General features: G+C 48.8%; 42 protein-coding genes. 7 read left to right on the top strand and 35 right to left on the bottom strand.

The annotated features are described in order from the left end of the window. Positions 1–123 precede the first annotated feature (123 nt). The 3 genes from PKX57_RS04020 to PKX57_RS04010 all read left to right on the top strand — a co-directional run bounded on the left by PKX57_RS04020 (position 124) and on the right by PKX57_RS04010 (position 2,921). Complete coding sequence (locus PKX57_RS04020; protein ID WP_213920324.1) at positions 124–636, top strand: winged helix-turn-helix domain-containing protein; 513 nt, start codon at positions 124–126, stop codon at positions 634–636. A 309-nt stretch (positions 637–945) separates the two neighbouring features. After that, entirely contained in the window at positions 946–1,575 is a 630-nt protein-coding gene (locus tag PKX57_RS04015; RefSeq protein WP_213920323.1) for a YkgJ family cysteine cluster protein, read from the top strand. Between the two features lie 104 nt (positions 1,576–1,679). Further along, positions 1,680–2,921: a hypothetical protein gene (locus tag PKX57_RS04010; RefSeq protein WP_472416090.1), complete on the top strand. Its 1,242-nt coding sequence runs from the start codon at positions 1,680–1,682 to the stop codon at positions 2,919–2,921. A gap of 70 nt (positions 2,922–2,991) precedes the next feature. Here PKX57_RS04010 and xylA read toward each other — a convergent pair whose 3' ends face one another. The 6 genes from xylA to PKX57_RS03980 all read right to left on the bottom strand — a co-directional run bounded on the left by xylA (position 2,992) and on the right by PKX57_RS03980 (position 11,775). Beyond that, on the bottom strand, positions 2,992–4,311 hold the full coding sequence (xylA, locus tag PKX57_RS04005) for a xylose isomerase (RefSeq protein WP_213920321.1): 1,320 nt from the start codon (positions 4,309–4,311) through the stop codon (positions 2,992–2,994). Positions 4,312–4,324: 13 nt separating this feature from the next. Beyond that, entirely contained in the window at positions 4,325–5,797 is a 1,473-nt protein-coding gene (gene xylB / locus PKX57_RS04000; RefSeq protein ID WP_213920320.1) for a xylulokinase, read from the bottom strand. Between the two features lie 11 nt (positions 5,798–5,808). Further along, entirely contained in the window at positions 5,809–6,855 is a 1,047-nt protein-coding gene (locus PKX57_RS03995; RefSeq protein ID WP_470745591.1) for an ROK family protein, read from the bottom strand. A 299-nt stretch (positions 6,856–7,154) separates the two neighbouring features. Then, a complete protein-coding gene (locus PKX57_RS03990; protein ID WP_213920318.1) occupies positions 7,155–9,266 on the bottom strand; it encodes an RNA degradosome polyphosphate kinase in 2,112 nt (703 codons plus the stop codon). Beyond that, positions 9,256–10,806, bottom strand: a complete 1,551-nt coding sequence (locus PKX57_RS03985) for a Ppx/GppA phosphatase family protein (RefSeq protein WP_214075849.1) — start codon at positions 10,804–10,806, stop codon at positions 9,256–9,258. Before PKX57_RS03985 ends, PKX57_RS03990 begins: the two co-directional genes overlap by 11 nt. Positions 10,807–10,809: 3 nt before the next feature. Next, the gene (locus tag PKX57_RS03980; protein ID WP_213920316.1) at positions 10,810–11,775 is read right to left on the bottom strand and encodes an ROK family protein; all 966 of its coding nucleotides are present in this window, start codon (positions 11,773–11,775) and stop codon (positions 10,810–10,812) included. Between the two features lie 527 nt (positions 11,776–12,302). On the opposite strand from PKX57_RS03980, the gene PKX57_RS03975 reads away from it, so the two are divergent. Beyond that, complete coding sequence (locus PKX57_RS03975; RefSeq protein ID WP_213921088.1) at positions 12,303–13,403, top strand: helix-turn-helix domain-containing protein; 1,101 nt, start codon at positions 12,303–12,305, stop codon at positions 13,401–13,403. Positions 13,404–13,461: 58 nt separating this feature from the next. Further along, complete coding sequence (locus tag PKX57_RS03970; protein WP_472416092.1) at positions 13,462–14,169, top strand: nucleoside phosphorylase; 708 nt, start codon at positions 13,462–13,464, stop codon at positions 14,167–14,169. Between the two features lie 44 nt (positions 14,170–14,213). Here PKX57_RS03970 and PKX57_RS03965 read toward each other — a convergent pair whose 3' ends face one another. From PKX57_RS03965 to PKX57_RS03890, 16 genes are all read right to left on the bottom strand, one after another. Then, entirely contained in the window at positions 14,214–14,906 is a 693-nt protein-coding gene (locus tag PKX57_RS03965) for a hypothetical protein (protein WP_213921086.1), read from the bottom strand. Next, complete coding sequence (locus tag PKX57_RS03960; RefSeq protein ID WP_213921085.1) at positions 14,907–15,764, bottom strand: ABC transporter permease subunit; 858 nt, start codon at positions 15,762–15,764, stop codon at positions 14,907–14,909. Beyond that, entirely contained in the window at positions 15,761–16,723 is a 963-nt protein-coding gene (locus PKX57_RS03955) for an ABC transporter permease (RefSeq protein ID WP_472416089.1), read from the bottom strand. Before PKX57_RS03955 ends, PKX57_RS03960 begins: the two co-directional genes overlap by 4 nt. Positions 16,724–16,733: 10 nt before the next feature. After that, the gene (locus tag PKX57_RS03950; RefSeq protein WP_213921083.1) at positions 16,734–18,266 is read right to left on the bottom strand and encodes an ABC transporter substrate-binding protein; all 1,533 of its coding nucleotides are present in this window, start codon (positions 18,264–18,266) and stop codon (positions 16,734–16,736) included. A 114-nt stretch (positions 18,267–18,380) separates the two neighbouring features. Next, on the bottom strand, positions 18,381–19,166 hold the full coding sequence (locus PKX57_RS03945) for an alpha/beta fold hydrolase (protein WP_472416087.1): 786 nt from the start codon (positions 19,164–19,166) through the stop codon (positions 18,381–18,383). Between the two features lie 389 nt (positions 19,167–19,555). Then, complete coding sequence (locus PKX57_RS03940; RefSeq protein WP_169700127.1) at positions 19,556–20,260, bottom strand: ABC transporter ATP-binding protein; 705 nt, start codon at positions 20,258–20,260, stop codon at positions 19,556–19,558. Then, the gene (locus PKX57_RS03935) at positions 20,260–20,976 is read right to left on the bottom strand and encodes an ABC transporter ATP-binding protein (RefSeq protein ID WP_472416085.1); all 717 of its coding nucleotides are present in this window, start codon (positions 20,974–20,976) and stop codon (positions 20,260–20,262) included. Before PKX57_RS03935 ends, PKX57_RS03940 begins: the two co-directional genes overlap by 1 nt. Position 20,977: 1 nt before the next feature. Further along, on the bottom strand, positions 20,978–21,916 hold the full coding sequence (locus PKX57_RS03930; protein ID WP_472416083.1) for a branched-chain amino acid ABC transporter permease: 939 nt from the start codon (positions 21,914–21,916) through the stop codon (positions 20,978–20,980). Beyond that, positions 21,913–22,803 carry a branched-chain amino acid ABC transporter permease gene (locus PKX57_RS03925; RefSeq protein ID WP_470745588.1) on the bottom strand — a complete coding sequence of 297 codons (891 nt, stop codon included), beginning with the start codon at positions 22,801–22,803 and terminating at the stop codon, positions 21,913–21,915. Before PKX57_RS03925 ends, PKX57_RS03930 begins: the two co-directional genes overlap by 4 nt. 109 nt (positions 22,804–22,912) lie before the next feature. After that, positions 22,913–24,148 (bottom strand): ABC transporter substrate-binding protein, encoded by a 1,236-nt coding sequence (locus PKX57_RS03920; RefSeq protein WP_213921077.1) that lies wholly within the window; start codon positions 24,146–24,148, stop codon positions 22,913–22,915. A gap of 111 nt (positions 24,149–24,259) precedes the next feature. After that, positions 24,260–25,459, bottom strand: coding sequence for an acetyl-CoA C-acyltransferase (locus PKX57_RS03915; protein WP_213921076.1), 1,200 nt, complete (start codon positions 25,457–25,459; stop codon positions 24,260–24,262). Between the two features lie 10 nt (positions 25,460–25,469). Then, the gene (locus PKX57_RS03910; protein WP_472416081.1) at positions 25,470–26,768 is read right to left on the bottom strand and encodes an acetyl-CoA hydrolase/transferase family protein; all 1,299 of its coding nucleotides are present in this window, start codon (positions 26,766–26,768) and stop codon (positions 25,470–25,472) included. Then, the gene (locus PKX57_RS03905) at positions 26,765–27,943 is read right to left on the bottom strand and encodes a TetR/AcrR family transcriptional regulator (protein WP_472416079.1); all 1,179 of its coding nucleotides are present in this window, start codon (positions 27,941–27,943) and stop codon (positions 26,765–26,767) included. The genes PKX57_RS03910 and PKX57_RS03905 overlap by 4 nt, the downstream gene beginning before the upstream one ends. Next, positions 27,940–28,686 carry a 3-oxoacyl-[acyl-carrier-protein] reductase gene (fabG, locus tag PKX57_RS03900; RefSeq protein ID WP_213921073.1) on the bottom strand — a complete coding sequence of 249 codons (747 nt, stop codon included), beginning with the start codon at positions 28,684–28,686 and terminating at the stop codon, positions 27,940–27,942. Before fabG ends, PKX57_RS03905 begins: the two co-directional genes overlap by 4 nt. After that, on the bottom strand, positions 28,683–29,720 hold the full coding sequence (locus tag PKX57_RS03895) for a 3-oxoacyl-ACP synthase (protein ID WP_472416077.1): 1,038 nt from the start codon (positions 29,718–29,720) through the stop codon (positions 28,683–28,685). The genes fabG and PKX57_RS03895 overlap by 4 nt, the downstream gene beginning before the upstream one ends. A gap of 166 nt (positions 29,721–29,886) precedes the next feature. After that, positions 29,887–30,696 (bottom strand): alpha/beta fold hydrolase, encoded by an 810-nt coding sequence (locus PKX57_RS03890; protein ID WP_213921071.1) that lies wholly within the window; start codon positions 30,694–30,696, stop codon positions 29,887–29,889. Between the two features lie 164 nt (positions 30,697–30,860). On the opposite strand from PKX57_RS03890, the gene PKX57_RS03885 reads away from it, so the two are divergent. After that, positions 30,861–31,841: an SIS domain-containing protein gene (locus tag PKX57_RS03885; RefSeq protein ID WP_472416076.1), complete on the top strand. Its 981-nt coding sequence runs from the start codon at positions 30,861–30,863 to the stop codon at positions 31,839–31,841. A gap of 43 nt (positions 31,842–31,884) precedes the next feature. Here the strand turns inward: PKX57_RS03885 and PKX57_RS03880 are convergent, their stop codons facing one another. From PKX57_RS03880 to glpX, 13 genes are all read right to left on the bottom strand, one after another. Beyond that, a complete protein-coding gene (locus tag PKX57_RS03880) occupies positions 31,885–33,654 on the bottom strand; it encodes an aldehyde ferredoxin oxidoreductase C-terminal domain-containing protein (RefSeq protein ID WP_213921904.1) in 1,770 nt (589 codons plus the stop codon). Continuing rightward, positions 33,651–34,061: a 4Fe-4S dicluster domain-containing protein gene (locus PKX57_RS03875; RefSeq protein WP_213921903.1), complete on the bottom strand. Its 411-nt coding sequence runs from the start codon at positions 34,059–34,061 to the stop codon at positions 33,651–33,653. The genes PKX57_RS03880 and PKX57_RS03875 overlap by 4 nt, the downstream gene beginning before the upstream one ends. Positions 34,062–34,077: 16 nt before the next feature. Next, entirely contained in the window at positions 34,078–34,764 is a 687-nt protein-coding gene (locus PKX57_RS03870; protein WP_472413892.1) for a class I SAM-dependent methyltransferase, read from the bottom strand. Between the two features lie 44 nt (positions 34,765–34,808). After that, complete coding sequence (locus PKX57_RS03865) at positions 34,809–36,047, bottom strand: metallopeptidase TldD-related protein (RefSeq protein ID WP_213921902.1); 1,239 nt, start codon at positions 36,045–36,047, stop codon at positions 34,809–34,811. Between the two features lie 9 nt (positions 36,048–36,056). Next, positions 36,057–37,397 carry a metallopeptidase TldD-related protein gene (locus tag PKX57_RS03860; RefSeq protein ID WP_213921901.1) on the bottom strand — a complete coding sequence of 447 codons (1,341 nt, stop codon included), beginning with the start codon at positions 37,395–37,397 and terminating at the stop codon, positions 36,057–36,059. A 32-nt stretch (positions 37,398–37,429) separates the two neighbouring features. After that, on the bottom strand, positions 37,430–38,737 hold the full coding sequence (locus PKX57_RS03855; RefSeq protein ID WP_213921900.1) for a patatin-like phospholipase family protein: 1,308 nt from the start codon (positions 38,735–38,737) through the stop codon (positions 37,430–37,432). 86 nt (positions 38,738–38,823) lie between these two features. Further along, a complete protein-coding gene (gene pap / locus PKX57_RS03850) occupies positions 38,824–40,278 on the bottom strand; it encodes a polyphosphate:AMP phosphotransferase (RefSeq protein ID WP_213921899.1) in 1,455 nt (484 codons plus the stop codon). Between the two features lie 2 nt (positions 40,279–40,280). Continuing rightward, the gene (locus PKX57_RS03845) at positions 40,281–40,577 is read right to left on the bottom strand and encodes a hypothetical protein (RefSeq protein WP_213921898.1); all 297 of its coding nucleotides are present in this window, start codon (positions 40,575–40,577) and stop codon (positions 40,281–40,283) included. Positions 40,578–40,650: 73 nt separating this feature from the next. Next, complete coding sequence (proB, locus tag PKX57_RS03840) at positions 40,651–41,715, bottom strand: glutamate 5-kinase (RefSeq protein ID WP_213921897.1); 1,065 nt, start codon at positions 41,713–41,715, stop codon at positions 40,651–40,653. Then, entirely contained in the window at positions 41,715–42,959 is a 1,245-nt protein-coding gene (locus PKX57_RS03835; RefSeq protein ID WP_214048683.1) for a glutamate-5-semialdehyde dehydrogenase, read from the bottom strand. The genes proB and PKX57_RS03835 overlap by 1 nt, the downstream gene beginning before the upstream one ends. Continuing rightward, a complete protein-coding gene (proC, locus tag PKX57_RS03830) occupies positions 42,956–43,771 on the bottom strand; it encodes a pyrroline-5-carboxylate reductase (RefSeq protein ID WP_214047409.1) in 816 nt (271 codons plus the stop codon). The genes PKX57_RS03835 and proC overlap by 4 nt, the downstream gene beginning before the upstream one ends. After that, positions 43,768–44,382: a glutamine amidotransferase-related protein gene (locus tag PKX57_RS03825; protein ID WP_213922958.1), complete on the bottom strand. Its 615-nt coding sequence runs from the start codon at positions 44,380–44,382 to the stop codon at positions 43,768–43,770. The genes proC and PKX57_RS03825 overlap by 4 nt, the downstream gene beginning before the upstream one ends. Positions 44,383–44,569: 187 nt before the next feature. After that, positions 44,570–45,583 (bottom strand): class II fructose-bisphosphatase, encoded by a 1,014-nt coding sequence (gene glpX / locus PKX57_RS03820; protein ID WP_213922959.1) that lies wholly within the window; start codon positions 45,581–45,583, stop codon positions 44,570–44,572. A gap of 300 nt (positions 45,584–45,883) precedes the next feature. Between glpX and PKX57_RS03815 the strand changes: the two genes are divergently transcribed. Then, positions 45,884–46,579: a PdaC/SigV domain-containing protein gene (locus PKX57_RS03815; protein ID WP_213922960.1), complete on the top strand. Its 696-nt coding sequence runs from the start codon at positions 45,884–45,886 to the stop codon at positions 46,577–46,579. Positions 46,580–46,749: the final 170 nt, after the last annotated feature.

Genomic DNA, 46,749 nt, shown 5'->3' with positions numbered 1-46,749 from the left:
ATGATACCAGATGGTATGTCCGAAAACCTTTTGAAAGGTTAGAAACGGATATTGAGAAGGAATTTGCGGACACTCTGCTATACTTTATATGGCGTATGATAATCGAAGCATGGAGGGGTAACCATGAACTACAGGGAACTTTCTCAGGTGAGTGGTCTTAAGTATGACACCGTCAGGAACTACGCAAAGGTCCTTATCGATGAGGGTCTGGTGAAGGCGATCGACGAAAGCACGGTTTCGGTCGTCAAAAAGATTCCCCAATACACAGCCAGTGGCTTTACCATTAAAGAGGCTGCCCACAAAGCCTTTGAAGATGTGTATCGAAGCTCTGGATCCGAAGAGGTCGCTGTACTTCAGAAAAAGCTCTCCGATCTAGAATGGGAAAACGAATCTCTGAGAAGTGAACTTCAAGAAAGCAAAGAAGTGATAGAAAACCTTATAAGAAAGCTGGAATCATTATCGGAGGAGGAAACGCCTGCAACTTCGGAGCTCGTCGTGTACAGACAGGATGTGAATACGACGGTAGACGCCTTCAAAAAGGCTTTGAAATCTGCCGGACAGGGTTTTGCTCAGTTCATTCACTGGCTTTTCGACACCGAGTCGGAGAAACCAGTGGAAGAAAACCGGGAAGAGTGAAGTATAAGTTCAAGGGCCTCCTCTTATTTGATGATATAGAAGACAACAACTCTTCAAAGCAAAGAGTAACCATCTTCGTATTACATGACAGCCCCTTGTTTGTGTAACTGTTGCGAGATTCTTTAAGAATACGAACTACGGGAATTAATCTGCGAAGATTAGTATTTGAAAGTGAAGCATTACGGAGATTTACACCTATATCCGGGTGTGGTAGCCGCTGAATGTATCTAAACGGCTTTCTTGAATAATCAAGTGTATTTATTTCGAAACCCGGCACGTTGATCTTCCGGCTCTCCAGGAGTGTGATCTATGAACAGTGAACTGGACTTCGCAGACATATTTGCAAGAATCGCCCAGCTCGAAGAGATCTACGAAGAGCTGAACGCCAGCATAAACAGAACGATGCTTCAAACCGGTCTCAGGTGTCTTCCCGGCTGCAGAAGTTGTTGCGAGACGCCTTCTTCGAACATCGAGGTTTCTATCCTTGAGTTTCTTCCGCTCTCTATGAACTTATGGCAGAACGATAAAGCCGGACAATTGTTGGAAATTCTGGAATTAAAGACAGAAGATGATCCCTGTGTTTTGCTGCAAAACGATGCCTCATTGCTTCCAGAAGGGGGTTGCAGCCACTATGGATTCAGACCGTTGATGTGCCGGCTTTTTGGCTTTTCCGCAATGATTGGAAGAGACGCATTTCCGGTGCCCGTGATCTGCAAACTCGTGAAAGTCAACTACCCGGATATAATGCGGAAGGTCGTTGACAGTGTCAACGGCGGCCTCGATATACCTGTGTTTTCCAACTTCGCAAGGCGGGTAAGGGGTATTGATCCGTATCTGGCTGAAAGAGTATATCCCATCAATCAGGCTCTGAAGAAGGCTATTGAATTCATAGGATTGAGATGGCATTTTGGTTCGCTGGGGTACGATAAACCTGCCTGATCTACAGATGAGTCACTTTCCACTGTGCATATATCTATAAGCCGTGGTAGTACAATTTTCTTTAGACCAGAGTAATACCTGGAATCTCACTTGGAGGTGTTTATATGAGGAAATTCATTTTATTCCTTCTCTTTATGACTATTTCAATCGCGCTTTTTGGACAGCTGGGTCTAAGAACCTTGACCCCGGAGGCAACGCAGGCCACACCGGCAGTTTCTCCGCTTGAGACACTCACCCTGAGAACGGTCGATCCTCTGCTACAATCCTTCAGAGATGGCTGGAAAGAACCGGAAGACCCGACATGGACCTCTTTTATCGTCGGCAATCGAGAGTTGAAGCTGCCCCAGCATTTTTCGATATCGACTCAAAAATACGATGTGAATTACGATGTGAGAATATACGATTCAGAAGGGCGGCTTTTCGGATGGCTTTTCTACTATCAGCTCGAAAGCTATGACCTTCAGGAGTTGCTGAACACTGTTGTTTCATCTGTGTATGGAGATAAAGCTACCGGAGAGAAGTCTTTCGAAGAGAAGAGGTCTTTCGACAACGGGCTGGCAGCCTATCTGGCTTCGTTAAAAATAACGGGGCAAACCGTTGATTTTCCCTCGGTGATCGTTTACTCTCCGAAGGAGAGCCTTGATGTTACAAGCGCCGGCTCCGTAGCCATTTTCTTCTTCGAACCATCGAATTTCACCGGGCCGGCTCTGGACATGGCCAAATCCTGGATAGCTGGTGTGGTGGGAAGCTTCGTTTACCAGACTGAGGCGATAGTCGAACCGGTAGTTACACCCGAGATAATCGAACCCCCTATCGTGGAAGTTACCGTACCCGACGACCCGTTCATAAGAATCATCGCCAGCCTGCTCGCCGGGGAAGATGTAGAAATTGAGAACATAGATTCCTGGAAAGACGTTGAGGGCGAGTATTTTGGCTTCGCAATGCCACCGGAATTTTCCGTTGAATTCTTGATGGGCGATGGGTTCGAAGTTGCAGACCTGGGTATTGGTGGAATGATCCTGGCGAAATTCATGGTAGGGGAGTTTTATGAGTCTGCCGTGACGACCGAAATCCTCGGCGAAATAGTCGGTACCTATCTCGGTGCCTTCGGAGGGTACAGCATCGCTGCCAGTCACACAATAAAGATAGAAGGCGAGTCGTCGATCAATCTTTACACACTCGATTTCTCCGGTCAGCTCTGCTGGATAGCGCTGTTCTCGGAATCGCCAAATCCCGAAACGTTTGGCCCGGGTGAGTTTTTTGTCTTCTTGGGTCTGGTAGACCCGACGATGAAGGACCAGCTTGCCGGGTACTACGCCGGCATGCTTGCCACACTCAACTTCTGAATATCGAAGAACCAGCCGATGAAGGGCCATGCCTTTTCAGGCATGGCCCTACTTTCAAGTCGGTTGCGCTTTATCTGGCAGCGTTTGCTATTGCCCAGTTTACAAGTCTTTCAAGGTATTCCTGATTCGAAGGTTCCGGTGATATATCTTTCCTGTCTAGGATATAACTCTCAAGACTTTTAAAAGATGCCGTTCCATCCACAATCTCTTTTCCGACTCCTTTAGAAAAGCTCGAATATCTCTCCTGCAACAGCCTTTCGATAGAGCCTTCTTCAAGGAGCAGAGCGGTTGCCTTCAGACCAAGAGCGAAGGTGTCCATTCCTGCAATGTGGGCGGCGAAGAGGTTCTTCTCCTCCATTGAGCCTCTACGGACCTTAGCATCGAAATTCAATCCTCCGGGTTTTAAACCGCCGTTCAGAGCTATTTCGTACATGGCTAGCGTTGTGGTGTACAAATCGGTCGGGAACTGGTCGGTATCCCATCCGAGAAGCGTATCACCCTGGTTTGCGTCAACACTGCCAAGCATACTGTTGATCCTTGCGTACCTCAATTCGTGCTGGAAGGTATGACCTGCCAGAGTAGCGTGGTTGGCCTCTATGTTGAATTTGAAGTGGTTTTCCAGTCCGTACTTTCTGAGGAAAGCGAGTGAATTGGCCACATCGAAATCGTACTGATGCTTCGTTGGCTCCATAGGCTTTGGTTCGATTAAAAACTGGCCGGTGAAACCGATCTCCTTGGCGTAATCGACGGCCATTCTCATGAACCTGCCCAGGTTGTCTATCTCAAGTGACATATCTGTGTTGAGGAGAGTTTCGTACCCCTCTCTACCACCCCAGAAAACGTAGTTTTCTCCGCCCAGCTCTCTGGTAATTTCGAGGGCCTTCTTGACCTGTGCTGCTGCGTAAGCGAAAACTTCTGCACTACACGAAGTTGCAGCTCCATGAACGAATCGCGGGTTTGAAAAGAGATTGGCGGTCCCCCAAAGGACGCGAACTTTCCCATCTTTCAGATGGTCCTTTATATGCACGACTATCTCATCAAGTTTCCTGTTGGCCTCTCGCAGAGTTTCACCCTCCGGAGCGATGTCTCTATCGTGGAAACAGAAGTACTTTATATCCAGCTTTTCACAGAGTTCGAAGAGTCCGTCGATTTTGATCTTCGCAAGAGTCATTTCATCCTTTATCGTGCTCCATCCCCGTCTTACGTTGGGATCTCCGAACATATCCTTTCCATCGCCTTTGAAGGTATGCCAGAAAGCTACAGAGAAACGGAGATAGTCGCCCATTTTGACCCCGAAGACTTCTTCTTCCGCGTCGTAAAAGCTGAAAGCCAGAGGATCTCTGTTGTCCGGTCCCATATACCTAATTCTGTCGATATCCTTGAAGATCATGTTGTCCCCCTTTTCATTTCACCAATCTTTTTTGTAGCTCGCCCAAAACCAAAAAATTCTCTTTTAAGCTGCTGTATAGACCCCTGTATATCTCAAAGATCGCATCGTAAACGTCTTTTCCTTCACAGTTCGGCGTAAAGCACCTATCGAGCTTTATCCAGGAATCCGATTCCAACCCCATAGCCATGGCTGCGAGTCTGGCAGAGCCATAGGCGGCACCTTCATCGACCCGAGGAGACCAGACCTCTCTTCCCAGGTTGTCGGCAATTATCTGGCACCATGTATCACTTCTCGAACCGCCACCCACTATTCTGATCCTTTCTATAGACGTTCCCAATCTCTTTATGAGATCAGCTCCTTCCCTAAGCGCGAAGGCGACTCCTTCGTAAATGCTCCTGAACACGTCTCCCTTGCCGTGGAAGGAAGAAAAACCAAAAAGCGTACCTCTGGCGTTCGGGTCACGATGTGGAGTCCTCTCGCCGTTGAGATAAGGTAGAAAGATAATTCCGTTTGAACCTACGGGCGTACCGGAAACGATAGCCTCGATCTCGCCGAGCTCGATTTCACCGGCGAACCTTTCCTTGAACCAGTTCAGCGAGTTGGTTGCCGAAAGTATGACCGCCATGTGGTAGAAGGAATCACTGGAAACGTGCCTGAAGAGGTGAATGCCTCCGGTGGTATCGGGTACCGCACTGTTCGTAACCGCCACCACCGTGCCCGAAGTTCCGAGGCTGACCATGGTATCGCCAGGCCATTCCACTCCACAACCGAAGGCCGCGGAGGCGTTGTCGGCTCCTCCAGCCACCACCGGGATTCCCTCCAGTCCCGGGATTGTTCCTTCGAGTACAGATCCTATGACTTCGCCCGAACTGACGAGTTCGGGATTTGATGATCGATTTATGCTACACAGTTCAAGCGCCCGTGTCGAAAACTCTCCTTCCAGAGTCAAGGCCGAGGTGCCGGAAGCGTCCGAGTAGTCGATCGTAGATCTTCCCGTGAGGCGGTAGGCTACGTAATCTTTAGGAAGCATCCATTTGATGATCGTCGAAAAACGTTCAGGTTCGTTTTCTGAGAGCCATAAAAATTTTGGAAGGGTGAAGCCTGTAAGAATGGGATTCCCGAAGGATTCAATGACTGCCCTCTCACCACCGAGTTTACCGGTGAGTTCTTCGCACTGCTTCTCGGTTCGTTGATCGCACCAGAGAATGGATGGATACACCGGTTCATCTCTATCGTCTAGTGCGACCAGGCTGTGCATCTGACCACTCACGGAGATGGCGGCTATTCTACAACCGCTTTTAGAAAGCTCTGAGAGCACTTCAACGACAGCTTGCCACCAATCTTTCGGGTTTTGCTGGACCCATCCCGGTTTTGGCGTATGCAAAGGAAGGCTTCTAGAGAGAGATTTTTGTATCTTGCCCTTGCTATCAACGGCTATCGCCTTCACTGAGGTTGTACCGATGTCGATTCCAACAAAGACCTCCATAGATCGCCCCTTCAGATGAAATCATCTACTCTGCGCTCGATGATATGTAGTGCTGCGCCTATCATATTCGAACTGGTCTTGCCGTGAGTGTCGAGAATGCTTCTCCTCACTTCTATGTTCTGTCCGGTTGCATACAGAACTCTGGAGTTGACGATTCCGGTGAGGCGTTTGAGCGCTTCTTCCGGAAGCATGGAAGCCACTCCCCCAAGGACGATTACCTCCGGGTCCAGTGAATTCACTATGTTGACTATTCCAACGGCCAAACTCTTTTCTATTTCCTCAATCAAAAAGGAATATTCACTCTTTTCATAATTCTTCAAAATATCCAGGTATCTTTCGTTATTATTTGAACCTTTCAGCTCAAGTCCCTCCGATTGCGCCTTTCTCACAATTGCCTCACTGGATGCGAAGGTTTCCCAGCAACCACTGTTGCCGCAGTAGCATTTAGGTCCATCGAGCTGCACTGTCATATGGCCGATTTCTCCGGCTGAGTAATCGCGGCCCCGGTGGATCTGTCCGCCCAGCATGATCCCGCAACCGATACCTTCTGAAACATATACGAATACGATATCTCCGAGTCCGGCAAGACCGGGATTGTTCCACTTTTCCGCTATCAGTGAGAGATTGGCTTCGTTGTCCAGTACGACAGGATATCTTTTTGAGAGAGAGTCCTTCAGGAAAACATCTTTCCATCCGAGGTGCGGCACGTAAACTATCTTGGATCGTTCAACATCTACCATGCCGGGGACGGATATGGAGTACCCAAGAAATTTGTATTTAGGTATTTTTTTCACTACCTCTCCCGTCTTCTCAACGAGAACCTCTGTGAATTCCTCGAATGTTGAAGGAGTACTGAAACTACTTATTGTTGAGGTCGTTCCATCGAAATACCCCTTGCCTATGCTGGTTTCTTCGACCCCAATATCTACGACGATCGATACATAGGCCTTACGATTCAGACGGAGTTCTATGGCCTTTCTACCGATCCTGTCGGTCACCTCCGTGCTGATTTCCTCGCAAAGACCGGCAAGTAAAAACTCACGGATTATTTTAGTCACAGTACTGGGATTTAGCCCGGAGACGGAGGCAAGATCTCTCCTCGTCGTGATCAGGTTTTTCCTCAGTAGTTGAAGAACAAGCCTGCGATTTGATTTTCCAATGTTCTCAGAGTCGAGTTTTCGACTTATCACAGAGAACTCCCCCTTCAGTAATAGCTTACTACTTAATCTCTCAACGAATAAACCTGGAATCGGCCGTTTACAGCCATTCTTGAATGAATATCGACGTTGAGTGCATTTTTTCTATTTTATTTATTGCTGCAAAAAATGAAGAGACCCTTTCCGACGTTCGTTCATTTTCATGCTTTTTCTCTCGATCTCAACACCGGGTTGCTGGCCAGCTCAGAGATTCTTTCTTTTTCGAACTTCCTGAGCCTGGATATCGCGGCTTTATGCAGCATCTCTTGAGAATTCACCAGTGGTTTACCCCTTCTGTCAACTTTTTTGTATTTCCCGTCAGGAAACTGGAGTCTGGCCTTTACAGTATCTTTCAACACAATCTCCAGTATTGATTTCAGCCTCTTCCTGAGCCTCTCGTCCTCTACAGGAAACATCACCTCTATTCTTCTGTCGAGGTTTCTTGGCATGAGATCGGCACTGGAAAGAAAGAACTTGGGGTTGTCTCTGTTCTGAAAGTAGAAGATCCGGCTGTGTTCAAGGTATCTGCCTACAACGCTTATGACTCTTATATTGTCGCTGACGCCCTCGATGCCTGACTTGAGGCAGCAGATGCCCCGAACTATAAGATCGATCCTGACACCGGCGATCGAAGCTTCATAGAGTTTTTTTATGCATTCTTTATCCAGCAGGGAGTTGATCTTGATGATTATGCGGGCTTCGTAACCCCTGGAGGCGTTGTCTATCTCTGATTGAACGAGTCTCAGGAAAGTTTCGCGTAGGTTGTAAGGAGCCACGGCGAAGGCTTTCCATCTTGGAGGCAAAGAGTAACCCGTGAGTACGTTGAAAAGTGCTGAAGCATCGGTTGTTAGTTGATCTCTCACCGTCAGCAGTCCAATGTCCGTGTATAGCCTTGCTGTCGTATCGTTGTAATTTCCCGTGCTCAGATGAAGGTAACGCCTTATACCGTCGTCTTCTTCCCTCACTACCAGTAGCATTTTCACGTGTGTCTTCAACCCCACCAGTCCGTACACCACGTGGCAGCCCGCTCTTTCGAGCGTTTTGGCCCACTGTATGTTGCTCTCTTCGTCGAACCTGGCCTTGATCTCCACGAGTACCGTAACTTGTTTTCCATTATCGGCCGCATGCACCAGCGCATCGATGATCGGAGAATTTCCGCTAACCCTGTAGAGCGTCTGCTTTATGGCCAGTACACGGGGGTCTTCGGCCGCTTTGTAAACCAGATCAGATATATGTTGAAATGATTCGAAAGGGTGGTGAAGCATTGTATCTTCGTCCCTTATGATCTTGAAGAGATCGTCCTGACCGTAAAGGTCGGGCGAAGCCTGCGGAAGTGCCTTTGGATATCTGAGGTTATCGAAAGCTTTCAGTTGAAGGAATTTCATCCACAGCGTGAGATCGAGAGGCGGTCCCGAAACGTATATATCCTCATCTGCCAGCTCAAGCATCTCTTTCAGGTACTCTCTCAATTCAACGTTCATCCCCCTTTCGATCTCTAGCCTCACCGGAAAGCCCCATCTACGTCTTTGAAGGGATTTCTCTATCTCGATCAGCAAATCGTGGGCATCTTCCTCTTCGATACTCAAGTCGGCGTTTCGTGTGATCCTGAAGGCATGGATATCTCTGATATGGTATCCCGAGAAGAGCCGGTTCATATGGGATTTCAAGATATCTCCCATGAAAGTGAAACACTCTCCCCTCTTCGAAGGCAGCTTGATCAATCTAGGAAGAACGGGAGGTATCTGTACCACGGCAAAGAGCGGTTGCTCCTCCTGCTCCAGTACCACCCCAAGATTGATGCTTCTGTTCTGGAGAAAAGGGAAGGGTCTCGACTGATCGATCGCCATCGGTGTGACAACGGGATATACGGTATCTATGAAGTACCTCTCGATATATTCTTTCTGCTCACCGTCAAATTCGTCGAGTTTGAGAAAGAAGATATTTTCTTTTTTCAACGCCGGCAGTAGCGATCTGTGAAGGCAGTTGTTTTGACGTTCAACCAATTCGTGAACCTTGATTGAAATGGCCTTGAGCTGTTCAGTCGCGGTCATACCTGATGGGTCTCTACCTGCATACCCGGCCTCTTCCTGTTCTTTGAGACCGGCTACTCTTATCATAAAAAATTCGTCGAGGTTAGAGGATGTGATCGAAAGAAATTTCAGCCTTTCTAAAACCGGATTTTCCTTGTCGAAAGCCTCCTCCAGAACTCTTTCGTTGAAATCAAGCCAGCTGAGTTCCCTGTTCAGGTACAGATTGGGATCGTCAAGATTCAACGGGATTCACCTTCTTTTTGAGGTTAACTTTCAGGCCAAAAGCCTCTTCGAAAAGTCTGGCCTTGCTGTTGAAGGCCCACTCTTCTAGAAGAATGTCCTCTCTCGAGTGAATAGTTAAGGAAATCTCGTTATCCTTCATCCTTACCTTCATAACATCTATTTTTTCCGAGTGGGATCTGTCGAGCGCATCGGCGAGCCTCAATATACCTGCCAGTTTGGAAACCCGAACTCTCTGCTCCATGGAAAGAAGTCCTAATGCGGGGTCCGATTCCGATGGAACGAGATTACTGTGAAAAAGAGAGATCAGGGCTATTGTTTCCAGATCCGCTTGACTAACACCCGGCAGATTCGAACCCCTTATGAGTTCGTAGGATCTTCTGTAATGTTCTGTGAAATTAACGTATTTGCCTATATCGTGAACGAGTGAAGCAACTTTAAGAATCAGCGCATCGTTTTCGTCCAGTCCGTAAGGTGTTTTTAATTTCTGGAAGATCGCCATAGCGTTCCTGACCACTCTGTTTCCGTGTTCTTCGTCGAAGAAAAAACGTTTCCCGAGGGTCCTAGCACACTGTATTATATCTTCTCTGAAGCTTTCGAGACGTTTTTTAGCCTCTCTGGTCAGAAGAATCTCCTTCAGCAGGGCATCCTGAAGGGTGACACGGCTGGCGTATATGTACTTACTTCTGGTGAAACTGGCAAGAAGCCTGTAGATTCCCAGAGAAGGGAGGAGTATTTCGGCCACTTCTTCGTCAATTCCATACATCTGGGCAACCTCCGATGGTGTCTTACTCTTGAGGTTATCGTACAGTTCGTCCAGCTTCGCAATCGGAATTTGAGTGATCTCCGTACCGGCAGAGGTTGCACATAAGGAAGCGATGATCTCTATTTCCTGGCCGCATACAACGAAATGGTCGATCTTTCCGAAAGGCGAGGATTTGGGTATCATTTCCTTAAAGGAACTCAGATAATCCTCGACTATCTGGTGGAACCTGTTGGTTTTCGATTGAAGCTCCCCGAGCAGTTCCGTCAATTTCAAAGATCCCAGTTTTATATTCTGAGTGCTGTACAGCCTCCCTCTTTTGTACCAGGCCACTCCGAGACTGCCCGTGCCTATGTAGGCGATCAAAGCTTTGTTCTTTTGCAGTTCTTCGTTTCTGCTCATCTCAGACAACATCTCTCTGTAGATGATGCCTTTCTCCTCGGAGTCGTCGAGGACCCTGACTTTCGTCCTGGTTTTACCTACAATCTGATCGAGAAGGTAGTCGCGATTGATGGCTTCCCGGACAGCCGTTGTCGCTACCGTACGCAGGGAAGCTACCTTGTACTCGCGGGTGAGTTTCTTGAAGCCTTTGATGATCTTACAGGTCTTCTCTATTTTTTCCTGGCTCACTCTCCCGGTGTTGAAGGTATCCCTGCCTATGCTCAAAGGGTACTCGAGCGATTCGAGGATTTTGATTTTTCCGGCCTTACATTCTCCAATGATTAAAAACAAAGCGTTGGAAGATATGTTAATGACCGCTCCAACTTTTCCATCACTCATGACTTACCTCCCCTGGAGTGTTATTCCAAGGCCGTCTTCGATCAATGAAACAGCTCCGAAGAGACTGGCGTCATCACCCAGCTCGGAGAGCTCTATCCGGCAAGCGGAGAAAAGACTGGGAATGGCCAGTTCACGGGCTCTGGCTCTTATTCTCTCTATCAGGAGTTCGCCCATCGCTTCCATAACGCCGCCTCCGAAGACTACCAGTTGCGGGTTTAGAAGGTTTATAACAGACGCGGCGGCAATGCCCAGGTAATCGGCTGCCCTGTCCATGACTTCAACAGTGAGAGAATCACCTCCGGTATAAGCCTCTTTCAGGTGTGAGCTCTTCAACACATAACCTTCCTTCGATAGAAGCTCTTCGAAGCAGGTCTTTCTACCTCTATTTACCTGAGACTGAAAGATTTTTGTGATCGCGGTCTTGGAGGCAAGACTCTCAAGGCATCCTCTTGCGCCGCAACCGCATAACGGTCCATCGGGCAGCACGATCATGTGACCGATCTCACCGGCTCCCCCGGTCGAACCACCGAATATTGAACCGTTTACTACTATTCCTCCTCCGATTCCCGTACCTACGAAAAAACCTACCAGATTAGAACAACCTTTGCCGATACCGTGTTTCCAGACTCCCAAAAGACTTACATTGGCGTCGTTTCCAACGTAAGCCGGTACGGAATAACGCTGGACCAATTTCTCTTCAAGAGGATAATCTTTCCAGGACAGGTTCGGGCTGAAGAGAATCCTCCCATGGTCTATTACTCCAGGGACGCCGGCTCCTATGGCAACGAGTCTCCCCGAATCGTCCCGTAGTGAGTCTATGACCTTGCACACCTGAGCGAAGATAACTTCTTCACCTTTGTCTGCTTTGCTCTGTTTCTTGCTTCTCTTTATTATCTTCCCTTCTTCGTCGAAGAGGGCTCCGAGTATTTTCGTACCTCCGATGTCCAGACCGATGTATTGATCATTCATATAAACCGCGTCAGGAAACACCGTGCTTTAGCGCGGTGAGGAATGACGCTTCCCTCCTTTCGCATAATAGCGATGATGATCTTTCTACAAGTTTTAGTTTTCTTACAACAATGCAGACTAACATATAGTCTGCCTCCTTACGGATTAATTCTCCCATCGCCAATGTTATCCGACAGTTTCTCGTTAGCAGTACTGCTCCTACCCATCAGAACTGTTTAACCACTAACCGCAGAGCGTAAGACTTGGGAACGCATCCTACGGTGCCTATACATTTGCCGGTAACAGTGTCCGAAACACTCAGGCTAGTCAACCTGAGCTACTAGCTCACGGCTTTAGCCGGGGGTTGTTGACTCTTCTCCACCTCTCAAGATAATCCTATAATAGATGATATAACAATACCGGTAAAAAACTGAGTATACAAAGCTCTGCAAACGTTGAATTGACAGTTGCCGAAAGTAATATCTCTTCTATTGACCGGCTATATTTAGTATAATTGAAATACCTACTCCAGAATGGGGTGATAGAAGATGTTTGTGGAGAAAGTGAGTTTTGTGGATTCGCTTGCCTACGATTTTCTTTTAAGTTTGGTCCGTTTGAACTGCAACGAAATGATCATAAGTTCCTACGCCGATCAGGAATTCGTCGATTGGTTCAAACCCGACGCAGAAATAGTAGATTGGGTAAAAGAGACTGGTAAGAGATTGCCTCCCGACATCAAAGAGCTGCTCGATCGCTTTTTCAACTGTGAAACGTACTTCGGAGTGGCTATGTTCTCGGTGATACAGGAACTGAATCTGAAAAACCCCGAGGAACTGATTGTGGAGATAAAAAGGATTCCGGAGAAGTATCTTCTTAGTCATTTTCTACGTACCGGGTTCGGTCCGGATGTCAAAGACATGAATCTTCCCAATCTGGAGAAAATAGTGGAAAAGATAACCAGCGACGATAAAGAGATGCTGATGTTTATAACCGAAAGCACTGTTTTCTCTCCGTCTCAAAAGGCTAATTTGATGGAACTTTTCTCAGACCCCGCAAAGGCCAAAGAGGACTATCTATACCTACTTGAATGGTACCTAGAGAACGTTTTCAATTCGATGAAAATTCGTGTCAATAATTCGAACCAGAGACAACTGAAGTTGCTGGAAAAAAATATTACTGAAAATGGCGACGATTATTTCCAGAAGCTAGAAATAGTAACGGTGCCTGATATACTGACGAAGGTTAGCCGCATAGAAATAGGGGTTTCACAATTTCTCGGGATCGATCAGGCCCATTCGATGGGCAACAAAGAAAGATTTCTCTTCATTCTAGGTTACGACAGGATAGAGATTCCTTTCAGAGAAAAGGATATGCGCCTGGAGTGTATAGATGTCTTCGAAGCTCTCTCCAGCAAAGAGAGGCTAGCAATCCTCAGGGCTTTGCAGAATACGTCCTACACGCCGATTGCCATGTCCAAGAGGCTCAAAATTCCCTCCGGGGAACTCAACAACCATATAGAGAAACTCAAGAAGGCCAGACTGATAGAAAGCTTCTTGGACGGTGAACATCTGAAGTACACGGCTAATCCGCAAGAGATAAAGAAGATAGTTGATCAGTCTCTGAAGAGGCTGCTGGAGGAAGGCGACTGAATTGGAAAGCCCTACTTTTCACATTCGCATCAGTGATGCCGAAAAGATCGGTAAGTACGTGTTGCTTCCGGGTGATCGTGGCCGTGTGGAAAGGATCGCGAAGTATTTTGAAAACCCGGTCCATGTGGCGAAAAATCGCGAATATTTCACAATCACCGGCGAAATCTCGGGAGAGCGAGTCTCGGTAATGTCAACCGGGATGGGAGGTCCCTGTATGGCTATCGCGGTTGAAGAGCTCCGGGCGCTAGGTGTCCATACCCTTATAAGGGTGGGTAGTGCCGGAAGTCTCCAGAAAAAACTAAAAATGGGAGAAGGGGTTATCGTTACTGGTGCCGTTAGAGACGACGGAACGTCAGGTTCGTACGTTCCTGAGATCTATCCTGCAGTCGCCCATCACCATGTTTTGAGGGCTCTAGAGAAGGCGGCGGCAATAGTCGAACACAGATGTCACATGGGCATAGTGCTTTCAACCGATTCGTATTACGGTGCTCGCTTCAACTCAGAAACCGCGAAGATGATCGGACTTCTAAAGAAAGCCAACACTTTATGCGTTGAGATGGAGAGTTCAACGCTCCTAACTCTAGGAGGTGTGTTTGGTCTAAGAACTGGCTCGATCCTGACGATACGCGAAGAAATCGGTGAGGATGAGACTCTAAAGGCTCAGGCCGGTGAGGTCTTCGAGGATGGATTGGAGAAGTGCATACAGATTTCGATCAAGACCCTCGAACTGATAATAGAGAAGGACAGATTCTTCAAATTCGATTGAAAGGGGCCGACCGCTGGGGATCGGCCCATCCGATTTTTGATTGATCAATAGATTCTGGTGCTGGCCCTGGGGCCGGGAGTCTTTTCGAAGGCTTCTACCAGGTGGAACCTGTATGCGAAATCGTACCTGTCTGTCTTTATCGATGGGTCTTTGGGAAGATGAAACAGGTCGTGTATGGCACTAACGTAATTGTAATAAGCGCCTCCTCTGGGCACGAATTCGCACACCACGCTGAACATTACGCTGTAGCCGGTTTGGTTATCGTAGAAAAGCAGGTTGGCCCTTGGGTCTTCTAAAACGTTCTTGTAGGTTCTCTTTTTGTACATCTCCATCGATGAGAGAACGCTCCTATCGAACGTTTCGGGATTGGAATAGAGTTCAACCAGCATTCCCACCCTCTCTCTAAAGGTTTTGTCCGCTCCGATCTCGTAAGATTTTCTTATGAGTTCCATGGCCCTCTCTCCCAGTTCCTGAATTTTATCGGATCTGGGAACCAGTCCGAGTCCTTTTATGCATGAGTTGATGCAGAATTCATTTTCGTATTCGAGCGTGTTCATAACTACGGTATGGGGAGAGAAGTTCGGCATACCCTTTTCTTCCCCCAGAAAGATCTTCAAACCTTTGAGTCTGTTGCCGACCTGCCAGCGAAAGAACTCTTCTGGCATTTCGTGAAGTCTGTACTCGTAGCTCTTTCCCCTGAATTCGAACTTTGCCGTGTTTTCAATGTACTCTACCATTTACCTGTCCCTCTCTCTCAATCTTGGATTAAAGGTCTTTTCCAGTGCAACTCCCAGCATCATTATCGAAAAGGACGTAAGAAAAACAGCGATGCCGGGGAATATAATCCACCACCACGCGCCGAGAACCATCGCGTTGTAAGTGCGGGCGTAATTCAACATCTTTCCCCACGAAACCAGCCGGGGATCTCCGAACCCCAGAAAGGCAAGACCGGCCTCGGCCAGAATCGAACCACCCGCCGCGAAGGCTGCGGTGACGAAGAGTATAGAATAGGTTGCCGGGAGCAAATGTCTGAGGAGAATGTGGCTTTTTTTAGCTCCGGCGCACCGGGCCGCCTCGACGTAGCCTCGCTTTCTTTCTGAGAGAACTATCGCCCTCGTAACCCTGGCGACCGACGCCCAGCCGAAGAGAACGAAGATCATCACCATCACCCAGAAACTGCTTCCCAAAGTTGTCATCAATAGTATCATTATGGGCAGTCCGGGTAGCACCATTATGAAATCGACTGCTCTCATGGAAAAGAGATCCGCCAGGCCGCCGTAAGTGCCGGCCATCACTCCGATGAAGCCGCCCATGAAGGCTATGCCGATTCCTGTGACAAACCCTATTGTTAGCGAGACCCTACTGCCATGAATTATCTGACTGAGTATATCAACTCCGAAACCATCGGTCCCGAGCGGATACTCCTTCGAAGGCGCTTCCAGCGGAAAGCCTCTCTGAGTAATGTCATAAGGATCGTAAGGCGAGATCCAGTCGGCGGTAACGGCGAGAAAAACGAATAAGACCAGTATGAAAAGACTAACCTTTCCCTCTGGAGCTTTCCAAATGTCCCTCAAAACCTTTCTGTATTTTTTCATGTGTAAATCACCCTGGGATCAAAGACGGCCTGGAGAACGTCCGCCAGAAAATTGGCCAGAATAACCAGTACGATGGTCATCAGGACGGTGGCTTGAAGAAGCGGGTAGTCAGAATTTTTGGAAGCCTCCAGCACCAGCAGTCCCATTCCCTTCCAGGAAAAGATAGTCTCTATCAGTACTGCCCCTCCCACAAGCCCCGCTATTCTCAGGGTAAGAAGCGAGAAAAGTGGTCCGAGAGCGTTTCTGAGCACGTGTTTGCGCCGAATTTCTTGCTCTCTCAGACCTTTGGCCTTCGCCGTTATTATGAAATCCTCCCCCAGGATGTTCAGCGCTATGTTCCTGACCTGTATCGCAAAACTCGGCATCCCTACGATGAAGAGAGTTATCCAGGGAAGAGCGGCGTGGTGGAGTATGCTTATCACTCTCGCCATACCACTCTCCAGCGGATCGAACATACCCTGCAGAGGAAATATGTTTAGATAGAACCCCGTTCCCATGACCAGCAGAAGGGCAAGCCAGAAAGTTGGAACGGAGTTCAATCCGAAAGCGAAGAACCTCATGAAGCGATCTAGCTTCTTACCCCTGTTGAAAGCTATGAATGTTCCTATCCAGAGCGCCACGAACATACTCAAGACGGTCGGCACCACGGTTAGCATCAGCGTCCATGGGAGCCTTTCGAGAATTACACCGACCACGTTTCTGCGGTATGTGTACGAGACACCGAGATCACCCCTGAACGCGTTCCCTATGAATATGAAGTACTGTGTGATCAAGGGCTTGTCGAGTCCGAAAACGGCCTTGATTTCCTCTTTTATTTCTTCGGGCAACCTCGGATCGCCGTAATATCTCTCCGCAGGGTCTCCCGGCAGGGACCTGATGAGGATGAAACTCAGCGTCACCGCCAGGAAGACCGTCAATATCATTATGAGGATTCTTTTGACCAGATAGGAGAGAGTCATGGCAAACTCCCTATTTTGATTTCAGATTCTTCAACGTCTCCGTCGACAATACACCCTCGGTTTCTGATATACTCCAGCCGTCAAGGTTCTTGCGCGAGAAGGCTTCCAGCCTGTTGGGTATGCAGATGGGAACTACCGGAACGAACTCCCTGACCTGCTCCTGGAGAATATGGAAAGAGTCCCTCTGTACCTTCTCGTCGAAAGCAGTCCAGATAATGTTAAGAGTCTCATCCAGCTCCGGTATATTCACGCCTCCGTAGTTGAAACCTGAAACCTGGCCGTTTTGCATCGTCCCTCTCGAAGAGTGGAGATGATAGAAGGCCATTTCCGGGTGGAACCCCAGACTGTATGTGGTGAGCGACATGTCGAAGTCAGCTTTCTTGAGCGCCGCCGTCACCGCTTCATGGCCCTGAGGATCGACTACAACGTTTATTCCAATCTTAGAGAGGAAGAGTTTTATGTACTCGGCAAGCTCCATCTGTTCCTTGCTGGTGTAAATCAGAAGTCTGACTTTCTCTCCTCTGTAAGATGACTTAGCCAGATACTCCTTTGCCTTTTCTATATCAACGGATGCGGCACCGATGTTAGAGTTGAAAACGGCCTTCGCCATTGAAGGAATCAAGCCTGAAGAAGCGACATCAGCAAAACCAAGATAAACTCTGCCAACTATCTGGACGTAGTCAATGGCCATTTGTACAGCCTTCCTGAAATAAATATCCGATCCGGGTAGAGTTCTGTGGTTGAACAGCAAAGACACAACGCCGTCTCCGTTCGTGACTGCCAACCCAAGGTCTTTGTATCTGTCGGGATCCTTGAGCATCTGTGTCGCCAGAGAAGGGTCGAGGTCCCAGTAAATGTAATCGTAGTCGCCTCTGATAAGGCCGAGGAAGCCCATAGTTTCGTCCTGAACCAGATTGAAGACTATCCCTTCGAGATACTGCGGAGAATCTGGGTGGTTACCGTTTGAGGAGAACGTTACCGACTGCGGCGTTATTTCTTTGAATTTCAGGGAACCGGTACCCATTGGATTATCCAGATTGGAGAACTCCATCGGATTGGCGATGTTCTTCCATACACTTTCGGGGATGATGGGAATGGCCATCGGGATGGAACTCACTACAAAGGAGTTGAGAACCCTGAAGTTCAGTTTAACAGTCTTTTCATCTAGAACCTCCGCGCTACTGAACCAGGCAAGTAGCGGACCCATGGGTAACCTCTTTTGAACGGTTATGTTGAAGGAGTAAGCAACGTCTTCGGCCGTCACCGGGCTTCCATCGTGGAAAAGCCTGTCTTTGAGATGAAAAACGATGTACAGCTCTTCAAGGTTGACTTCCCAAGAGTCTGCAAGCATACCAATAGCCTTTCCTTCACTGGTAGTCATCAACGTTTCGTAAAGGTAGCCTATCAACTGTCTCTCGGCACTTGAATTGATGAAGTAAGGATTCAGAGATCTCACTTCACCTAGAACTGCTGCTTTCATGTAAACACCCAATGCAGTAAGGCCGATCAGAGCGGTGATAATCAACACGAGTAGCTTCTTCATTGAACATCCCTCCTCAATAACCGGAAAATAGCCGTTTTTCACGGCATCGATAGAAGGATTTTAGCACAGCTGAGTTTGCCGGCCCAAATGCAAAAAAAGGTCCCTTGCACGTATCTATTTAGAGGTAAATTCCAGTAGCATATCTACAAAAAGCCCGGGATTCTCTACGTTTATACTGTGGCCGTACTCCTCGAGCACTCTCACATGTACTGTGTGCATTATTCTCTCGAAACCTCTGGCCATCTCCTCGGTGATCAACATGTCTTTTCTTCCAACTATAACCAGAACGGGGATTTCACAGCCCTTCAACTGCTGGGTATAATCGTACTTCTCAAGCGCGCGGGCATTTTCAGTGAAGCATCTTGGATCCATTAGAAGCGCCTCATCGACCAGCAAATCGGTGAATTCATCTACCGGTCTAGTTGGCATGGTACCTATGAGAGCCTTCTTCAGAAGTTCTCTGTTGTTCCTGTACATATCTAGAAAGGGATAGACTTCGGGCGGTGTTTTGAGACCGTCCGGCGGGGCAGGGTCTATCAGCACAACTCTGCTGAGAAGATCGGGTCTGCGTACCATAACATTCTGGACAACGGCACCTCCGAGGGAATGCCCGACCAGTATCACTCCTTCGAGTTCGAGTTGTTTGATAAAATCGACTACGTGCTTTCCGTAATTGTCTATACTCACCTCTTCGGTTCTATCGGACCTTCCGAAGTTCGGCAGATCCAGTGCAAAAGTGTGATAACTCTCTGGAAGCAGTTCCATGGCCGGTTCGAACCACTTTCCCGAGGCGAAGTTTCCGTGCACGAAAACCATAGGAATACCGCCGGGCTTGCCGGCCTCGAGATAATGGAGCTTTTTGTCAAGTACCTTAACATATCTGCTTTGAGGCTGTTCCATAGAGTCTTGATACCTCCCATGAAGAGAATGTGTATCCTCACCGATGTTCGAAAGGTCGTCACTTTCAATAGAATAAATCTGCCCATAAAATAGATCAAACGAGACGTCCCATAACATACTGGGCGATTCCGGAATACGATTATTATAGCAGAGACCACGGCCAATACATAATGCCCTTCCATCCGTATCTAGATATTCCTTTGTGATGTTTTGGTCGGGACAAATTGAAAATCGGTTTGGCATATATGAATCGTAAGCACGGACGAGGCCGGGTAGGAGAAGAAATACAATCAGATAGACAACCTCCATCAACCTTAATCGTTCTCCCGGGATTTTGCCCAGCCGTTTTTTCATGACCGCAGCATCTCTTTAGAGGTGAGATCAGCACTTCACAGACCGAGATACGATCTCTTGACGTGTTCGTTGTTCTTGAGATCGTCGGCCGTACTTTCGATCACCACAGTTCCGTTCTCCACAACATATCCCCTGTCTATCACTTTGAGACCCTGCTTCACGTTCTGTTCGGAGAGAAGTATCGAGACGCCTTCGGTCTTTATCACGGCCAGTTTTTCGAACAGTTCGGTAACCAGAGAAGGCTGGAGGCCCACGGACGGTTCGTCGAGTATCAGAAGTCTTGGCATAGCCATCAAAGCCCTTCCAACGGCGAGCATCCTCTGCTGGCCACCGCTCATAGTACCGGCCAGTTGAAAGGCCCGTTCTTTGAGAATGGGAAAGATCTTGAACACAAACTCCAGTCTCTCGGACGTCTTTTCCCTGGCTTCTTTTATGTATGAAGATCCTATTCTTAGATTCTCTATAACAGTCATTATCGGGAAGAGTTCTCCATCTTGTGGAACAACCGAGATACCCATTCTCACTATCTGGTATGTCTCCCGATCGAGCAGCGACTGTCCTTCGAAGTTTATTTCTCCGCTAGTCGGCCTCACCAATCCTATGATTGAATTTATGAGTGTGGTCTTACCGGCGCCGTTCGGTCCAAAAAAGCCGACGGCTTCGTTACCGACGGAGAAGGTGAAGTCCTTGATCACCTGGATTCTTCCATACGAAACATTCAAGTTTTTTACTTCCAGCATCAGGCATCCTCCCCCAGATAGGCGCTAATAACGTTGTGCTGCATCGACACTACGCTGTAAGGCCCCTCGGCTATGATTTCTCCTCTGTCGAGCACGATGACTCTCTCTGTCAATTCTCTTATCACGCTCATTACATGTTCGATTATGCAGATTGTGACTCCCGTATCTCTGATCTTTCTGACGGTGTGTATCATATCTCTCGTTTCATCCATGTTCAGTCCGGACATAACTTCGTCCAGGAAGAGGATCTTTGGATTGGTTGCCATAGCTCTGGCTATCTCCATTTTTTTGATATCCAGAACGGTAATCCTATCAAGAGTTTCGTCGGGTTTTTTTAGCTCTATCCCTTTACAGAGCTCTAAAGCGCTTTTACGACCAGTTTTGAGATTCTCACCTTTACCGAAGAGGCCTCCGATCATTATGTTCTCCACAACGGTGAGGTTCTTCAAAGGTCTGGCGATCTGAAAGGTTCTGGCGATGCCCAGCTTGCATCTCTTGTGGGCGGGGATAAGAGTTATGTCTGTATCCTCGAAAACGATCTTTCCTTCACTCACCAGGTGTACGCCGGAAATCAAGTTGGTCAACGTAGTTTTACCGGCACCGTTCGGTCCTATGAGGCCAAGAATCTCGCCCTTTTGAATCTCCATTGTGACGTCGTTGACGGCCACAAGTCCTCCAAAACGTTTGGTTACTCTATCTACCTTCAGTATGCTCATCTTATCGTTCCTCCAGACGGCGCTTTCTATTCATGAAAAAAGCCTTGATAGCACCATAAACTCCGTCGGGCATGAAAAGAACAACTACGACTATTATCACACCGTATATCACCAGATGACCGTAAGGCATTATCAATTTTAGATACTCGGAGGATAGGCCGAGGATTATGGCTCCCAGTATCGGCCCGATAGTTGAGTATATACCCCCCACAAGAGCCATGGCGATCGGCAGAAGCAGGTAATGAGGCGAGAAGCTGCTTTCGGGATACACGAACCCGTATTGAAGGGCGTACGTGGCCCCTATTACACCCTGAATAATAGATGTTACAACGAAAACAAAGATGAGATATTTGTATATGTTCACTCCGTGCGACTTGGCGACGGTCTCGTCTGCCCTGATTGAGTCGATGGCGAAGTGAATTCTAGTCCTCTGAAATAGTTCCGAAATTACTACGGTACCCACCGCTATGGCGAGCATAAACCAGTAAACTTTGCTTGAGTCGTAATTGAATAGAGTGTTGTAAACTATCTTTCCGCTTGGACCACCGGTTAGTCTATGAAGGTTTCTTATTATCACCATGAAGACGCTTGCAAGCGCCATGGTGGTGATGGCGAAGTACAGACCTCTCAATCTCAGGATGGCCATACCCAGTATAAGAGCTATACCTCCGGCAACGAGTCCGCCCAGCATGATGCCAATCACCGGATCGACTCCAAAATCTGCGGCCGCTATGATACCTGTATAACCACCGAGGCCGAAAAAACCTGCCGTGCCGAACGATAGCTGACCCGTTCTCAACATCATGTCCCAGCTGAGAGCAAGCGTCATGAAAGTGAGAATAGTGATTGCGATGCTGATGAAGTACGCCTCGGTCACGATTGGAAGCAGTACGGCCGCAGCGAGTACAATCAAGATTAACAAAGGCTTTGCTATCTTCATAGTGAAGGCCTCCTTATCGATCTTATCATGATGACGGCTATCAGTACTCCAAAGAAGACGATATCGGACCAGCCGGCGTAACCGGGAATGGACTGCACTATCGCTTCACCTACCCCCAGAGCGATACCACTGATCAGTATGCCTGTGAGATTTCCAAGTCCGGCCATAGCCACCAAACAGAAAGACTTCATAGTATAAGAAGAGCCAACGGAAGGAAAGATCGCGAACCTCGGTACCATTACACCGGCCGCTATTCCAAGGATCGCCACCGATATGCCGAAGACTATAAGGTAAACGAAACTCGTATTTATACCGACTATCTTGGCCCCACGCGGATTTTGACCAACCGCGAAAGAAGCCTGCCCGAGTCTGGTCTTTTTTAGAAACAGCTGCAAACCTATGAGCACGGCGATGGCGAAGACTACATAAAGGAACTCGTAAGTTCCGAACCTTACGCCCGCGACAGTGACAGAGGAAGAAGCGTAATCTACGTAAACGCTCCTGGGTCTGGATGTCCAGATGAGGTTCATCACTTCCAGAAGGATCATCGAAATTCCGAAGGTAAGGAGCAGCTGATTCAAGTGACCGGCCTTCAGAACTTTCGTTATCGTCAATTTGTAGACACCCGCTCCCAGTAAAAAGAGCAGGATAAAGACCGGAAGAATCGAGACGAGAGGATCCATTCCCGTATTCACGGAAAACATGTAAACGATGTATATTCCCAGAGAAAGGAAATCCCCGTGTGAGAGGTTCATTATACCCACTATCCCCAGCGTCAGGGAAAGAGGCAGGCCGGCAAGAGCATAAAGACTGCCCCTTTGCAAACCATAGATGGCCGCATGGGGTTTCCATATCGCAACGGCGACTATCAGCAAGATCAAAAACAAGATATTCTTATATTTCTTCCAAAAAGAGATGCTCTCCAAGTCTGTCACCACCCCGGTTCTTGCCAATTTGAGATAATAAGGTCGGGCCGAAGCCCGACCTCGGATCAAACTATCTTCCTTCCCAGCTCGGGAACGGGAACGTCGGATCTGCCGTCTTGAGCTCGAGCGGCCATATTACCTGCTGTTCGCCGCCCTGCCACTGAAGTATCTTCTGAGCCGTGAAACCCTGATGCTTGATTACATTGCTCGGAGCGATCTTCAGCACTTCACCGATGGGTGAAGCGTATTCGACTTTTTCCAGAGCATTGATCAAAGGAGCTTTGTCGATCGTTCCTGCGGCCTTGATACCTTCCGCGAGGAAGTAGATGTTGGTATAACCGAGCGGTGCGAAGTATGTCGCAGGCTCTTCCTTGAACATTTCGATGTAGGCGTTGTAGAAGTGCTCGGCCGCCGGGCTCACTTTGTTAATCGTGGGTGCCCACATTCCGTAAAGCGTCACGCCTTCGGCCAGAGGAGAATCACCGAAGTGTGCCGGCCAGCCCGGAGGTGCTCCCACAAAGAACTCTGGAGCGAATCCGACTTCCTTGGCCTGCTGAAGCATTGGTAGGGCATCTGCGTCGTAACCGGCCCAGATGAAGAGATCGGGATTGTAAGTCTTGGCCTGCTGGAGCATGGCCCTGTAATCTCCGCCACCAAGCGCGGCGCTTTTGAAGGATACGCCCATGTAATCGTTCATGATCGCCGCCCAGGCACCTTCACCCTGCTGTGCCAGTCTCTGCAATGCGACGTACGATTCGTGAGAAGCCGTTCCGAAACCTCCCTCTTCGTACGCGAGGAAGATCCTGTCGGTTCTGATTTCAGGGTAGGCCTCGGCCAGTTCCGTCCATCCGAGTCCGTAACTCGCACCCTGCTGATAATCCCACGGATGAAGATGGAAATACCAGTCGGCATCCGGTCCCACTGCATTTTCACAGAGATAGGAAGCGGCACCTATCCAGATGGTTATTTTCTGGTATCTCTTCATGACGGGGATCTGTGCCAAGTGTACAGAAGAACCCATACCGCCGACAAAGAAATCTACCTTATCGACAGTTGCGAGTTTTTCGATCGCGGCGGCGCCTTTTTCCGGTTTCAATTCGTCGTCGATCACGATCAGTTCGACTGGTCTACCAAGAAGACCACCGGCGGCGTTGATCTCGGCTACTGCCAGTCTCATGGCTTTGGCAGCCTGGTCACCAGTTATGTCTCCAAGGGGTACCACGGCACCGATCTTGATCGGGGTTGCGGCAACAGCCATCATCGCTACTACCGCGAGAACAAGTGTTAGTAATATTGCCTTTTTCACTTTCCCACCTCCTAATAGGTAGTTCATTCTAGAATTGCCAATTGCGATAAATCCACACGCCAGAACGTTTGAGGAGATCTATGAACCAGGTGATAGACAATATTTCTTTCATTAGACTCTCTTGACAACCAACGCGGTTCCCATGCCACCGCCGATACAAAGGGAGGCGAGCCCGAACTGCAGGTCTCTTTTGGCCATTTCATACAGGAGGGTAACTATTATTCTGTTTCCCGAAGCACCTATTGGATGTCCGAGAGCTATCGCGCCGCCGTTGACGTTCGTTCTCTCCAACAGCCGCTCTTTCGATACCCCATAGAGTTCCTGCAATCCTTTGATGACCGATAGAGACTGCGCTGCGAAGGCCTCGTTCAACTCGAGGAGTTCGATATCGTTGAGGTTCATTCCACACTTTTTCAAAGCTTTTTCGATTGCAGGGACCGGACCATATCCCATGTACGCTGGATCGACTCCGGCCTGTGCAAAGGCGACAATTTCGCCGAGTGGTCTCAATCCATACTTTTCGACCGCCTCCTCGCCTGCCAGAAGCGTCGCGCTACCTCCATCGTTGATACCCGATGAATTGCCGGCCGTTACCGTGCCATCCTTTTTGAAAGCCGGTTTAAGCTTGCCGAGAATCTCCATACTGGTCTCTCTTGGATGTTCGTCGGCATCGAAGAGCGTATCGCCTTTTCTTCCCTTTATAACCACGGTGGCTATCTCATCTTTGAATTTGCCCGCTGCAATGGCTTCCTTGGCTCTCTTCTGGCTCTCGAGGGCGAATTCGTCCTGTTCAAGGCGACCGATACCGTGTCTCTCGGCCAGGTTCTCGGCCGTCACGCCCATGTGATAATCGTTGAAAACATCGGTAAGGCCATCCCTTATCATATGGTCCACGATACTCCCGTTGCCCATTCTGTAACCAAATCTGGCCCTGTCCAGCATGTACGGGCTTATCGACATGTTCTCCATGCCACCAGTCAGAACCAGTCCGACCTCTCCGGTTAAGATATCGGAGGCCCCGATCATCGTAGCCTTCATACCCGAACCGCACAGCATATTCACCAGGTAACCAGGACTCTCGACGGGAAGTCCGGCACCTATCGAAACCTGTCTTCCCGGTCCCATTCCCTGATTGGCGGTGAGAATACAGCCCATTATCGCTTCATCGATCCTGCCCGCATCGATACCGGCCTGTTCTATGGCGGCCCTGGAAGCGACGATTCCCAGCTCCACGGCCGGTGTGTCCTTGAGGGTTCCCCCGAAAGTTCCGATAGCCGTTCTCTTAGCTCCAACTATGAACACTCTCTTCATCGAATACCTCCTATATCAAACCTAAATCACTGGCCTGTTTTCGCAGTTCGACCCTGAAGTCGGGATGTGATATGTTCAAAAGGGCATCCACTCTCTGGAAGACATTCAGCCCTTTAAGATGGGCCACACCGAACTCCGTTACCACATAATCTATGTCCTGCCTTGGAACTGTTACGGGCGAGCCCAGAGGCAACAACGGAACGATTGTAGATACCGTTCCGTTCTTCGCCGTAGAGCGCAGCGCTATTATTCCCTTTCCTCCCCGGGCCATGGAGGCCCCTCTGTGTGTATCAAGCTGACCGCCCGTACCGCTGTAATGACGCGTTCCTATGGCTTCGGAACAGACCTGGCCAGTGAGATCCACGGTTATCGCCGTGTTTATCGATACCATGTTGTCGTTTTGGGCAACCACGTAAGGATCGTTGACGTAACTCCCCCTGAGGAGAAGCACTCCGGGGTTATCTTCGATGAAGGAGTACATCTCTCTTGTTCCCAGGGCAAAAGTGGCGATGAATTTTCCAGGCCAGAGAGTCTTCCTCCTGTTGGTTATGGAACCCTTTTCGAATAGATGTATCATCGATTCGGTAAACATCTCCGTATGGATGCCGAGGTCGTGTTTGTCTTCCATCAATCTGGCTACCGCATTCGGAATCCCTCCAATTCCTATCTGAAGGGTGGAGCCATCGTCAACCAATGAGGAAATATGACCTGCGATTTCCATCTCGGTCTCTGAAGGCTCACTATCGGGAAGTTCAGGTATATCGAAGTTGTTCTCGATAACGTAATCGACTTCGCTTATGTGAACGTGAGTGTCTCCATGGGTCTTTGGAGCCTTTTCGTTGACTTCCATGATGACCATCTTCGCCCTTTCAACCATGTCGCGTTCGTAGACTGTGGAAAGTGAAACGGTCATGTAACCGTTTTTATCCATCGGAGAGGCAACTCCCCAGAAAATATCCGGTCTGTTGGCCATTATCCTTTCCATCCCCGCGTTATGAAGGTTGTTGGGGATATATGTTACCGTTCTCAATCCGCTGCTTACTGCCTTTCTGGCACCGACCGAATGGAACCAGGATTCATTCAGGAATCTACCTTCGTACTCTTTGTGTGTGAAAAAGGGGTACTCACCTATGTTCAGGCAGGTCGCTACGGCGACGTTCTCCACATTTTCCACCCTGTGAAGGTTTCGCAGCAGTCCTTGAGCCTCCATTGCGGCCATACTTGTGACGATTTTTGTATTTGATTTCACGTTCTTCAGAGCTTCATCTATACCGATTCTCTTCTTTCTATATTCTTCAACCCAGTTCAACTAACAACACCTCCGTAGCCTTTCGTCATGAGTGCTGCTATTTCTTTGAGGTATCCATCCCAATCTTTTGGTCTGTTATCTACGAAGAGAAGATCCAGTCCCATGAAATGCCCGATTCCCATAAGAAAGACACCCAGATCTCTTGGATCGATGTTCCTTATCTCACCCTTCTCTCGCGATTCTTTTAGAGCACTTATATAGGAAGTGAGCAGTTTCTCGTAGTAGAATCTTCCCGTTTCTGGAAGTACGAATTCTGATTCTCTGACTATGTTGTAGAGTTCTTTGTGTGAATTCATGAATACAAGGAAGGCCTTGTATGATCTTATTTCTTTGTTTAACCTTCCCTTTATACTCTCAGAGGCCTGTCTCATGGTTCGGCGAAGTCTTCTGTTGGCCTGGAGAACCAGCTCTTCAAGGAGCTTTTCTTTGCTTTCGAAATACAGATAAAAGGTCCCCTGGCCGTATCCGGCATGGCTGGTAATATCGTAGATCGACGTCTCGAAATACCCCTTCTCCCCGATCAATTTCTCGGCCGATTGCAGGAGTACATCCTTGGCCTTGATATCGCCCGAGAAATCGATATTTCCGAGGTCGAGATCCAGAGAGCTTAATTCGAAATCCGATGGGGAAGCGATGAAACCGTTCATTGAAAAATCGACCAGAGATTCTATCGTCGAGTCGGGAACCCTGACACCGTTGAAGATTATCCAGTAGATGGCCGTGAATCTGGAACTCCCAACCAGAAACCACTTCTTTGGCAGAGAGATGGTTGATCCTTCGATTTTTAAGGCCTTGATGAGAGCCTCCTGATATGTGCTATTAACGGAGCTTTCCACCTCTGGAAATCTATACTCTGCCTCGTGGAAGGCCATGAACTTTTTCTTTGAATTCCAGAGGGTATCGAAGACAGATCTGAAAGAGTTGAAAAGCCTTTCATCCTCTCTTTTGCCATTTATCGTACTGAGAGCGCTTTCAAAATCGGTTTTTATATCATTCACGATTTCCTTGAAGACCTGTTCCTTACCGGAATAATGTCTGTAAAAGGCTCCGTTGGAGAGGCCACAGGTTCTACAAATATTGGCGACAGACGTCAACTCGAAACCCAGGCGGCTGAACAACTCTTCGGCCGCCTGCTTGATCTGGAGTTTAGTTCTATCGCTGCGTGAGATCCTCAAATCACGAGGCCTCCATCTATTCCTATCACCTGACCAGTGATGTAGGTGGATTCATCGGATATCAGGAAGAAGTAAAGGTTGGCCACTTCTTCTGGTAGTCCCATTCTCTTCAGGGGTATCTTCTCCTCGAGAGACTGAATTAGCTTCTCGGGGACCTTGTCTGTCATGGGTGTCTTTATGAAGCCGGGAGCCACGGCGTTCACTCTGATTTTGGCGCCCTTTCTCGTCAATTCCTTGGCCCATGTCTTGGACATGGCGACAACACCGCCTTTAGAAGCTGAGTAGTTGCTCTGACCTATGTTGCCGTACACACCGACTATGGAAGAGGTGTTAACTATCGAACCGTATCCCTGATCCAGCATGACGGGGACCACGGCCTGTGTCATGTTGAAAACCCCCTTCAGGTTGACGTTGATGACCAGATCCCAGTCTTCTTCGGTCATTCTCTGCAGGAGTGCATCTCTGGTAACACCTGCGTTGTTTACCAGGCCGTCTATGTGACCATACTCATCCTTGAGTAATTTGACAAGCTCGCTGATCGCTGAACGATCAGTCACGTTAAGTTTTTTGGGTACTACTTTGCCGGGAAGAGAAGAGAACTCCTCCCTTAACTTTTCCAGACCAGCCTCGTCCATATCGCAGGCGACCGTTATAGCGCCTTCTTTCGCAAATTTTTCCACCGACGCCTTTCCCAGTCCACTGGCCGCACCGGTAATAATAACCACTTTACCTTCCATTCTCATCCTTCAGCCTCCATATCTCTGCCCCACTTCACCGTTGTTGCAGCCCATACGAATCCAAGTCCTGCACCTACCATAACTACCAGATCCCCGTCTTTGATCTTCTCGTCTTTCAGCCCGAGTTTTATGGAAAGTATCTGATCATTCTGGCCGAGGTGGCCGTAGTTGTCGAGGTAAGTGCTCTGGTCTTCACTCAAACCGAGCTCTTCAAGAACTCCGAAGTGGGCGGATTTTTTGAAATGTAGTATAGCAAGATAATCTATATCACTCTGAGAGTAGCCGCTCTTCTCGAGAGACTCTCTTACCACTCCGTAAAAATTGAACATGGTCGTCTCGCCGAGGCGTTTTTTGAAGTCTGCCGCGTCTCCCTGAACATCGAAGGAAAACCTGGATATATCTTCGGGTTTGATTGGCCAGCTCTTAGACCCTCCAACCGGCACCACGCAATCTTCCGAAAAAGAACCGTCGCCTTTGAAGGCCGATGCCAGAACGATATTGCTGTGGTGGTTCTTCTTCAAAACGACTGCGGCTCCGCTCGCACCTAAATCAAGCATGAAGGAAGTAGTGGGGTTTTTGAGATCTATCAGATCCACATTTCTATAACCACTCACGAGCAGAACGGTATTGAGATCTTCGCGGGCGATCATCATGCTCTTGGCGATATCGATTCCCGCCATCATCGAACCGCACATGGCCTCCATATCGAACGACCATGCCCTTCTAGCGCCTATAACGTCTGCGACCTTGAGTCCCGCAAGCCAACAGGGGTAGTCTTTATGCTGTGCACCGTTCCATATCAGTAGATCTACGTCCATCGGGTCTACCTTTGCATCATTCAAGGCTTCAAGCGCTGCCATGACTCCCATGCGACTGGTGGTATCATCTGGTCCGGGAACCGGTTTCTGCTTAACACCGAATTTGTTCGCGATGACATCCTCTGGAATTCCCGTCGCCACAGACAGGTCTCTCGCCGTTGTGAATTTCTCGGGTATGTAGAGACCAATACCCGCTATTCCGATTTTCGGAAGACCGTTCAATGAGATCACCTCTCGACCTTTGTGAATTATCTCTCATTTATGACAAGTGAATCATCTCTCACTTTCAGCATACTATATTTAACATTCTTTAGTAAACACAATCAGAGATGACCTGATGCAACTGCAGGCGATGAGGAGTGAATAAAGATGATTATGAAAGTAAAATTCAAGAATTCTTCAATATAAACCCCGTGACGGCCGTTATGAATTCGGCTGTCTTTTCAAGAAATGCGCCGTGACCTGCGTTGTGAATGACCAGCAATTCCGAGTCCTTTATCCTTTCATGGATCAGCTTCATCTCTTCCAGAGGGGTTATTATATCTCTGTCGGCACACAGTAGAAGCGTCGGGCAGGTTATCCCGTCGACTCTATCCAGGACGTTGAAGTCCGGATTGGAAGAGGCCAGCCTTATAAATCCCTGGAACCAGGCAACATCCAGGAGGTCTTTGAAAACTTTCTGACGAGCTTTGAGCCACTGGAGGTTGTTGTTGTAAAAGATATCGGAGTAAATGAAGGGAATCGCCAGAGAGAAGAATCTCTCGCCATCTTCAAGTTTGGCCGCTTCCTTCCAGGCCTCTCCAAGTTCGGCAAGAAAAGGGGAGATTCTGGCTGGTGTATTAGCCAGTATCATCGTTTTCAACCTTCCGGGCGATTCAAGGGCAAGTAGTTGTGCGACCTGTCCACCGTAGGAGAGTCCCACGAGGTTTATCTTGTCTATGGATAACTCGTCCAGAAGAGACAAAATGTCCGGGACATGTATTTCGATGGGGTACTGCGCGGACTCTCTGCTGGATCTTCCCTGGTCTCTGAAATCCATAAGAATCAATCTGAAATGTTTCGTGAAATCCCCAATAAACCCTGCCCATGAAGCGGTAGACATCATGATTCCGTTCAGTATCATTAAGGGCGGTTTCTCACAATCCCCATGAACTTCGTAATGGATATCCCTATTGTCTCGAGTTCTAAGAAACGACATTACCTCACCTCCTCAACGATTATTACACTTCCGGTCGGTTTTTTCCCGGATGTGGTGGTAAACTGATATTGAAATGAAGCATGAGCATGGAAATAGATAGCACCTTCCAGCGATAAATAACTTCTGAAAGGATGGGTTTGATGTCACAATTCAAGCAAGATTTTATGGAACAGCCCGAAGCAGTTAGACTTCTCTTGAGTTCCGCAGACGAGATAAGCGGAAAATCCCGGAAACTGGACAGCTCGAGGGTTCTTTTCACGGGCATGGGAGCTTCGCTTCATGCCGGTAGCGTTGCGACGGCTTTTCTACGTTCCCGGGGAATAGATAGCGACAGTGTGGAAATGTCCGAGCTGATTTCCTATTCCTCCCCGGACCTTCTCAAGAATTACGGTACGATCGTCCCGATAAGTCAATCGGGAGAGAGTGCAGAGTTGTTGAGATTCATGGACGATAATATCGGCCTTCTCGACAAAATGGCCCTCGTAACCAACAATCCGTTGAGTACTGCCGGCAAAAGACTCGCAAAAGAAAAGGTTTTCCCGCTTCATGCGGGCAAAGAGAGATCGATGGGAGCGACGAAGACCTTCACCAACAGCATCGTGACCACTCTTCTCATGGCTCTGGCCTGGTCGGGAACCGTGATCGACTTCTCCAAGCTGCCGGAATCGATCGAAGAGGCCTTCGAAACAGATGTAACCCATCTGGTCGAACTGCTTGCCGGCAAGAGGGAGAGGATACTCGTAACACGAGGCTATGGAATTGGCGTGGCGAAGATGGCCCGACTCATGTTCGCCGAGGTTGCGAAACTAAGTCTCGTTTTCTATTCCGGTGCGGCCTTCAGACACGGCCCGGTGGAGTTGTTGAACGACAGACCCGTCGTCATGACTATGAACCCGTCTGGAGAAACGGCCGCTTTAATGGAAGAGCTTCACAGAGATATTCAACAGAAATGCGAACTGATAACTCTGACCAATTTCCAGTCCGCTTGTGAGAGAAGCATCAGGGTGTCGGTCGGGCTTCCCGAGGTCATCGCTCCGATTCCCATGATGGCCGTCCTTCAAAAGATCGCCAACGAGCTGGCGTTGAAACGCGGCTTCGATCCTGGAAAGGGCATATTCGGCTCGAAGGTGACGGTCAAAGAATAAGGAGTTATCGACTGAGTTCATACGTGTTGATTCTGGACCTGGATCAATCCGGGTCCAGAATCGGCAGTTGCGTATCTTTTTCGACAAGCTTTCCGTACAGCTCGAGCCCCTTTCTGAATCTCTCTTCGTCAACCTTTCCGTTGGTCATATATACACGGGAGAGTTTCTCCGGCAGGGTGAGTTTGTCGAGCGTGAATCCGTTCCGTTCCTTAAAAAGGTATTTAAGACCGTGAATCCTGTGGGAAAGGGCCGTCAATCTGTCAGCGCTCCAGTCTATTCCTACGGCACTTAATGATTCGACTATCGTGTTAATGTCGTAGATTTTCCTTGAGAAGAGACAGGCGACTAACGAGTTGAGAATCATCCTCCATACACCCTCTTCGTACATTTCCAGGATCGTTCTCTCGAAATCCACGGGCCTAGTGGCCGCCTTCTGGTCCAGAGAATAACCGGCGTTGTCCAGATGTGAATGACGGACACCGGTGGCGTAACCTATGAAAGCGAATGGACCGGTGACATAACCGGGCGCCTCGTTGGAGTTGAATGTAATGGAGAGATCTTTTCCGCCGTACTTCTTCGAACAGTAATCGGCCCCCCTTTCAAGGTCTTTGAAGAATTGATTTTTACCGGCCGCTATCCTCGACAGAACTTTCAAATAAGCCTCCCCATCGCCGAAATTCAACACTACACCGTCGGTTTCTCTTTCCGTTATCAGTCCCCTCTGGAAGGCTTCGGTCGCCCAGGCGAGAGTGACACCTATCGAAATGGCGTCCCATCCTTGTTTTTCAACGTACAGAAGTAGTTTCAGTATCATATCCGTAGAATCGATCGAAAGGTTTGAGCCCAGGGCGTATATCAGTTCGTAATCGTACGAGACTTTTATGGTCTTGTACATGTGATGGGGCTCGTTGAAGGGTTCCCTCAATGTGGCCATGTGAATGCAGCCTGTCGGACAGCCGGCACAGGCGATTTGCTGGGACAGCCTTGATCGGGCGAACTCTTCACCGGATATCTTGTCGGCTCCTTCAAAGAAACCCTGAGAAAAGTTTCGCGTTGGAAGTCCGTTGATCCTGCTTAGCGGATAGACGTTCATAGATGTACCCAGATCATGATACTTTGCCATAGAATCTGACTGAACTACTTCTTTATACAGTCTCAAATAAAGGGAATTATATTCTCTCTTCTTCTCCAGAGTCCAGTATTTGCTGCCCGAGATAACTATGGCTTTAAGATTCTTGGAGCCGAGAACGCCTCCAAGTCCAAGTCGTCCGAAGTGACGCGAGGTATCGACTGTGGCACAGGCTATTGGCGATAGTCTTTCACCCGATGGGCCGATTCGCACTATCGCTCTCTTGCCGAGTCCTTCTTCGCTGTCTCTCAAGACTCTCTCCGTTGCTAGAGCCGACATCTCTTTGAGAGAATTGCACGGTTTTATATATACTGTATCATTTTCTATGACAACATACGAGAGAGAAGGAGCCCGCCCGCGTATGAGTATCGCGTGGTAACCGCTCTCGTACATCGCCAGACTGAGTCTTCCCCCGGCGTGGGATTCGCCCAGATCTCCGTTGAGTGGAGATTTGAAAAGTGCAACGGTCTTTGTGATCACCGGAAAAAGATTGTTCAAAGGTCCGATGGCGAAAATCACCGGTGCCTGAGGGGAGTATGGATCGAGCCCGGGATAACAGTTATCATAGAGGAGTTTGGTGGCCACGCCTGTTCCCCCGAGCCATTCGGAGAACAATCCCGTGACATCGACCTTTTTGAACTTTCCGTCGGTCAGGTCGATTTCGAGCATCCAGAATTGTCTCACTTCTCCACCTCCACAAGCGCCAGAACGTTGTTTGGGCAGAAAGCAGCGCAAATGCCACAATGATGGCAGACGATGGGACGAAGCTCCTCCAGATCCCACTGAAGCGCCCTGGGTACACAGGCCTTAACGCATGCGCCGCAGTTGATGCATCTGTCTTTTTCGAATTTCACCCCGCCTCCCTCTCTAGGAGTTAGGGCTCCCGAAGGGCAGGCGGCTGCGCAATCCGGCTCTATGCAGCCGTAACATATCCTGACTGAAAAGGCTCCTTCTACTCCGGGATAGTTCTTGACTCTCATGGCCGACTTTTCAACCGTGAGCGCATTTTCCCACGTTCTGGAACAGGCGCTCATACAACTGTAACAGCCTATGCATTGTTCTCGATTTACCACTCTCATGAGTTTCGACAAGATCTCATCTCCCAGATCAGAGAAAGCGGGCGCAAATCAAGCCGACCAGAGGGTGAACCTGGACCATCTCTATCTCGTCTGCCCCGGCCTTTTCGAAGACTTCTCTGATGAAATGTATTGGCGCGGGATGGTCCGTTTCGTTGTCGTCGTAATAGACTTCGTCCCATTCGTCACGGTGGTTGTTGGGATTGTCGAACCACATTATGTCGCCTATGACAATAGTTCCAGGTCTCTGGATGAGGGAAACGAATTTGGTCAAGGTTTCGGATTTCATAGCGTCGGTTAGATGATGCAACGAATAGATCGCTATGACTTTGTTTATCTCCTTAGATTTTAGGTCAACTTCTTCTGAAGGATCTTCGAAAGATCCCCTGTAGAATTCGACGTTTGTAACACCGGAATTCTCGGCGTTCGACCTGGCATCTTCGATCATTCTCTTGCTTATATCGATACCGATGACTTTCTTGCAGTGAGGGCTCGCGGCAACGGCCCATCTACCACGTCCGGTGCCAATATCCAGCAAAACATCATCTCTACCTAGGTCGAGATAATCGAGAGCTATCGCACCGACCGTGGCTATGATGTCACCCTTGAATGGATCTATATCTGCTATGGGAGATGCTTCGGGAAGGTTGTCGAACTCCTCTTCCAGCTTTTTGCGATCGTAACCGTGTTCCACCACTTCCACCTCTTCAAATACCATTTGATTAACACGATAATTATAACCCTTTTGAGTATCGGCCAGTTTCAAATAATTTTTTCGGCTTTCATTCTCATGACCGCGACTTTGGAGTTCTCCAGATCCAGGAGGTTGTTACTCGAGACTCCGAGGAAACTATTTCCAAACATCTCGTAGAGGTGAGAGCTGATATTCAGCTCAGGCAAACGCCCCACGAGGCGTTCTCCGTCGAAGAGAAAGGCCAGCTGGGCCGGCGTCGCGAAATGGCCGTCCGGTGTGAAGTCACCACCGCTGGCGATGAGAACGAAGATGCCCTTCTTGCCCCCCAGCAGTTCTTTTGCGGTCTTTTCGGACTCTTTGATTTTAAATTTCGGAAAGCCGAGTTCGGGGATCCCATCGTACTCTCCCCCAGCCGATCCCGTATGAGGAAGGTTGAAAAGCGCCGCGCTTTTTTTGTCCGTGAAAGGCGCTTTCAGTACGCCATTTTCAACTAGAGGGAAGAGATCTCCATCGTTGAAGCTTCCTTCGGTATCGAAGAAGGAACCTTCGAAACCATCCTCGGCATTCCTGCTCTGGTAGAGCGTGAAGTTTTCGGAGAACAGTTTCTCCCCAAGCTTTCCGCTGAATAGAGAACCTCCGCTTCCGAAAAGCATTCCATGGAGCGCCTCGTAGAATTTCGTAAGGTAAGTCGTGTCGTCGGCAATGAACACCACCGGGTAGTAACCGTCCTCAAAACTCTGTATTCTCTTTGTGTAAGCATCGCAGATCATGTTGGTGAGGTTCAGAAATCCCTCTCTATCGAACCTTCTTCCTGCATAGCCTGTTACCGCGTCCATTATGTTGGAAGAATTTCTATCCTTTATTACCAGTGTCAGGTTGAGAAAACTTCTGCGGGATCTGAGGTTCAACCCCAGATCGTTATCGATAGACGTCTCCAGAGTGCTCTGCTTGAATACCTGACTGAAGCTGAATTCCGGTTGAGTTTCCCTGAGCGCTTCAAGCATCCCTTCCGTTTCTTCGAGAAGTTCCGACTCTCTCTGGAGATCCGACTCTATATCTTCTTCTCGTTCCATCGATCGGCCGGGCGAAAATGGATAAGGTACTTCTAGTTTCAGCGACTGTTCGGCTCTCTCGAGCAGATCCTTTTCATTCTGGTCTCCCAGGGCACCGGCAACTCCCATGCATTTGCCGTCGTAGAGTCTTACGGAAGTCTTTTTTATGTCCTTCTTCCTTATAGAGCTTACCTGTGTCTGTACTATTTTGATCGCGTTTTCAACGTAATGGCTCATATATCTCTCTTTTGTCATCTCAACACCTCACTGTACATTCAAAGATCTAACACGGACATACGGCCCGCCGAAACCTACCGGCAACGGATACTGCTCCATTTTTCCACAGCCGCCGAGAGAGAATGAGAGTATCTTGGAGTCCCTGGTAATGCCCTCTATTTCGTTCAGGGTTTGGAAGACGCTTCCCGATATCACGGAAATCCTGACCGGTTCGGCTATTTTACCGCTTCTTATCATAAAAGCCTGGTTGGGAGCCAGGGTAAACGTCGACATACCCGATCCGTGGTTGAGAGAACCGACGTAGATGCCCGTCTCTATTCCTTCGAGGAGTTCGTCGAAGGTTAGCTCTCCCGGTGAAATGTAGGTTGTGGTCATTCTAACTATAGGTTCGTATTCGAAATTCACGGCCCTCGCATTACCGGTAGGCTGTTCTCCCAGTGCGGCCGCCGTTTCCACGCTGTGCAACCTTCCGGTGAGATAGCCGTCCTTTATGAGATAAGTTTCACGTGCTCTGGTACCCTCATCGTCGAAAGATACGAAGCCTACACCGGGGTGGTTGCCATTGTCTATGATCGACAGGACATCGCTGCCCACTTTTTTTCCGATGCTCCACTCCCTCATCATCGTTTCATCGCCGAGCATGAAATCGGCTTCGCTCTTGTGGCCGAAGCTTTCATGAGCGAAGACTCCTGCTGCTTCCGGCGACAGAACTACGGTGTATTTTCCCGGTTTCACAGTCGTGGCGTTCTTGAGAAAGTGTTCCGAGCCTTTGACTCTTTCCTGCACCTCACGTCCCCTGTCTTTCAGCGGGGAAATGTCGTTCCCGGCCAGATCATAACGATCCATGAATTTCTCCTCGCCGAGGGACATTTGGTAGGAGAGCCTGAAGCCCACTCTCTGGTAATCGAACTCCAGTGCCGAGCCCTTGCTGGAATAGAAGCTTTTGACGACTCTCTGGTCTATGTACTGGCCTCTCCAGAATTTTATCGGTTCGCTCACCTTTAGGTGGGGGAAGTACTGACTCAGTAGATCCATCTTCTCTTTCAGGGCTGTTTTGGAGATATCCTTTGAACCACTGAAATTCAGAAAGCTGCCCTTGTTGATTTCGAAAGTTTTCACGACTTTGTTGTTATTGATGTTCGGGTCGGGACTTGAGAGTCCTGCCAGCCTTTCGAGTTCTCTCTGAATGGACTCGATATCTGTTGTGGAGCTGTAATACCACCTCCGTCCGTCGAAGACTCTAATGAATGCTGCCCTGTAGCGTTGCTCTTTCATGTTGTCAAGTCTGTCGAGCGTTACGGAGATGTCTGTTTTAAAGACATCCTCAATTCTTACATCGGAATACAATCCTCCGGGAAATCTGAACATTTCAAACCTCCTTAAAGCGATATCGATCTTTTTCAGTTCAATTCTCCACTACTTTCCGAAAGGCTTTCGACAGTACCGGTGATCAGGCTCCATATCTCAAGCGAGGAGCCGTCTCCCCGGGTGTTCTCGTGGATGTACCGGAGAAATCTGCCCATCTGCATGTACTCTCTGTTATTATACCTTCCACTCACCGTAAGATCGTCATCAACTTCACCAGAGATGATACCCAGTAGTTCTCCCGTGTCGTAGAGGTGAAGTCTCTCCAATCCTAGAAGCGAAGCGAATCTGTCGAGTACCTTCAAAAAGGCGGTTTCTACATCGCCGCCCTCTTCCATATACTTTTCAAGACTCTTCCACAGATGCTCCCCGTCTTCGCCCGCTTCAGCGATTCCAAGCAGGCCGAGCGCTTCTTTCATCTGGTCGGCCCGAAGCGACATGAATCTCTTCCTGAAATCTCCAGGCGAGGAAGATATATAGGTATAACCCGAAAAGATCTTGCCCATGGCCGAATAAGCATCTAGATATCCCTGAACTAGAGTTCTAGACAGGTCGGATCTGTTGAACTCGAAGAGGTCCACGTAGTCGTGTTGTGGGGAAATGACAGTGAGTTCTATCTCTTCGTTCCCGTGGGCGCACCAGATATCGAAAAAATCTTTGAGCCTTCTGTAGTGGAGATCCACCAGAATTATTTCGCTATAGCCTCTCTCTATCGCCATATTCACCGGTACGTTGTTATAAATTCCTCCATCGATATAGATCTGAGATTCTATCTCGATCCTTTTGAAGAGAGGGAAGTTGGCGCTGGCGGAAACGAACTCTGCGAGCAGACCTTCCGGTATATCTTGGAGGGATAGTTCAAGCGGCCTCATGCGGCTCAACGAATAGACGACTATGCCCATATCTATACCTGATTTCCTGATCCTCTTTTCGTCGAGCACTTTTTCCAGCAGAGTTTCTAGAGGCCCGGAGTCTATGCCCCGAGAATCTATTACCTCTCTGGCGAGCGACAGGGCTTCGAGGAATTTCCATTCGGCAAAGCCCTTTTTCAGGAGTTCTGATGTCTTTTCCGATATATTGAAGACGGTATCGACCTCTAGCTCCTGCCAGAACCGCAAGGCCGCTTCGTATTCCCTGCTGGCAACAGCGGCGGCGTTTATCGCACCGGCAGAACTGCCGAAGACTCCGTCGATCTCCACTCCGAGCTGGATCAAAGCCTTCCAGACTCCGAGCTGGTAAATGCTGCGGACCCCGCCTCCGGAGAACACCAGCGCAAGCGAAGCCGAAAGATATCCGTAAAATAGTATCGCCTGACAGAGCAGGCTAATCAAAATAGCTTTCATTTTATTCTCTCCAGCATAGTGCACTCACCGGGACTACATCGAAACAAAAAACGCAGACATAACACTTTGGTAGTCCATATTTTCACTCAAAGGTTCTCCTCTAGCAGTTTCACGAGAGTCTCCAGGACTTTCACTCTGGCGTATCTCTTGTCGTTCGACTCCACTACGGTCCACGGAGCGTACGAAGTACTCGTACGAACGAGCATCTCCTCTATCGCCGGTTTATACAGATCCCATTTTTCACGGTTTCTCCAGTCGTCGGGTGTAATTTTCCACCGCTTTTCGGGATCGTTTTCCCTCGCCTGGAATCTCTTCAACTGTTCATCTAGGTCTATATGCAGCCAGAATTTTACCACGACGGTTCCGTGATCGTGTAGCTGTTCCTCCATATCGTTTATCTCACGGTAAGCTCTGGCCCATTCCGCTTCACTGGCGAAGCCTTCAACTCTTTCGACCATAACGCGGCCGTACCAGCTGCGGTCGAAGATAGCGATATGTCCGTCTTTTGGCATATTGGTCCAGAATCTCCAGAGATAATGGTACGACTTCTCTGTATCGTTAGGCGCACCGATCGGTATCACCTCGTAACCACGGGGATCGAGTTTAGCGGTTAAACGCCTTATATTTCCACCCTTTCCCGCGGCGTCCATACCCTCATAAACGACTACCAGCGACTTCCTCTTTTTGTATAGAAGATGTTGATACTCCCTCAGTTTTTTCTGCGCTTCGGCCAGTCTCTTCTCGTAAAGATCCTTCTCTATACTTTTGGAGAGGTCGAGCGAATCGATGACGGAAGTGTTACCGGACCAGGAATTGACCGTGCCGGTTACCTCATTGTCTCTTTCAAGAGCCTTTTCGAGGCAGTTCACGACGGTGTTCATTATCTGTACAGCGGCCAGCTTTTCATCGGTCGAGGGTATTATGTACCAGGGTGCGATATCCGTGTCGCTAGCTTGCAGTACCTTCTCGACGAGCATCTTCACAGTTTCGTAGTTCTTGTTCTGGCGGAAGTCTCTTTTCTTCACCCTCCAGGAAGTCGATGAATCTGAATCCAGCTTCTCAAGCCTCTTCTTTTGCTCTTTACGCTCTATGTGCAGAAAAAACTTGATGATCACGGCGCCTGAATCGGTGAGCAGTCTTTCCAGGGAGTTGAAGGTTTTCAAATGCGACAGAAACTCTCTTTCGCTCATCGCTTTTTCTTCATCGAGCAGAACTTTGTACCAGCTTCTATCGAAAATCGTTATCCGGCCACCGGAGGGAAGCCGGTTCCAGAAAGGCCAGAGATATGGATAAAACCTATCGTTTTCCCCAGTGCCGGCCATGGGAAATACTTTAAACCCTCTTGGGTCCAGGGGCATTATTAGATTGTTTATCGCCGTACCTTTTCCAGACGCCTCCCAGCCTTCAAAGAGTATAACCACCGGAACCGATCTCTCCTTGAGTTTCCGCTGGAGAAAGCCAAGCCGCAGTTCCAGAGATTCCAGGGTCCGGGAGTATTCCTTACTCGTTAGCCTTGCTTCCAGGTCGATTTTATCGAGCATCGTTACTTCTCCGAACAGAACTTCATTTCGTAGGCCTCGTGCTCGGAATTGGCTACCATCATATCTGTAAAGTCATTCAAAAGTTCCTTGAAGACGCCTGTTTTCATGAACTCGTCGGCGTGTCTTTTTTCTTCCCACATACCCACGGCCAATGCCTTTCCGCCGGTACCGGTCATGATGAAGGCGCGGACAAAACCCTCGCGGCCGGTCGCCCTTTCGAGCACCGCTTCTTTCCATATACTGCAGGCCCTCTCGAGAGACTCTTCGCGAAAGTGGTACCTCATAACAGCAACGTACATTTCTCTCACCTCCCTCTCTCAATTGTACATTCTCGGTCGCTTCGCGTAGAGAGGCGGTGAGAGAGTAGAAAGCTCAATTTTGGTAGATATTGTCTATGTGAACGACAACTTTCGCACAGTCATGGCCGAGTATGGCCGATAGTTTGTCGCTTCTGGTTCCTTTGATTCTATCGACTTCGAAGGAACTGAAGTTGCTTATCCCGCGCGCGATTTCCTCACCCTCGAAGGAAAGTATCCTGACTACCTCTCCCTGAGAGAACTCGCCTTCGACTCTCTCGACGCCGACAGCCAGAAGACTCTTACCCCTTTTCAAGGCGGTGATGGCGCCTTTGTTTATTATAAGCGAACCTCCAGGAGTCGAGAGAAAACCTATCCAGATCTTTCTGGCTCCGGGCGACGAATCGATCGGTTCGAAGACCGTTCCGGTTTCGATTCCATGAATGAACTGACCGATGGTTGACAGTTCGCGGCCGTTACAAATACAGCATTTGATGCCTGAGGCCGAAGCCCCTCTTGCCGCGCGGATCTTGGTGCCTATCCCCCCGGTCCCCCAGCTGCTCCCGGACATACTCTTGATCTTGCTGGCTGAGTCGAAAATGCGCATCACCTTTCCCTCTTCGTCGTAGATTCCATCGACCGTGGACATGAGTATTAAAAAATCGGCCTTCCAGCCCATCGCGAACATGGCAGCCAGTATGTCGTTATCGCCGAACATGATCTCTTCGGTCGAGGTAGTGTCGTTTTCGTTCACTATGGGTATAACACCCATTTCGAGAAGACCTATGAGGGTATTCCTCAGGTTGAGGAAGCGCTTTCTATCACCGAAATCGTCGCGGTTGACGAGTATCTGTGCGACCTTTTCTCCGTAGAGATCGAAAACCGTTTCGTACAGCTTCATCAGCTGCACCTGTCCGGCCGCGCACAGGGCCTGTTTAAGGTACAGATCGTGCTCGGCGCTTCTACCGCTGAGATAGCCAAAACCGGCGGCTTTAGCGCCGGACGAGACCAGAACTACTTCATTTTCGAGGGACTTGAGATTGGCTATTTCTCGCGCGAGTTCGGCTATATAATGTTTATCCAGTTCTCCATTCTTTTTCACCAGCAGGTTTGAACCGACTTTAAGCACTATTCTGGACATTATTCTCTCACCTGGTAGTCACCCATAACGGTGTACTTGTAGCTCGTGAGTTCCCTCAAACCGAACGGCCCGCGGGCGTGTAGTTTTTGAGTGCTTATGCCTATCTCGCTTCCAAATCCGAACTCACCGCCGTCTGTGAAGCGTGTCGAGGCGTTCACGTAAACCGCGGCCGAATCTACGGCCTTCAAAAAGTACCTGGCGTTCGAGTAGTCCTGAGTCAGAATTGACTCCGAGTGGTGTGAGGAGTATCTCTCTATATGCTCGACGGCCTCTTTTACATCTCTCACAACCTTTACGGCCAGGATGAGGTCCAGGAACTCGGTCTCATAATCTTCTTCGGTGGCCGGTACCATTTCCACGAACTGCCTCGATTTTTCACAACCGCGGAGTTCGACGTTCTTTCTTGAGAGAGCTTCTTTAATCATCGGGAGAAACTCCCCCGCGATCTTCTCGTGTACCAGAATCGTTTCTACGGCGTTGCATGTCCCTGGTCTCTGCGTTTTTGCATTATCAACGATCGATACAGCCTTGCGTAGATCGGCGTTGTAGTCCACGAATATGTGGCAGTTGCCCGTTCCGGTCTCGATAACCGGCACTGTCGAGTTGTTGACCACGAACTGTATCAAACCGCTACCTCCTCTGGGTATTATCAGTGACAAATACTCTCTCATTTTCAACATCTCCATCACACAATCCCTGGAAACGTCCTCTATCAATTCTACGCATCCTTCGGGAAGACCGACCATCTCCAGACCGCGTTTTATAGCACTCACTATCACCCTGTTGGAGTTTATCGCGTCGCTGCCGCCCTTAAGAAGAACGGAGTTTCCGGATTTGAGTGCCAGTATCGAGGCATCGACCGTAACGTTGGGCCGTGATTCGTATATCATGCCTATGGCACCGAGAGGGACCCTTTCCCTGGATATTCTCAGGCCGTCCTTCTGGATCCAGGTGGTTTCTATCTCACCAACGGGATCGGATAACGCCGCTACGTCATAACAGGACTGTATCATGCCGTCTATCCTTTTTTCAGTGAGTGCGAGTCTGTCAATCAGTGATTCTTTGATCTCTCTGTTTCTGGCCTGCAAAACATCCAGAGAGTTCGCGACGAGTATCGCGCTGCGGTTCATGTCTATCGAACCGGCGATCGACTTCAAAGCCTGGTTCTTAATGGTGGTGCTCGCCAGTCTCAGAAATCTGGAGGCTTCCTTGACTTTCACTCCTTTTACCGCAAGGTCCGTCATTTCTTCCCCTCCAGTTCAGCGTTGATCTCTTTTGCTCTCAGATAAGTATCGAAAAGAGCCTTCATTATAGTTCCCCTGAGTCCTTCCCTTTCCAGCGAGTAAATCCCCTCTATCGTTGTACCTCCGGGCGAAGTGACGAGGTGTCTGAATTCACCCGGATGGTTTCCCCTCTCTTTGAGAAGCTCGACCGATCCGCCCAGGGTGCCGAGTATTAGTTCTCTTGAGACCTCGTAGGAGAGTCCCATCTTCAATCCTACATCTATGAGTGATTCGACGATTACAAATACGAAAGCCGGGCCGCTCCCGCTGAGCGCAGTGACAGCCGCCAGGTCCTTTTCTCTGACCTCGACGATATCTCCCATCGTGAAAAGTATCCTTTTGACTTCCCGGCACTCGTCTTTGGTGAAACCTTCCGAAAAAACCAGACCAGTCACTCCCCTGCCGATGGCGCTAGGGACATTGGGCATGATTCTCGCAATCTTTTTTATGGAGGTGTTGGAAACGATGGTGTCAATCTGAATGCCGGTTATGGTGCTTATTATGATCGGATTGTGCTGCCTGCCGTTCTTGATCTGGGCGAAGAGTTCCATGCAGTCCTGCGGTTTCACCGAAAGAATCACATGTGTGCAGTTTTTGAATATCTCCGACGGTTCGGAAGCGAGTACTACCCGGGTGGAATCTGAGGCCAGGCCGGACAGTTTCTCCGGGTATCTGTCCAGCAGATACAGTGCCTCTAGTCCTTCGAACTTGCTCAACAGTCTGTGGGCGAAGATTCCACCTATATTCCCCACACCTATTATACCTATCTTCATTTTCCCCCTCCTGAATTTTCAGTTGAATGTCTTTCCACTATAGAAGCGAAATTCGAGAATATCTTGAGCGACTCTATTTCCGATCCGAGGTCTATCTCTTCGGGGTGAAACTGTACTCCGTATTTCAGGTTATCTTTCGAGGCTATAGCTTGAATGAAGGTTGAATCGTTCCTAGCGATGACGGAGTAACCGCGCGGAACATAAGGCAGGGCGTAGTTGTGCCGTTGACAGACTTCCAGTGGCGATTTCATACCTTTGAAAAGGTCGTTGCCCTCATACAGCCACACCCTTGAGATCCCCAGCTCTCTGGACACTACCAGAGAAACTCCTGCAAGCCTCGCCAGTATCTGCATACCGAGACAGATACCCAGAATGGGTTTGCCAAAATTCTTCAAAAAGCTCGCCCCGTATAGATCGCCTTTTTCTTCGAAGTAACCCTTCATCGTGAATCCACCCGAGATTATCAATCCATCGCAGTCCGAGGCGTACTGCGGGAACCCCTCTCGAAAGGTTCTCCATGTGCGGTAAAACACTCCCAGTTTTTCAAGTGCAAACTCTATTGGAGAGAGTGTTCTGTCGAAATCGCTATCGTTCAGAAGAACACAGATCATCTCGCGAGACCTCCGGTGTTTTGCGCTAATTATAGCACCTGCTACTTTCGTTAAGGTTCAAAGAGTTTGCGTTGCGAAGACAAACGGGAGGCGGTTATTTGCCATCAATATTTGCGAGACAAAAATGCCACCCGTTGATGAAGCTTGTCCGACAAGTGAAACGCGGTACTATTAGCTTTGCGGTTTTTTATGTTCTTTTGCCCATGAGACTGTTGAAGATATAGACCTCTCCACCGGTCTTGGTAGTGATCGTCTTGTACGCTATCTCGTGGTAGGCGGTTATTCTTCTGACCGTTCGTGTACTCGATCTCATGGCTATTGAGTCGGTTATGGCCTTGCTGTGGGTAAAACGGACACCTTTAAGGAAAGAACCGTCGGTTATGCCGGTCGCGCTGAAAATTACCTCTTCTCCCCTTATCAGGTCGTGAGTCCAGTAAACTCTGTCGATTTCGAAGTCGGATTTTTCTGTTTTTTCGATCTCTGCACTGTCTTTCGGCCAGCATTTCACCTGTATCTCACCACCGAGACACTGGAGCGCCGCTGCCGCGAGGACGGCTTCCGGCGAACCACCAATCCCCATATATATCTCGGTTCCGCCGTCTGGAAGAGCCGTGGCGATCGCTGCCGCTATATCGCCGTCGTTGATCAGTTTTATCCTTGCTCCCACGTTCCTTATGGCCTCCACCAGCGGGTAGTTTCTCTCTCTCTCCAGCACCGTGACAGTGAGTTCGGATACTTTGACTCCGAGAATCGCGGCAGCGATTCTGAGGTTCTCTCTCGGACTTGCATTTATATCTAGACTCCCGGCGAGTTCTTTCCCTACCGCGAGTTTATCGACGTAGTAAGTCGGAAGCGGAGCTATCTTACCCCTTTCGGTCGCCGCTATCACACTCAAAGCGTTGGGGCGGCCGTTGGCCACCAGCCTTGTACCGTCAACTGGATCAACGGCGATAAGAACTTCTGGATCTTCCTCCTCCCATTTGCCGACATGTTCCCCCGCAGCCAGCATCGGAGCCTGGTCTTTCTCTCCTTCACCGATCACGACTGTTCCTCGCATGTCAAGGAGGTCGAGGATTCCACGCATCGCGTCAACCGCTCTCTGGTCAACGATCTCTTTGTCACCCCGTCCCAGATAAACGCTCGAAAACAACGCGGCGGCTTCAGTTACTCTCACCATGTCAAGAGTGATTTCAGGTATCATCTTTTCACCTCCGATTCAATCATAGCATCACATTCTCTCTTCGAGTAATCACATACCTTCTCAAATATATCCCATTATGGCATGATAAAATCGTAGAAAGTCACTCCGAGAAGCGTGATTCTAATCGTTTCTGTCGATAATCAAGATCTGATCGCACCAAAAAATACGCGCCGGTTGAAATCGGATGGTTTGTCAGAGCGGTGATTGCTGACGGAGGAGATGGTTCGGTGACAAAGAACCCGTTTCTGCCGTTTGAAGTCTAAGGATCGTTTTTAGCACAAGGAAGAGGAGGGGATGAAAATGAAGAGAGCGCTGCTGTTGCTTTTCACAATTTCTCTGGTCGTTGTTGCCGTGGCTATGACCGAAGAACTGCCGGAAATGATCTTTGCAAGTGGCGGGAACATTATTTATGTTGGTGGTACTCACATCACCGAGGACTCAACAATATGTGTAGTCAACCTTCAGATTCCATTCATTGAAGGACTTACGAAAGCGGGCTTCGAATCCTATATCAACTCTCTGATAAAATCCGATGTCGAGGGATATAGAAAGGAGATCCAGGAGATGGCGGCCGATGCCTACGAGGCATCTAAAAGCGATGAATGGCCCTTCAGAATCTTCGATGTCTATGTGGTCTATACCGCTTACTTGAGCAACGGTATTCTCAGCATAGACATGATCTTCAGTGAATTCACAGGAGGAGCTCATCCAAATGCAGCCAGGCGGACATACAACATCGATGTCAGGGGGAATCATCTGGTCTCTCTAAAAAGCCTCTTTCCTTCCGAGGATTTCGAGAATAGACTTAATGAGTTGCTGATAGGACAGATAAACGAAAGGGAAGATCTGTGGCCTGAGGAATTCAAGGGAGTTCAACCGGACCAGGGCTTTTATCTGAATGCGGGAAGGCTTTATATATACTTTCAGCCTTACGAGATCGGTCCCTGGGCTTCGGGTATGCCCGAGTTCGATTTTCTCCTATCAGACCTGCTGTAAGGTTTGGAGTGAGTGCTTTTCTCAGATTTTCCATAACTGGCGCTGCAAAACGTCGGGGTCCTAATTTTCTGGTCAACCTCGTTGACACTCTATGGTATTGATGGTAGAGTTTTAATGCCAGCCGAGGTGGTGGAACTGGCAGACGCGGCGGACTCAAAATCCGCTGGGGT

It is taken from the genome of Mesotoga sp., assembly GCF_035363035.1.
In the GTDB taxonomy this organism is placed as follows: Bacteria; Thermotogota; Thermotogae; order Petrotogales; family Kosmotogaceae; genus Mesotoga.
Note: the sequence above shows the minus strand (reverse complement) of the source record. Positions and strands in the feature narration are given on the sequence as shown.

Bases quoted from the DNA above. Each gene is read 5' to 3' on its own strand.
- PKX57_RS04020 (WP_213920324.1), top strand. From the start codon at position 124: ATGAACTACAGGGAACTTTCTCAGGTGAGTGGTCTTAAGTATGACACC.
- PKX57_RS04015 (WP_213920323.1), top strand. From the start codon at position 946: ATGAACAGTGAACTGGACTTCGCAGACATATTTGCAAGAATCGCCCAG.
- PKX57_RS04010 (WP_472416090.1), top strand. From the start codon at position 1,680: ATGAGGAAATTCATTTTATTCCTTCTCTTTATGACTATTTCAATCGCG.
- xylA (WP_213920321.1), bottom strand. From the start codon at position 4,311: ATGATCTTCAAGGATATCGACAGAATTAGGTATATGGGACCGGACAAC.
- xylB (WP_213920320.1), bottom strand. From the start codon at position 5,797: ATGGAGGTCTTTGTTGGAATCGACATCGGTACAACCTCAGTGAAGGCG.
- PKX57_RS03985 (WP_214075849.1), bottom strand. From the start codon at position 10,806: ATGAGTGATGGAAAAGTTGGAGCGGTCATTAACATATCTTCCAACGCT.
- PKX57_RS03980 (WP_213920316.1), bottom strand. From the start codon at position 11,775: ATGAATGATCAATACATCGGTCTGGACATCGGAGGTACGAAAATACTC.
- PKX57_RS03975 (WP_213921088.1), top strand. From the start codon at position 12,303: ATGTTTGTGGAGAAAGTGAGTTTTGTGGATTCGCTTGCCTACGATTTT.
- PKX57_RS03965 (WP_213921086.1), bottom strand. From the start codon at position 14,906: ATGGTAGAGTACATTGAAAACACGGCAAAGTTCGAATTCAGGGGAAAG.
- PKX57_RS03960 (WP_213921085.1), bottom strand. From the start codon at position 15,764: ATGAAAAAATACAGAAAGGTTTTGAGGGACATTTGGAAAGCTCCAGAG.
- PKX57_RS03955 (WP_472416089.1), bottom strand. From the start codon at position 16,723: ATGACTCTCTCCTATCTGGTCAAAAGAATCCTCATAATGATATTGACG.
- PKX57_RS03950 (WP_213921083.1), bottom strand. From the start codon at position 18,266: ATGAAGAAGCTACTCGTGTTGATTATCACCGCTCTGATCGGCCTTACT.
- PKX57_RS03945 (WP_472416087.1), bottom strand. From the start codon at position 19,166: ATGGAACAGCCTCAAAGCAGATATGTTAAGGTACTTGACAAAAAGCTC.
- PKX57_RS03940 (WP_169700127.1), bottom strand. From the start codon at position 20,260: ATGCTGGAAGTAAAAAACTTGAATGTTTCGTATGGAAGAATCCAGGTG.
- PKX57_RS03935 (WP_472416085.1), bottom strand. From the start codon at position 20,976: ATGAGCATACTGAAGGTAGATAGAGTAACCAAACGTTTTGGAGGACTT.
- PKX57_RS03930 (WP_472416083.1), bottom strand. From the start codon at position 21,916: ATGAAGATAGCAAAGCCTTTGTTAATCTTGATTGTACTCGCTGCGGCC.
- PKX57_RS03915 (WP_213921076.1), bottom strand. From the start codon at position 25,459: ATGAAGAGAGTGTTCATAGTTGGAGCTAAGAGAACGGCTATCGGAACT.
- fabG (WP_213921073.1), bottom strand. From the start codon at position 28,686: ATGAGAATGGAAGGTAAAGTGGTTATTATTACCGGTGCGGCCAGTGGA.
- PKX57_RS03890 (WP_213921071.1), bottom strand. From the start codon at position 30,696: ATGTCGTTTCTTAGAACTCGAGACAATAGGGATATCCATTACGAAGTT.
- PKX57_RS03885 (WP_472416076.1), top strand. From the start codon at position 30,861: ATGGAACAGCCCGAAGCAGTTAGACTTCTCTTGAGTTCCGCAGACGAG.
- PKX57_RS03870 (WP_472413892.1), bottom strand. From the start codon at position 34,764: ATGGTATTTGAAGAGGTGGAAGTGGTGGAACACGGTTACGATCGCAAA.
- PKX57_RS03865 (WP_213921902.1), bottom strand. From the start codon at position 36,047: ATGACAAAAGAGAGATATATGAGCCATTACGTTGAAAACGCGATCAAA.
- PKX57_RS03860 (WP_213921901.1), bottom strand. From the start codon at position 37,397: ATGTTCAGATTTCCCGGAGGATTGTATTCCGATGTAAGAATTGAGGAT.
- PKX57_RS03855 (WP_213921900.1), bottom strand. From the start codon at position 38,737: ATGAAAGCTATTTTGATTAGCCTGCTCTGTCAGGCGATACTATTTTAC.
- pap (WP_213921899.1), bottom strand. From the start codon at position 40,278: ATGCTCGATAAAATCGACCTGGAAGCAAGGCTAACGAGTAAGGAATAC.
- PKX57_RS03845 (WP_213921898.1), bottom strand. From the start codon at position 40,577: ATGTACGTTGCTGTTATGAGGTACCACTTTCGCGAAGAGTCTCTCGAG.
- proB (WP_213921897.1), bottom strand. From the start codon at position 41,715: ATGTCCAGAATAGTGCTTAAAGTCGGTTCAAACCTGCTGGTGAAAAAG.
- PKX57_RS03835 (WP_214048683.1), bottom strand. From the start codon at position 42,959: ATGACGGACCTTGCGGTAAAAGGAGTGAAAGTCAAGGAAGCCTCCAGA.
- proC (WP_214047409.1), bottom strand. From the start codon at position 43,771: ATGAAGATAGGTATAATAGGTGTGGGGAATATAGGTGGAATCTTCGCC.
- PKX57_RS03825 (WP_213922958.1), bottom strand. From the start codon at position 44,382: ATGATCTGTGTTCTTCTGAACGATAGCGATTTCGACAGAACACTCTCT.
- glpX (WP_213922959.1), bottom strand. From the start codon at position 45,583: ATGATACCTGAAATCACTCTTGACATGGTGAGAGTAACTGAAGCCGCC.
- PKX57_RS03815 (WP_213922960.1), top strand. From the start codon at position 45,884: ATGAAGAGAGCGCTGCTGTTGCTTTTCACAATTTCTCTGGTCGTTGTT.